57 protein-coding genes and 2 pseudogenes (2 of these 59 cut by a window edge) are annotated in these 55,454 nt (G+C 60.5%); 26 read left to right on the top strand and 33 right to left on the bottom strand.

The window, feature by feature from the left end:
* A protein-coding gene (locus ABEH28_RS11795) for a phage late control D family protein (protein ID WP_346630014.1) crosses the window boundary here: on the top strand, positions 1-503 show its 3' end. Its footprint begins 787 nt before the window's first position; 503 of the gene's 1,290 nt are visible here — the last part of the coding sequence; its start codon lies beyond the left edge, outside the window; the stop codon is at positions 501-503.
* A gap of 30 nt (positions 504-533) precedes the next feature.
* On the opposite strand, the gene ABEH28_RS11790 is transcribed toward ABEH28_RS11795, so the two are convergent.
* Together ABEH28_RS11790 and ABEH28_RS11785 are read right to left on the bottom strand one after the other, a co-directional pair.
* Positions 534-707 (bottom strand): hypothetical protein, encoded by a 174-nt coding sequence (locus ABEH28_RS11790; RefSeq protein WP_346630013.1) that lies wholly within the window; start codon positions 705-707, stop codon positions 534-536.
* Positions 708-823: 116 nt separating this feature from the next.
* Positions 824-1,180, bottom strand: coding sequence for a helix-turn-helix transcriptional regulator (locus ABEH28_RS11785; RefSeq protein WP_346630012.1), 357 nt, complete (start codon positions 1,178-1,180; stop codon positions 824-826).
* Between the two features lie 103 nt (positions 1,181-1,283).
* On the opposite strand from ABEH28_RS11785, the gene ABEH28_RS11780 reads away from it, so the two are divergent.
* The 9 genes from ABEH28_RS11780 (at position 1,284) to ABEH28_RS11740 (ending at position 6,714) form a co-directional block, all read left to right on the top strand.
* Complete coding sequence (locus ABEH28_RS11780; protein WP_346628107.1) at positions 1,284-1,484, top strand: DNA-binding protein; 201 nt, start codon at positions 1,284-1,286, stop codon at positions 1,482-1,484.
* A gap of 29 nt (positions 1,485-1,513) precedes the next feature.
* Positions 1,514-1,987: a YmfL family putative regulatory protein gene (locus ABEH28_RS11775; RefSeq protein ID WP_110950421.1), complete on the top strand. Its 474-nt coding sequence runs from the start codon at positions 1,514-1,516 to the stop codon at positions 1,985-1,987.
* A gap of 76 nt (positions 1,988-2,063) precedes the next feature.
* A complete protein-coding gene (locus ABEH28_RS11770; RefSeq protein WP_110950420.1) occupies positions 2,064-2,345 on the top strand; it encodes an ogr/Delta-like zinc finger family protein in 282 nt (93 codons plus the stop codon).
* Entirely contained in the window at positions 2,345-2,719 is a 375-nt protein-coding gene (locus tag ABEH28_RS11765; protein ID WP_346630011.1) for a hypothetical protein, read from the top strand. The genes ABEH28_RS11770 and ABEH28_RS11765 overlap by 1 nt, the downstream gene beginning before the upstream one ends.
* Positions 2,720-2,783: 64 nt before the next feature.
* Entirely contained in the window at positions 2,784-3,017 is a 234-nt protein-coding gene (locus ABEH28_RS11760) for a hypothetical protein (RefSeq protein ID WP_346628055.1), read from the top strand.
* A gap of 2 nt (positions 3,018-3,019) precedes the next feature.
* Entirely contained in the window at positions 3,020-5,824 is a 2,805-nt protein-coding gene (locus ABEH28_RS11755; protein WP_346630010.1) for a toprim domain-containing protein, read from the top strand.
* Between the two features lie 40 nt (positions 5,825-5,864).
* Complete coding sequence (locus tag ABEH28_RS11750) at positions 5,865-6,161, top strand: hypothetical protein (RefSeq protein WP_346630009.1); 297 nt, start codon at positions 5,865-5,867, stop codon at positions 6,159-6,161.
* A 38-nt stretch (positions 6,162-6,199) separates the two neighbouring features.
* Positions 6,200-6,337 carry a hypothetical protein gene (locus ABEH28_RS11745; RefSeq protein WP_346630008.1) on the top strand — a complete coding sequence of 46 codons (138 nt, stop codon included), beginning with the start codon at positions 6,200-6,202 and terminating at the stop codon, positions 6,335-6,337.
* Between the two features lie 161 nt (positions 6,338-6,498).
* Complete coding sequence (locus ABEH28_RS11740; RefSeq protein WP_346630007.1) at positions 6,499-6,714, top strand: hypothetical protein; 216 nt, start codon at positions 6,499-6,501, stop codon at positions 6,712-6,714.
* A 331-nt stretch (positions 6,715-7,045) separates the two neighbouring features.
* Here the strand turns inward: ABEH28_RS11740 and ABEH28_RS11735 are convergent, their stop codons facing one another.
* Positions 7,046-8,044, bottom strand: coding sequence for a site-specific integrase (locus ABEH28_RS11735; protein ID WP_346630006.1), 999 nt, complete (start codon positions 8,042-8,044; stop codon positions 7,046-7,048).
* A 712-nt stretch (positions 8,045-8,756) separates the two neighbouring features.
* Here ABEH28_RS11735 and ABEH28_RS11730 point away from each other — a divergent pair.
* Complete coding sequence (locus ABEH28_RS11730; protein WP_346630005.1) at positions 8,757-9,596, top strand: hypothetical protein; 840 nt, start codon at positions 8,757-8,759, stop codon at positions 9,594-9,596.
* Between the two features lie 2 nt (positions 9,597-9,598).
* A complete protein-coding gene (locus tag ABEH28_RS11725; protein WP_346630004.1) occupies positions 9,599-9,901 on the top strand; it encodes a chorismate mutase in 303 nt (100 codons plus the stop codon).
* A 27-nt stretch (positions 9,902-9,928) separates the two neighbouring features.
* Here ABEH28_RS11725 and ABEH28_RS11720 read toward each other — a convergent pair whose 3' ends face one another.
* A complete protein-coding gene (locus ABEH28_RS11720; RefSeq protein ID WP_346625597.1) occupies positions 9,929-10,672 on the bottom strand; it encodes an SDR family oxidoreductase in 744 nt (247 codons plus the stop codon).
* A gap of 118 nt (positions 10,673-10,790) precedes the next feature.
* Between ABEH28_RS11720 and ABEH28_RS11715 the strand changes: the two genes are divergently transcribed.
* The 4 genes from ABEH28_RS11715 (at position 10,791) to ABEH28_RS11700 (ending at position 14,352) form a co-directional block, all read left to right on the top strand.
* The gene (locus ABEH28_RS11715; protein WP_346630003.1) at positions 10,791-11,696 is read left to right on the top strand and encodes a LysR family transcriptional regulator; all 906 of its coding nucleotides are present in this window, start codon (positions 10,791-10,793) and stop codon (positions 11,694-11,696) included.
* Between the two features lie 143 nt (positions 11,697-11,839).
* The gene (locus ABEH28_RS11710; protein ID WP_346630002.1) at positions 11,840-12,463 is read left to right on the top strand and encodes a DedA family protein; all 624 of its coding nucleotides are present in this window, start codon (positions 11,840-11,842) and stop codon (positions 12,461-12,463) included.
* A 67-nt stretch (positions 12,464-12,530) separates the two neighbouring features.
* Positions 12,531-13,316 carry a transporter substrate-binding domain-containing protein gene (locus ABEH28_RS11705; RefSeq protein WP_346630001.1) on the top strand — a complete coding sequence of 262 codons (786 nt, stop codon included), beginning with the start codon at positions 12,531-12,533 and terminating at the stop codon, positions 13,314-13,316.
* A gap of 49 nt (positions 13,317-13,365) precedes the next feature.
* The gene (locus ABEH28_RS11700) at positions 13,366-14,352 is read left to right on the top strand and encodes an ATPase (protein WP_346630000.1); all 987 of its coding nucleotides are present in this window, start codon (positions 13,366-13,368) and stop codon (positions 14,350-14,352) included.
* A gap of 80 nt (positions 14,353-14,432) precedes the next feature.
* Here ABEH28_RS11700 and cyoE read toward each other — a convergent pair whose 3' ends face one another.
* The 7 genes from cyoE to hmpA form a co-directional block, all read right to left on the bottom strand.
* Positions 14,433-15,323: a heme o synthase gene (gene cyoE, locus ABEH28_RS11695; protein ID WP_346629999.1), complete on the bottom strand. Its 891-nt coding sequence runs from the start codon at positions 15,321-15,323 to the stop codon at positions 14,433-14,435.
* Positions 15,324-15,333: 10 nt separating this feature from the next.
* A complete protein-coding gene (gene cyoD / locus ABEH28_RS11690) occupies positions 15,334-15,681 on the bottom strand; it encodes a cytochrome o ubiquinol oxidase subunit IV (RefSeq protein WP_346629998.1) in 348 nt (115 codons plus the stop codon).
* Positions 15,682-16,314, bottom strand: coding sequence for a cytochrome o ubiquinol oxidase subunit III (locus ABEH28_RS11685; protein WP_074886388.1), 633 nt, complete (start codon positions 16,312-16,314; stop codon positions 15,682-15,684).
* A gap of 3 nt (positions 16,315-16,317) precedes the next feature.
* A complete protein-coding gene (cyoB, locus tag ABEH28_RS11680) occupies positions 16,318-18,336 on the bottom strand; it encodes a cytochrome o ubiquinol oxidase subunit I (protein WP_192170723.1) in 2,019 nt (672 codons plus the stop codon).
* A 3-nt stretch (positions 18,337-18,339) separates the two neighbouring features.
* A complete protein-coding gene (gene cyoA, locus ABEH28_RS11675) occupies positions 18,340-19,275 on the bottom strand; it encodes a ubiquinol oxidase subunit II (RefSeq protein WP_192170722.1) in 936 nt (311 codons plus the stop codon).
* A gap of 469 nt (positions 19,276-19,744) precedes the next feature.
* Positions 19,745-20,254: a disulfide bond formation protein B gene (locus tag ABEH28_RS11670; RefSeq protein WP_192170721.1), complete on the bottom strand. Its 510-nt coding sequence runs from the start codon at positions 20,252-20,254 to the stop codon at positions 19,745-19,747.
* Between the two features lie 334 nt (positions 20,255-20,588).
* The gene (hmpA, locus tag ABEH28_RS11665) at positions 20,589-21,770 is read right to left on the bottom strand and encodes an NO-inducible flavohemoprotein (protein ID WP_346629997.1); all 1,182 of its coding nucleotides are present in this window, start codon (positions 21,768-21,770) and stop codon (positions 20,589-20,591) included.
* Positions 21,771-22,058: 288 nt separating this feature from the next.
* Between hmpA and ABEH28_RS11660 the strand changes: the two genes are divergently transcribed.
* The 4 genes from ABEH28_RS11660 to ABEH28_RS11645 are packed head-to-tail and all read left to right on the top strand — an operon-like array spanning position 22,059 to position 24,798.
* Positions 22,059-22,955 carry a chemotaxis protein gene (locus ABEH28_RS11660; protein WP_192170719.1) on the top strand — a complete coding sequence of 299 codons (897 nt, stop codon included), beginning with the start codon at positions 22,059-22,061 and terminating at the stop codon, positions 22,953-22,955.
* Positions 22,956-22,996: 41 nt separating this feature from the next.
* Entirely contained in the window at positions 22,997-23,458 is a 462-nt protein-coding gene (locus tag ABEH28_RS11655) for a GNAT family N-acetyltransferase (protein ID WP_346630226.1), read from the top strand.
* Positions 23,459-23,507: 49 nt separating this feature from the next.
* On the top strand, positions 23,508-23,834 hold the full coding sequence (locus ABEH28_RS11650; protein WP_163023052.1) for a hypothetical protein: 327 nt from the start codon (positions 23,508-23,510) through the stop codon (positions 23,832-23,834).
* Between the two features lies 1 nt (position 23,835).
* Positions 23,836-24,798 carry a GlxA family transcriptional regulator gene (locus ABEH28_RS11645; RefSeq protein WP_346629996.1) on the top strand — a complete coding sequence of 321 codons (963 nt, stop codon included), beginning with the start codon at positions 23,836-23,838 and terminating at the stop codon, positions 24,796-24,798.
* Positions 24,799-24,850: 52 nt separating this feature from the next.
* Here the strand turns inward: ABEH28_RS11645 and ABEH28_RS11640 are convergent, their stop codons facing one another.
* The 7 genes and pseudogenes from ABEH28_RS11640 to ABEH28_RS11610 all read right to left on the bottom strand — a co-directional run bounded on the left by ABEH28_RS11640 (position 24,851) and on the right by ABEH28_RS11610 (position 31,759).
* Positions 24,851-25,093, bottom strand: coding sequence for a hypothetical protein (locus ABEH28_RS11640; RefSeq protein WP_346625605.1), 243 nt, complete (start codon positions 25,091-25,093; stop codon positions 24,851-24,853).
* A gap of 110 nt (positions 25,094-25,203) precedes the next feature.
* Positions 25,204-26,196: a fimbrial protein gene (locus ABEH28_RS11635; protein WP_346625606.1), complete on the bottom strand. Its 993-nt coding sequence runs from the start codon at positions 26,194-26,196 to the stop codon at positions 25,204-25,206.
* Position 26,197: 1 nt separating this feature from the next.
* A complete protein-coding gene (locus tag ABEH28_RS11630) occupies positions 26,198-26,986 on the bottom strand; it encodes a molecular chaperone (RefSeq protein ID WP_346625607.1) in 789 nt (262 codons plus the stop codon).
* A pseudogene (locus ABEH28_RS11625) lies at positions 26,983-29,401 on the bottom strand (fimbria/pilus outer membrane usher protein). The gene ABEH28_RS11630 and the pseudogene ABEH28_RS11625 overlap by 4 nt, the downstream one beginning before the upstream one ends.
* Before the next feature lie 285 nt (positions 29,402-29,686).
* On the bottom strand, positions 29,687-30,430 hold the full coding sequence (locus ABEH28_RS11620) for a molecular chaperone (protein WP_346629995.1): 744 nt from the start codon (positions 30,428-30,430) through the stop codon (positions 29,687-29,689).
* A gap of 73 nt (positions 30,431-30,503) precedes the next feature.
* A complete protein-coding gene (locus ABEH28_RS11615) occupies positions 30,504-31,088 on the bottom strand; it encodes a fimbrial protein (RefSeq protein WP_282370418.1) in 585 nt (194 codons plus the stop codon).
* Between the two features lie 341 nt (positions 31,089-31,429).
* Positions 31,430-31,759, bottom strand: coding sequence for a hypothetical protein (locus ABEH28_RS11610; RefSeq protein WP_192170711.1), 330 nt, complete (start codon positions 31,757-31,759; stop codon positions 31,430-31,432).
* A 296-nt stretch (positions 31,760-32,055) separates the two neighbouring features.
* On the opposite strand from ABEH28_RS11610, the gene ABEH28_RS11605 reads away from it, so the two are divergent.
* From ABEH28_RS11605 to ABEH28_RS11590, 4 genes are read left to right on the top strand one after another with little or no spacing between them, the layout of a single operon-like run.
* Positions 32,056-33,216: an efflux RND transporter periplasmic adaptor subunit gene (locus ABEH28_RS11605; RefSeq protein WP_346629994.1), complete on the top strand. Its 1,161-nt coding sequence runs from the start codon at positions 32,056-32,058 to the stop codon at positions 33,214-33,216.
* On the top strand, positions 33,213-36,380 hold the full coding sequence (locus ABEH28_RS11600) for a multidrug efflux RND transporter permease subunit (RefSeq protein ID WP_346629993.1): 3,168 nt from the start codon (positions 33,213-33,215) through the stop codon (positions 36,378-36,380). Before ABEH28_RS11605 ends, ABEH28_RS11600 begins: the two co-directional genes overlap by 4 nt.
* A 24-nt stretch (positions 36,381-36,404) precedes the next feature.
* Entirely contained in the window at positions 36,405-37,082 is a 678-nt protein-coding gene (locus ABEH28_RS11595) for a heavy metal response regulator transcription factor (RefSeq protein WP_122534987.1), read from the top strand.
* Positions 37,072-38,436, top strand: a complete 1,365-nt coding sequence (locus ABEH28_RS11590; protein WP_346629992.1) for a heavy metal sensor histidine kinase — start codon at positions 37,072-37,074, stop codon at positions 38,434-38,436. Before ABEH28_RS11595 ends, ABEH28_RS11590 begins: the two co-directional genes overlap by 11 nt.
* Before the next feature lie 207 nt (positions 38,437-38,643).
* Here ABEH28_RS11590 and ABEH28_RS11585 read toward each other — a convergent pair whose 3' ends face one another.
* From ABEH28_RS11585 to ABEH28_RS11575, 3 genes are all read right to left on the bottom strand, one after another.
* Entirely contained in the window at positions 38,644-38,817 is a 174-nt protein-coding gene (locus ABEH28_RS11585) for a hypothetical protein (RefSeq protein WP_282370428.1), read from the bottom strand.
* An 11-nt stretch (positions 38,818-38,828) separates the two neighbouring features.
* Positions 38,829-39,254: a hypothetical protein gene (locus ABEH28_RS11580; protein WP_282370430.1), complete on the bottom strand. Its 426-nt coding sequence runs from the start codon at positions 39,252-39,254 to the stop codon at positions 38,829-38,831.
* A gap of 254 nt (positions 39,255-39,508) precedes the next feature.
* A complete protein-coding gene (locus ABEH28_RS11575; RefSeq protein WP_074886446.1) occupies positions 39,509-39,850 on the bottom strand; it encodes a zinc ribbon domain-containing protein YjdM in 342 nt (113 codons plus the stop codon).
* A 153-nt stretch (positions 39,851-40,003) separates the two neighbouring features.
* Here ABEH28_RS11575 and ABEH28_RS11570 point away from each other — a divergent pair, with 153 nt between their 5' ends.
* Positions 40,004-40,426, top strand: coding sequence for a DUF1810 domain-containing protein (locus ABEH28_RS11570; RefSeq protein WP_346629991.1), 423 nt, complete (start codon positions 40,004-40,006; stop codon positions 40,424-40,426).
* 25 nt (positions 40,427-40,451) lie between these two features.
* Here the strand turns inward: ABEH28_RS11570 and ABEH28_RS11565 are convergent, their stop codons facing one another.
* The 5 genes from ABEH28_RS11565 to pmbA all read right to left on the bottom strand — a co-directional run bounded on the left by ABEH28_RS11565 (position 40,452) and on the right by pmbA (position 44,400).
* Entirely contained in the window at positions 40,452-41,339 is an 888-nt protein-coding gene (locus ABEH28_RS11565; RefSeq protein ID WP_346629990.1) for a ZIP family metal transporter, read from the bottom strand.
* 29 nt (positions 41,340-41,368) lie between these two features.
* Positions 41,369-41,980 carry a superoxide dismutase gene (locus ABEH28_RS11560; RefSeq protein WP_346629989.1) on the bottom strand — a complete coding sequence of 204 codons (612 nt, stop codon included), beginning with the start codon at positions 41,978-41,980 and terminating at the stop codon, positions 41,369-41,371.
* A 1-nt stretch (position 41,981) separates the two neighbouring features.
* A complete protein-coding gene (locus ABEH28_RS11555) occupies positions 41,982-42,443 on the bottom strand; it encodes a hypothetical protein (protein ID WP_346629988.1) in 462 nt (153 codons plus the stop codon).
* Positions 42,444-42,454: 11 nt separating this feature from the next.
* Positions 42,455-42,886 (bottom strand): FagA protein, encoded by a 432-nt coding sequence (locus ABEH28_RS11550; RefSeq protein ID WP_346629987.1) that lies wholly within the window; start codon positions 42,884-42,886, stop codon positions 42,455-42,457.
* A gap of 167 nt (positions 42,887-43,053) precedes the next feature.
* The gene (gene pmbA, locus ABEH28_RS11545; RefSeq protein WP_346629986.1) at positions 43,054-44,400 is read right to left on the bottom strand and encodes a metalloprotease PmbA; all 1,347 of its coding nucleotides are present in this window, start codon (positions 44,398-44,400) and stop codon (positions 43,054-43,056) included.
* Between the two features lie 93 nt (positions 44,401-44,493).
* On the opposite strand from pmbA, the gene yjgA reads away from it, so the two are divergent.
* On the top strand, positions 44,494-45,015 hold the full coding sequence (yjgA, locus tag ABEH28_RS11540; RefSeq protein ID WP_133776245.1) for a ribosome biogenesis factor YjgA: 522 nt from the start codon (positions 44,494-44,496) through the stop codon (positions 45,013-45,015).
* A gap of 48 nt (positions 45,016-45,063) precedes the next feature.
* Here yjgA and tldD read toward each other — a convergent pair whose 3' ends face one another.
* From tldD to mreC, 7 genes and pseudogenes are all read right to left on the bottom strand, one after another.
* Positions 45,064-46,506, bottom strand: coding sequence for a metalloprotease TldD (gene tldD, locus ABEH28_RS11535; RefSeq protein WP_346629985.1), 1,443 nt, complete (start codon positions 46,504-46,506; stop codon positions 45,064-45,066).
* 2 nt (positions 46,507-46,508) lie between these two features.
* Positions 46,509-47,357 (bottom strand): annotated as a pseudogene (locus tag ABEH28_RS11530) (carbon-nitrogen hydrolase family protein).
* 277 nt (positions 47,358-47,634) lie between these two features.
* The gene (locus ABEH28_RS11525; protein ID WP_346629984.1) at positions 47,635-51,450 is read right to left on the bottom strand and encodes a YhdP family protein; all 3,816 of its coding nucleotides are present in this window, start codon (positions 51,448-51,450) and stop codon (positions 47,635-47,637) included.
* Positions 51,451-51,640: 190 nt separating this feature from the next.
* Positions 51,641-53,098, bottom strand: coding sequence for a ribonuclease G (gene rng, locus ABEH28_RS11520; protein ID WP_037012596.1), 1,458 nt, complete (start codon positions 53,096-53,098; stop codon positions 51,641-51,643).
* The gene (locus ABEH28_RS11515; RefSeq protein ID WP_237251256.1) at positions 53,095-53,706 is read right to left on the bottom strand and encodes a nucleoside triphosphate pyrophosphatase; all 612 of its coding nucleotides are present in this window, start codon (positions 53,704-53,706) and stop codon (positions 53,095-53,097) included. Before ABEH28_RS11515 ends, rng begins: the two co-directional genes overlap by 4 nt.
* A 250-nt stretch (positions 53,707-53,956) precedes the next feature.
* The gene (gene mreD / locus ABEH28_RS11510; RefSeq protein ID WP_065990112.1) at positions 53,957-54,448 is read right to left on the bottom strand and encodes a rod shape-determining protein MreD; all 492 of its coding nucleotides are present in this window, start codon (positions 54,446-54,448) and stop codon (positions 53,957-53,959) included.
* Positions 54,448-55,454, bottom strand: partial view of a rod shape-determining protein MreC gene (gene mreC, locus ABEH28_RS11505; protein WP_346630225.1) — the 3' portion only. 166 nt of this gene lie beyond the right edge of the window; the window shows 1,007 of its 1,173 coding nt (coding positions 167-1,173); its start codon lies beyond the right edge, outside the window; its stop codon occupies positions 54,448-54,450. Before mreC ends, mreD begins: the two co-directional genes overlap by 1 nt.

Here is a 55,454-nt window from a genome sequence, read left to right as displayed (position 1 = left end):
ACATCAAGGATCTGAGGCACTCTTTCACCGATCGAAAAAGTGCCATCGTTGCGGCACGTGCCGAGTGGAACCGCCTACAGCGCGGAACCGCGACGTTAAGCTACACGCTCGCCCACGGCCGGCCAGACCTTGCGCCGGAACTGACGTACACGCTGACAGGGATCAAGCAGGAGATTGCCGACATCATCTGGCTCGGCGGCAATGTGAAGCACAGTTTCACCTCGGACGCCTTCACCACCAGTCTGGAGCTGGAATCGCAACTGCCCGACGGGGATGAAGTTGCCGAGCTTGCAGAGGATGGCAAAAGCTACACGGGCATCATCGCCTGGTACCGGGAATCGAAGACCGCGAAACAACACACTGTCACGGCAGGCGACCAGGCACGGCCACGACGGCTCACGCACCTGTACGAAAGCAAAGCGACGGCGAAGCGGGCAGTTGAGAGGGAATATAAGCGGCTGCAGGCAAAAAACAGTGCGCCTACTACCGGAGCTCCGGCGTGATCAGCCGGAGCGCGGTTGCGGAACTCGGGCCTATTTCGTCCGGGTCAGCATTTCTGCCAGGCGCTGCAGGTGCGCCTGATCGGTTTCCGACATCTGGCGGTATCGCTGGAGCAGCACGCTCTCCAGTTGAGTCAACTTCAAGTCGGGACAATCGTTGTTTCGAGCATCCTGCTCAAGCCTCTCCAAAACGCCTCGATCCAACATGCTTAACACTCCTGGGAAACGGTAAGCATCGACGGCTTCACAGGAATCTAAATAGCCGAAAGGGGCTAGTTTCGGCTATCGGCGATGGCCGGAATGATGGGGCAAATGTCGCCTACCTAATCGGATTGAGCCGCTGGATTGACACTGCCGGTATTCATTTCCGCCAGCCCAGTTACTACGCGTCGGGCTACAGCCTGATCGGCGGCGCTCAGCGAACGGAAGGAACAAATCATTTCGGCCTCAATTCCTGCTCGCGCCTCAACGGCGTGGTCGCGGCGCCCGAAAAGGACGTACATGACATCGACCCCTACTTTCGCGACGGCCAGCAAATACGCGGTGTCCGGGTTCTGCCGGCCGCGCTCATAGTTACCCTGGGAGTTGCGTTTCACCCCTCCAATATCAGCCAGCTCGTTTTGATTAATGCCAAGCCGGTCGCGCTCTTCCCGGAGCCGCTCGCCCAAAGTTTTTTCCAAGGAATCTCCAGACACACAAATATTTGGCACGCGCCGCTTTACACACACAATTTCTTGGGCATAATGATGGCACACACAACACGATTGAACACATATGAACACTATGCCCGTCCTCCTGACAACCGAGCAAGCCCGCGCAGAACTTGACCGAAACGGGGTCACGATCGCCGAGTTCTGCCGGAAACATGCTCTGAACAAAAATTTGGTCAGCGATCTATTGAACGGTCGGAAGAAAGGCGTTCGAGGCGAGGCACGACGAGCAGCTGTGCTCCTGCGTATCAAAGACGGCGTGATATCAAACTAATTGCAGTTCTGCCGGTGAGAAACCAGAAGATGAAACGCACCGTTCTAGAAACCCGCCGCCAAGTGGTCAGCGCAGTGATCTGTGCTTACCCGGGCGGGCGTGACTGCGCTGCACCGCGACTCGGCATGTCGGTCAAGAAGTTTGATAACCACGCTTATGAAAACGCCGGCAGTCGCCCGTTGACGGACGAGCAGATCTGCCTTCTGGAATCACAGACAGGGACCACCCACCTGCCGGACTTCGTCTGCGGCCTGTACGGCGGGGTTTTCGTCCCCGTTGCCGAGGCAGGTCAGCTGGACAACCTCGATCTGTATGCACGCTCGATCAATACCTCCATCAAGCGCGGTTTGGTCGACGCCATCATTGCCAAGGCCCTCGAAGATGGGGTCATCAACGATAGCGAAGTGCAAGACATCCTCACCGCGCACCGCGCCCACGTCGCGGCCAGCCATGAAGAGATCACCGCCGTGATCGTTTTGCACCGGGAACGCCCGGGCACGTAGGAACCGAAGTAGGCGCAGGAAGCGCCGCCAATTCTCGGCGTCAGCCGAAGGCCGCAACTAGCGGCGGGGAGAACAAGTGAGCACCTACAAATTGGTATGTCCGCACTGCCAGGGGCGAATGCGCATCCGAACCAGTGAGGGCACGCATATCTTTTTGCGTATCGCCTACCTGCAATGCACCAACGAAGCGTGTGGCTGGTCCGTTCGCGCCGAGTTCGAGATGACTCACGAAATGAGCCCGTCCGGCATGCCAAACCCATCAGTTCGCCTGCCGGTGGCACCGGTTGCGATCCGCCGGCACGCGATGAAAAAGGATGGCGAACAACAGATGGATCTACTGGGATTGGAGACGGCCTGATGAAAATCGTACTGAAAGCGCAAAACCCTGAACTGGAGTATCGCTCGACGATGCAGAGCGCTGCCCTATGCTTCATGCAGCGTCACCAGGGCGAACATCTGGAGAATGACCAGCAGCTCTTCGTCCGGGCTGTGACCTATCTACAGACCTCTCTGGAAGTGCCCCTTTATCTCGCAGAGACGCTCGCGGCCCTTGCCTACAGCGAACTGCGCTCCACTGGCGATCAGCGTCGGCTGGATCTTGCCAACAGCAGCGAATCCGTGGCGGTGCTGACTGACCCCACCAGCGGCAACGCCTACGCCATACCCGTCGCCCATATCTTCGAGCAATTGATCGACTTGCCCGGGCAGCGACAGATACCCCCGACCATCTGAACAAATAGCACGACCCAAAGCGTGTGGGTTTGGGCGAATTGCGCCCGAAATCAGGGATACAGCCATGAGCACAGCACTTTCAATCCGAATGGACCTGAGCAAGAGCCTTGCAGAAGCCTTGCAGTACGAGCTGCGCGAGCGGCTACGCATTGGGATTCAAGAGCACTGGTATTCGGATGAGTTCCGGCGCGTCCCTGACGGTCTGCGCTCCGGCGCGATCCTTTCCGCTTACCCGGCCCTGGCAGCACAAAAAACCACTCTCGGCGCCTTACAGGCCGCCATAAGTAAGCAGGCTTGACGATGGAAGATGTAATCCGGGCTGACGTATTGACCCGACTCGAAAATGACTACGGGCTGAAGCATCGTGCCGGCACTGATTTCATGCGCGGCGGTGTATGCCCGGCATGCGGCAAAAAAGAGCTCTACTCGAGCTTCGTGAACCCGTGGTTCATCAAGTGCGGCCGGGAAAGCAAGTGCGGTCAGCAGTGGCACGTTAAAGAGCTGTACGACGACATTTTCGACGACTGGAGCAAACGGGCGCCGGCAACTGATGATCAGCCCACTGCCACGGCTCGCGCCTACTTGGAGTTCGCTCGCGGGTTCAAGATGGACCTGGTCGCAGGCCTGTTCACTCAAGAGAGCTACTTTGATCGGGATTTGGAGATCGGATCGGCAACCGTGCGCTTCCCTTTGGAGCGCGGGGGTTATTGGGAGCGCCTGATCGACCGACCTCACCGGTTCGGAAAGAAGAAGGCTCGGTTCAAGCCGAAGGAATCGTATAGGGGCTATTGGTGGTGTTCCCCGCACGTCGACCTCTCCAACACCCGCGAGCTCTGGATTGTCGAGGGGATCTTTGACGCCATTGCCCTGCAGCACAACGATATCGACGCTGTCGCCGCGATGTCGTCCAACGCCTTCCCGGAAGCTTCGCTCAAGGCGCTGATCACGCTACGGGCTGGCAGTCTCCCAAGGCTTGTATGGGCGCTGGACAATGAACCAGGCGCACACAAGTACACGCGCAAATGGGTGGCAATGGCCCGTGCGATGGGGTTTGAGTGTACTGCCGCGCAGATCCCGCAGCGTGATGCGCGAAAGGTGGACTGGAACGATCTACATCAGCGCTGGGCGTTTATCGACGACGAAGCCGACCGGCAAAAGCGGTTGGACGGCGACCTCGCCGAAGCACGCCACCACGGCGCCCTGCTGATCGCGGAGAGTGCCTCGGAAAAAGCGCTGCTGATGTACGACTGGCGCGAGCGAGAGGAATTTCACTTTGGCTTCGAATCCCGTCTGTACTGGTGGAAGCTGGACATCAGCAAGTTCAACAGCGCCATGCAAGCGCTGGAGACGAGCGAAAACCACGAAGAGCAGCAGCTGAACAACAAGGCAATGCGAGAGAAGGCGCTGCGCATGTCCGGCTGCGTGGTGGAGATCGCCAACTGTTACCCGCAGGCACTGTATTTCCAACGCAACGAGATCACCGACGAGTCCTGGTACTTCTTCCGAGTCGACTTCCCCCACGACGGCGTGTCGGTAAAGAACACGTTCACCGGCGGCCAGGTCGCGGCCGCGAGCGAATTCAAGAAGCGCCTTCTGGGCATGGCTGCAGGTGCCGTGTTCACTGGCAGCGGTCAGCAACTCGACAAGATCATGAAGGACCAGCTATTTGCGATCAAAACGGTCCAGACGATCGACTTCGTTGGCTACAGCAAAGAGTACGCCTGCTATGTCTACGGAGACATGGCAATCAAGGATGGTCAGGTCGTGGCGGTCAACGACGAGGAGTTCTTCGAGTTCGGGAAACTGCGACTCAAGACACTGCAAAAAGCGGTGCCGGTCCGCATCCAGCGCGATCCAAAGGAATACAGCGATGACTGGGCAAAGCTGCTGTGGACGTGCTTCGGCGCCCAGGGCGTGGTGGCGCTGACATTCTGGTTCGGATCACTTTTCGCCGAGCAAATCCGGGGGCGCTATCAGTCGTACCCTTTCCTGGAAGCAACGGGCGAAGCCGGCGCCGGTAAAACCACGCTGCTCAACCTGCTGTGGAAGTTGCTGGGACGATCTGGCTACGAGGGTTTCGACCCTTCCAAATCGACCAAAGCCGGCCGGAGTCGTTTAATGGGTCAAGTTTCCGGGATGCCGGTGGTACTGCTGGAGTCTGACCGAAGCGGCGACGACAAATCCCACGCCAAGAATTTCGAGTGGGATGAACTGAAGGACTACTTCGGCGGCGGCACACTGGCAACCAAAGGCGTCAAGACAGCCGGCAACGAAACTTACGAGCCGCCCTTCCGGGGCACCATCGCGATCAGCCAGAACGCTCCGGTTGTGGCGTCCGAAGCCATCATGACACGGATCGTTAAGCTGCATTTCGTTCGCCCGACTGTTACTCCAGAAAGCCGCGCTGCGGCTGACCAGCTCACGGCGCTGGACGGCAACAAGCTCAGCCATTTTCTGCTGCGGGCGGTCAAGCGTGAAGCCGACGTCATGTCCACCCTCGCGGACAAGATCCCGGCTCACGAAGCCCGGCTTCGTCGGCTGCATACCCATTGCATCAGCTGCGATACCGAATACCCGGGCAACAACGAAAAGGCGGCGTGCCAGAACTGCGGCAACCAGCTGCGCGGGTACATCCGGGTAGAGCGGATCGTTAAAAACCACGCGCAGCTACTTGGCTTGGTTGATTGCATCCGCTCGCTCATACCGCTGACGGACGCGCAGATCAGCACCACGCAGCGCTGCATCGTTGCAATGGCGATCGAGCGACAAAGCTCGATCAGTGCAGACCATCCAGTCGTAGCCGAATTCTGGGAAGTTTATGACTATCTGCAGGGCCTGGACGCGGAAGGGCCGGTGGTCAACCACAGTAAGAAAGACAACGTAATCGCCATCAATCTCAACGAGTTCGTGGAGCGTGCCGCCGAGCATCGTCAGAAACTGGCCGACGTCAGCGAGCTGCGCGATCGGTTGAAGGAGTCTCGTCGCAGGAAGTTTCTGGAGTCGAACAAAGCAGTGGATAGCGCGGTTCGGGCCTACCAGGCGACACGGCACAACAACACCATTACAAAATCCCCCACCGTTAAGTGCTGGATGTTCCAGGCGTAGGGCTGCAACCCACGGCGCACAGCCCTGAAAGGAGAGAACCATGCAGATTCAAATCGTCGCCGGCACGGCGCAGGCGCAACAAATCCGCGTTACGGAGCTGCTCGACGACCTGGGGAATGACCAGCGCAAAACCGTCCAGGCGGAAGCATATGGGCCCAACGGACTCGTCGACATTCTGGAGGTCCGTGGCATCGATGGTCAGCGGGAGATCCTGGTGCTCAATTGCACGCGGCGGCAAATTCAATCGGTGTTGGATTGGCAGTCATGCGAGGAAGACAACGATCAGTTTTTAGACCTGGTGCTGTACCTGGTGCGACTGCCAGACAGCGACCTGTAACGCCGGCTGCAACCGGAAACCCCTGAAAGGAGAGAACCATGCGCAACACCGAACCACTTGAGCAAGCCGCTCGCGGCGCCCTACTGGGACAGTTGTTGGGAGCGTTACTGACTGTGACGCTGATCGCAGTAGTCGCGGTGCAGGTTCCGGATCTGATGATCTGGATCCTTCGCTAGAAATCCAAATGAAGTCGGTGCCATGGGGCTGCAACCCCGTGGCACCTACCACCCCTGAAAGGAGAGAACCATGCAAGCTCAAACCCTCAACGGCAGCACGGCCGAGGCTACCATGAACACGATTGTGGATGGACATACGTTCGAGCTGAGCGAGGTGCTTGATGCCTAAGCAAGCCGCTGCCCGCCAACGACCAACGATGGCGAGCCACCGACTCGACCTGCCGAGTGTCTGTGATATTTGCGGAAAAGCTCGGTCGACTCGCACGCACCAGAACTGCAGCCGCACTCGGCAAAAAAGGAAAGAGGATGAGTGGATCGAACTTATGGCCGAGAAAGTCGCCGCTAAGCTAGCAAAGGGGCGCCGCTATGCACGCTGAAGCACCCGCGCCTGGACAGGGTTTGCTCGCCTCCATCGAAGCTCTGATCAAACAATTACAACGGCCGAATGTGGCGATCGAGTACGAGCTGTGGACCTCGCAAGACATCGCCGCATATTTGAAACTGTCCGCCTACACAGTTGAACGGAGAGTCGTTGTGCAACCAACATTCCCCGGAAGCGTGCAGCCTTGCGCTTCAGGTGCTAAAGCGGCCAAAAGGTGGTTTGCTGGAGAAGTAATAACCTGGGTACGTCAGCACAGAGCAAGGCTACCCGTCCCCAGGCGGGAGCGGTCCGCTGCTTGACCAAAAAGCCTGCTTAGCCGCAGGCTTTTAATCCAGCCGACTCGCCAACTCTGAAGCCGTCGCGTTGTAGTAGACCATCAAGGATTTTAGGTCTTTATGGCCTGTGATCCGAGCTAGATCGAGGACATCTACCTTCCGAGCAAGTTGGGTTATAGCTTCATGACGCGTGTCATGAAAAGTCAGCCCTACAATGCCAAGCTCATCCCTCACCCTGCGGAACATCGTATCGGCTGACGAAGATTCCAGTCTGAATAGACGGTCAGCCGGTCGCTTGCCCTCGTATAAAACAGCGAGCAGCTCAATTGCTCTTTTGCTTAACGGCACATTCCGACTCGATCCATTCTTTGTCTTGGGTAGGCGAACAAACCGCTCCGGCAGGTTTACCCACTGCGCGGTAATACCCAATATTTCTCCCTGCCTCATAGCTGTCTCAAGAGCAATCAGAAACGCATACGCCAGCTCCTGGAGCAGAGTCTGGGGCGGTTCGCCCGCAATGTAACCTAGCCTGTTGATCAGCGCAGTAGTCTCACTTGCCTCAACTCGGCGCTCGCGATGTGGCATGTTCCTCGGGCGCTTGGTGTCTCTAACGGGATTGACGAGGCAAGCTTTCCATTCTGTTCTGGCAATTTCAAAAACTGACGACAGCAGCGTCATCTCACGCCGGACGGTCGACGTCTGAACGGTCTTAAGCCTTGAGTCTCGCCATTGAGCGACCTGCTCGGATGTGATCGAGCTCATGAGATCCCCCACCCACACCAGAGTTTTGTCGAAGTTGTCCAGTCGAAGTTCCTCCCAACGCTGGCCAGCTTTGGTCGGGGAGACGTCGCGCTTATACCGTTGCAGGGCTTCCGATAAAGTCATAGCCACGGTCGAGCGGGACTTCCCGTTCTGCGAGGCTATTTCAACCTCACGGGCGGTCGCCCAAGCCACTGCAGCCGCCTTGGTCTCAAACGTCTGAGAGTCCCGCACGCCCAACTTTGCGACCTCCGCCCGCCATCCACCACTTCGCTTTCGATACGACGCCATAACGCCCTCCTGGCGTAAAAATGGCGTAAAGGCTACCACGCAGATGCGCGTTTATGCCGCCATCTGCCCTACCCGGCCACCGCATGAGACCAGACAAAACGGGCTCTGTAGGCAATTGCACTAAATAGCCGCTTGCTGCCAGAAGCTTGCCGTCGCCCCCTCGGGGCACCAAACAGCAACACCTTCAAGTGGTTACGTGACTTGAAGCACAAAAAAACCGGCCAGATTTGAGCCGGTTTTTTTGTGGGCGGGATTTGGTGAGTGCTGTGAAGGGGACGGAAAGACGGCGAGCGCCACGGCGCAAAACTGCTGATGTTCAAACCGCCCCCCTCCCGATCGAAGCCAGTCCCACTGACGCAACTTGCGCACTTCGTAGGACTGGCTTTAGCCGGGAAGGCGCCATGTGTCACGCCGCATTCAAACCGACCTCTTCGCGGCTGAAGCCGGTCCTACTGACACAACGTGCGCACTTCGTAGGACTGGCTTTAGCCGGTAAACCGCCACTTGTCACGCCGCAACTCTAACGGCGTTCAAACCCACCTGTCCCACTGCTGCACATAACCGCTTTCGCACTTAGCCGTTTTATCTGTAGGCAGCGTCCGACAACCAGCTCAGAAGCCTCTCAGCTAGCATAACGACGAACATTAAGTATGATCGAACCAGGACGGCACTTAGCCAGTTTTCAACCATCGGCTGCGCTTAAGGATAAGAGATGCAATCAGTCATTTACCGCGTGGACCTAAGCCTGTGCTCGCTGGCCGAGTTTCAGCAGGATGTGGATAAATACGCGGGCAATATCAGATGTGTCGAGTGCGAGGCAGGCGCCTGGTTTGTCCGCGGCTCAACGGGTGGACTGCGCGAGAGGGCTGCATGTTTCGCAGCGCATCACAAAGAAGGCTGCCAAATCAAAACGGTGGTACTCGTCGTAGACGGCGAAGAGCCTGGCATTGTCGATGGTGAAAATACTGCGCACATTGTCGTGGATCTCGACAAGCGAACACCCCAGACCATTCTGACACCGGCCCCACCCACGACACCTCCCGCAGGATCACCGTGGGGCAGTATCCAAAAGCAATACGCGAACGCAGCCGACTATCCAGTCAATAAGTCGCTGAGACAAATCCTGTCGAGGCTGATGCGTAACCCTGAGTATCCCGAAGATGAAACCAACATCAGGATAACCGCCGACAACGGGCGGGTAGTACTTGAAGGGAGCATTCGCCGCTTACTGTCCTCCCAATATCAACTTTCGAACATTGAGCTGGGCTCCGTGCGTCTGTTCTGGGGACAAATTAATAACGTCAACCGAAAGGACGGTTCAGCATGGCTCAACTGCGGCGACTATCTGAGTGAGCCAAGCATCCTCATTCGGGATAAGGACTTGGAAGATGACATGCTTTCAGCATTCAAGCTCAGCGACCTTACCGATCTCGCAGGTGCACGATTTATCATGGCTGGGCACCTGTCAGGGTCTGCAAAAAAGAAGATCCTGAACTTCGCATTCGCCAAATATATCGCTTTTGTGAAATACCGAATTAAGGACGAGGACTGACTATGGTCACCTGCACATCGATTGAAGAAGTCCGGCAGCACATCGACCGCATTGACCGTGATCTTGTATCACTGCTTGCCCGTCGTGGAAATCTGGTTAATCAGGCCGCAGCGTTCAAAAAGACGACGACAGAGGTTAAGGCTACCTCACGGGTTGAGGATGTGATTGCGAAAGTCCGGGCCGTCGCAGAGGACTGCGGGGCCTCTGCCGAGGTAGTAGAAAAGGTATACCGGGCGATGATTGCAGCGTTCATCGAAGAAGAATTGGCAGCTCATGCTGCATTGAGAAGCGGTACTGCGACCTAACCACCCCAGCCGCAATACCTGCCCCCATCAAAAATCCTGCGAAGTAGGCCGCAGCACGATCTCGTTAATATCCACATCACCCGGCTGTTCGATCGCGTAGGCAATGGCGCGGGCGACGGATTCGGCCGGGATCGCTTGTTTGTAGAACTCCTTGACCACATCCGCGCTCGGCTGATGGCCGCTGCCCAATTTCAACTCGGAATCCACGGCACCGGGCTCAATGGTGGTGGTGCGGATCTTGCCGCCGACTTCGTGGCGCAGGCCGTCGGAGATCGCGCGGACGGCATACTTGGTGCCGCTGTAGACGGAGCCGCCCGGGCTGAAGACTTTGATGCCGGCCACTGATGAGATGTTGATGAAGTGGCCGGAGCCCTGGGCTTCGAACTTCGGCAGTGCGGCGGCGATGCCGTAGAGGACGCCTTTGATGTTGATGTCGATCATGCGGTCCCATTCGTCGACGCGCAGTTCGGCGATCGGCGCGATGGCCATGAGGCCGGCGTTGTTGATCATGACGTCGATGCGGCCGAAGTCGCGAACAGCATTTTCGACGAGTGCCGACAGGTCGTCTCGGCGAGTGACGTCAACGGTGTAGGCCGATGCCTCGCCGCCGGTAGCCTTGATGTCGCGGACGATGACGTCCATACGCTCCTGACGGCGTGCGCCGAGGACAACCTTGGCGCCCAGTTTTGCCAGGTGCCGCGCGGTGGCCTCGCCGAGTCCGCTGCTGGCGCCAGTGATGACGACGACTTTGCCTTGGATGCCATTGCTCATTGCAGTTCTCCTGAAGCGTTGGGAAGTTGATGGGGCCAGTTTGCGATGGATATTCCTGTCAGAAAATGGAAGAGTTCGGTTTTGAGAATTCCACTTTTTGGAACACGAGCGCCCGCCCATGCTGAACCGAATGGAAATGCTGCGTATCTTTTTGGCGGCTGTGGACGCACCCACGTTTCGGGAAGCCGCGACTCGCCTCGGCACTTCGCCACAAAAGGTCACCCGCGCAATAAAGGAACTAGAGCGAACCTTCGCCGAACCGTTGTTTCATCGCAGCACGCGACAGGCTCATGTCACGGCGTACGGTGCAGACGTGGCGCGACAGGCGCGTGAGACCCTCGACCAGTTCGATCGCCTGTTCGCGGCCCACACGAAAAATCCCGCGGCGGATGTGGTGGGCCGCGTAGGCATCACCGCGCCTCACTCGATCGGCAAGCTGTATCTGGCCGGTTTCCTCCAGCCATTGATGCAGCAACATCCCGGCCTGCGGATCGAGTTGAGCCTGGATGACCAACTTACCGATGCCGTCGGTTCGAGGATCGATATCGGCATTCGCATTGGCACGGTCCGGGACCGGCGCTACATCGCGCGAGTGGTGGCGCAAGTGCCGTTGAAGATCGTCGCGTCGCCGGACTTGATCGCGGCAGTGGGCATGCCATCCGCGCTGGAAGACCTTAAACAGCTGCCGCTGTCGACGCTGATTGATCGCAACAATGGACGACCCTGGCCGTGGTTTCTGTCCGGAGGCCAAAGCTACTCGCCACCCTCCCCCGCATTCAGTTGTGATGACCCGGAGACCGAACTGGAATTCGTACTGGCGGGCGTCACGTTTGCGCAGATGCCCCATTACCTGGCCGAGGCTTACCTGCGCAACGGGCGTCTGATCGAGGTGTTGCCGAATGCCGCGCCGCCGCCCATGGACCTTTCCGTGTACCGGACGCAGTCAGGGCCGGTGCCGAGCAGGGTACGTCTTGTCTACGATCACCTGATCCACTGCCTGAGCGATCTACAGACCTTCCCCTGACGGCATGGCGCAGGAAGATTCGACCTAAGCGACCGAACCGATGACGACCGCCTTCGGTCGAACGCCGTGCGATGCGCCCCCGAGGCGCGCACGCTGCCAGATGCTTAAGCAGCCACCCATTCACCGAAAATCACCGGCCTTCCATGTTCGAACACATCGACTTCAACTATCTGCTTTCAAACTACGGGTACTGGGCCATCTTCATCGGCTGCCTGCTGGAAGGGGAGACCATCCTGATCCTCGGCGGGCTGGCGGCGCACCAGCACGTCCTGCAATGGCAGCAAGTGCTCATCTACGCCACGTTGGGCGGGATGCTCGGCGATCAGATTCTGTTCTGGACCGGGCGCTACTTCGGGCCACGCCTGCTGCCGCGCCTGCACCGCCAGCAAGCGACCATCGACCGCGTGTCCGACCTGATCAAGCGCTACCCCACGGCGTCCATTTTCTCGGTGCGCTTTCTCTACGGCATGCGTCTGATCGGGCCTCTGGTTATCGGCGCAAGTCGCTTGTCGCCCGTTCGTTTTGCAATCATCAACCTGCTTGGCGCCGCAGTCTGGGCAAGCCTCTTTCTCGCGGCCGGCTACTGGGCGGGGGGCTTTCTCGAGACCATGTTCGGCAACTTGAAGCCTTATCGGCTGCCGATCTTCCTGGGCGTGGTCGTGGTGGGCGCGGCCGTCGCGCTGTATCGGCATCGTCGCGCAAAAACACGGCCTGCCAGACAGGCGGCCAAGCGGGCAAAGGACGTCCCGCCCTCCTCTGCGGGATAACGCTTCCCATCTGCGCTGACCGCCTCTATAACGGCAGACAGGCATTTGAAGCAGAGGGATCGACTCGATGAACACACGCATCACTGCCGGTTTGCTGTTGGGCATGGTCAGCAGCATCCAGGCTCAGGCCGCTGAGGCGCCGTCCCATTTGGACACCGTCATGCAGAAGGGCCAACTGGCCGTTTGCACGACCGGCGATTACAAGCCGTACACGTTTCTCAAGCCCGACGGCGAGTACGAAGGCATCGACATCGAGCTGGCCCAGTCTCTGGCGCAGAGCCTGGGCGTGAAGATCGAGTGGGTCCCGACCACGTGGAAAACCCTGATGCCCGACTTCACGGCCGGCAAATGCGACATCGCCGTCGGTGGCATCTCGGTCACTCTGGAGCGGCAGAAGAAGGCGGCGTTCAGCAGCACGCTGGACATCGACGGCAAAGTGCCGTTGGTGCGCTGCGAAGACGAGTCGAAGTACCAGACCCTCGAGCAGATCAATCAGCCCGGCGTTCGATTGATCGAACCACAAGGCGGCACCAACGAAGCCTTCGCCCACGCTTATCTGCCCAATGCCAGCCTGGCCTTCCACGACAACAAAACCATTTTCCAACAGCTGCTCGACAAACAAGCCGACGTGATGATCACCGACGCGTCCGAAGCGCTGTATCAGCAGAAACGCATGCCCGGCTTGTGCACGGTCAATCCGTCCCACTACATGCAGTACGGCGAAAAGGCCTATCTGCTGCCCCGGGATGACGTGGCCTGGAAGGCCTATGTCGATCAGTGGCTGCACCTCTCCAAAGCCACCGGGGCTTACAAGAAAGTGGTCGGCGAATGGCTGGCGATGCCAACGGAATGACAGTGCGCAGCACATCCGGAAGACTTCGGCACAGGGCCCCGCCGTATCCATGAAAACCAACAGAACCATTACCCGCGCGTTCTGCGTCGAGCTGCAGCAAGAGCTGTCCATCGTGGCGGCGCGACGCGAGTATTTTTCTCAAGAGCTACCCCGTGCGCGCTTCAGCTTTCTGTGTTCGTCCGAGTCGTGCCGCGCTCTGGGTGTCAAAATCACTGGGGTTCGCTATGACGTGAAGCCTCAGGAGCATCCGACCTTCGTCGCCGCGCACTACCGGGCCAACCCGAAATACGAACATCACGCCGATTGCGAATGGGTGGATGAATCCGTCGAAACGCTGGCTGGGCCGGAAGCCGAAACCGGGGCCGATAGCGAGCTGCGCAAGGTCAAGCGCAAGCTGGATGATTACATTGACGTCTTTGATCCCACCCCGAAGGAGCGCGCTAAGCCGGCATCGCCGACAGACAAGCCTGACGCCGAACCGCCTGAGAAGCCCGAAGACGCCACGACTCCCGCCGACGCGCTCAAGGCCAGACAGGACAAGCAGAACCGAACCAGCGATCTGGAGCGGCTGGTCGACAGCTTCCGTCAGGCCCAGGCCTCGTTGACCAAGGAAGAACTCGCGCTGTTGACCCTTCGCGTTCCGGGTCAGGGCGAGGTGTCCTTGCGCGCCTATTTCCGCCATATCAAGTTTGCTCAGCTGAATGACGAGCGTCGGGTGCTGTATGGCGGCGGACTGGTCGAGCGCTACGGGACGGGCTTCAAATTCAAATTCTTCGATCGCCTGCAAGGCAAGCTGGTGACCTTGTACGTATCCCCCGCGCAGATGCAGGCCTACCGCTCCAGCCGCTACCTCAGTGAGCTGCTGAGTCACGCCGATGAGGTGCGTTTCTTCACGGTCTTTGCCCTGGGCACACTGGTCGCCAGCCCTTCAGGGAAAAGCGTCAGCGTGCAGATCGAAGACTTGCGCCATCTGGCCATAGTGCTCGGGCCGGCAAAGGACCCCGAGGAGGCCTCTGCCAAAGGGTCAACCCGCTAAGCCAAAGACTTTATTCAGTTCGAAAAAAAACCCGGTTTCTCTCGCGAGCAACCGGGTTTTTTTGCGTTTCATTCAGGCGACTAAGGCGCTGCGTATGTCACCAACAGTTCCTTAGTTACCTGAAAATCCAGCGACATCGCCACGCTCAAGGCTGTGATCGTGAAGATGGAGAACACGAACAGCTTGCGTGCCCAAACAGTGTCGTCTTTGGCTTTGTAGCCGGTCCAGGCCATGTACAACCAGTACATGCCCATCGCCGCTGCGACGGCCAGATAATTGAGCCCGGCGTAACCGCCGAAGGTCAGCATCAAGGTCGCTAAAAGGAAAGCCAGGATGTAGATCAGGATGTGCCGCTTGGCGACCCGGATACCGCGCTTGACCGGCAGGACCGGAATCGAAGCAGCCCGATAGTCGTTGAAGCGGAAAATCGCGATAGCGTACGAGTGAGGCATCTGCCAAAGGCTGAACATCACCAGCAAGGTCAGCGCCGCGAGGTCGAAAGTGTTGCTGACCGCGACGTAACCAATGACCGGAGGCATCGCGCCCGACAGGCTGCCCACCAACGTGCCATGAACCGACCTGCGCTTCAGGTACAGGCTGTAAAAGCCGACGTAGATCACGAAGCCGATTACGGCGAACAGTGCCGCCAGTGCGTTGGCCTTGGTGTACAGCAGGCCGACGCCGACAACACCCAGTACAGTGGCGTAGATCAGTGCCAGTTTCACCGACACCAACCCTTGCACCAGCACCCGACTCTTGGTGCGCTCCATCTTCACATCGATATCGCGATCGATGCAGTTGTTGAACACGCAGCCAGAAGCCACTACCAGTGAAGTCCCGATCACGGCTGCCAGGAACAAGCCGATATCGACATGCCCCTTGGAAGCCAGAAAAAAGCCACCTGCCACCGAAAGCACGTTACCGAAAATGATCCCCGGTTTGGTGATTTGGATAAAGTGCTTCAGTGACATCAGGTTTTCCTCACTTCGCCATCATGGCGGTGTGAATGCTGAACATGATCCAGGTGCTCAAACCAACTAGCAGCACGATCACAAGGCCAGCGAAGGCAAACGCGATGACGTTGTTGCGCTGTGCCGCCGAGCGGTCAAGGTGCAGGAAGTACACCAGGTGAACCAGAACCTGCACGACTGCGAAGATCAGAACGACCCACAGCGTGGCCACTTTCGAGATCGTCGGGAACATCACCAGACCGAAAGGAACCGCGGTCAGGATGATCGACAGTACGAAACCGACCATGTACGACTTGAAGCTGCCGTGGGCGGTAGGTTCATGGCTGGCGGCGTCATGGGAGTGATGTGAATTCGCCATTTAAATGGTCCCCATCAGATAGACAACGGTGAACACGCAGATCCAGACAACGTCCAGGAAGTGCCAGAACAGGCTGAGCATGCTCAGGCGAGTCTGGTTGGTCCCGGTCAGACCGTGCTTGGAGACCTGATACATCATGATCGCCATCCAGATCAGGCCGCTGGTCACGTGCAGACCGTGGGTGCCGACCAGCGTGAAGAACGCCGACAGGAAACCACTGCGGTTAGGGCCGTAACCTTCGGAGATCAGCAGGTGGAACTCGTTGATCTCCATGCCGATGAAGCCCAGGCCGAACAGGAAGGTCACGAACAACCAACCCAGAACGCCCGACTTGTTGCCCTTGTGCATCGCCAGCATAGCGAAGCCGTAGGTGATCGAGCTGAGCAACAGGCAGGCGGTTTCGCCGAGCACGTAAGGCAGTTCGAAGATGTCGTGGCCCGCAGGGCCACCCGCTACGTTGTTAACCAGTACCGCGTAAATGGCAAAGATCGACGCAAACAGAATGCAGTCGGTCATCAGGTAGATCCAGAAACCGTAGATCTTCATCTCGCCGGCGTCATGGTGACCATGGTCGTGCTCGTGGTCATGACCGTGGTCGTGACCCTTCGCACCATCAAATACTAAGTTCGACATTGTTTATGCCTGCTCCAGCTTGTTGACAGGAGTGTTTGTCTGACCATTGCGAACACGAGCCAGGATCGCGTGTTGCTCGCCTTCGATGCGTGCCACTTCGGATGCAGGAACCATGTAGCCCTGATCGTCACGTGCCGCGTGAATCACGAAGTAAACGATCGTGCCAATCAGGCTGACGCCCGCCAGCCAGAAGATGTGCCAGATCATCGCGAAACCGAAGACGGTCAGCAGGAGGCCCATCACCATGCCCGTTGCCGTGTTGTTCGGCATGTGGATGTCGGAGTACTTGGCCGGAACCTTGTAGGCCTCGCCATCACGCTTGGCGGCATACCACGGGTCGATCTCGTTGGCTTTCGGCATTTCTGCAAAGTTGTAGAAAGGCGGTGGCGACGAGGTGGACCATTCCAGGGTGTGGCCATTCCATGGGTCACCGGTCAGATCGCGGTTCTGCTCGCGGTCACGGATACTCACGAAGATCTGGATCAGCTGACAGGCGATACCGACAGCGATCAGCAACGCACCGACGAACGCGACGTGCAGGTATGGCGTCCAGTCCGGGTTGTCAGTGGTGTTCAGACGACGGGTCATGCCCATGAAGCCCAGTGCGTACAGCGGCATGAAGGCGACGTAGAAACCCGATATCCAGAACCAGAACGCTGCCTTGCCCCACTTCTCGTTCAGCTTGAAGCCGAACGCTTTAGGGAACCAGAACGCGAAGCCGGCGATGTAACCGAACACAGCACCACCGATGATCACGTTATGGAAGTGCGCGATCACGAACAGGCTGTTGTGCAGAACGAAGTCAGCACCCGGGATAGCCAGCAGTACGCCGGTCATACCACCGATGGAGAAGGTGACCATGAAGCCCAGGGTCCACAAGACTGGCGCGGTGAAGCGCAGACGTCCCTGGTAGATCGTGAACAGCCAGTTGAACAGCTTCACACCCGTCGGGATGGAAATCAGCATCGTCGCCAGACCGAAGAAGGCGTTGACGCTTGCACCCGAACCCATGGTGAAGAAGTGGTGCAGCCAGACCATGAAGCCCAGGATCGAGATCGCGCCGGAGGCGTAGATCATCGAATGGTGGCCGAACAGACGCTTGCCGGTGAACGTCGAGATGACTTCGGAGAAGACCCCGAACGCCGGCAGAATCAGGATGTAAACCTCGGGGTGACCCCACGCCCAGAACAGGTTCACGTACATCATCGGGTTACCACCCAACTCGTTCGTGAAGATGTGGAAGTCCAGATAACGGTCGAGGGTCAGGAACGCCAGGGTACCGGTCAGGATCGGGAACGAAGCCACGATCAGGACGTTGGCCCAGGTGCAGGTCCAGGTGAAGATCGGCATGTCCATCAGTTTCATGCCAGGGGTACGCATCTTCAGCACGGTAACCAGGAAGTTGACCCCGGTTAACGTTGTCCCCAGTCCTGACAGCTGCAGTGCCCAGATGTAGTAATCCACACCCACACCCGGGCTATAGCCCAGTTCCGACAGCGGTGGATAGGCCACCCAACCGGTACGTGCGAACTCGCCGACGCCCAGAGACACGTTGACCAGAATCACGCCGGAGATCAGCAGATAGAGGCTCAAGGAGTTCAAGAACGGGAAGGCAACGTCGCGAGCGCCAATCTGCAGAGGCACGACGATGTTCATCAGGCCGGTGAAGAACGGCATCGCCATGAAGATGATCATGATCACACCGTGAGCGGTGAAGATCTGGTCATAGTGCTCAGGCGGCAGGTAGCCGGGTGAGCCTTCAGTGGCCATGGCCAATTGCGAACGCATCAGTACGGCGTCGGCAAAGCCGCGCAGCAGCATGACCATTGCAATGATGATGTACATGACACCGATTTTCTTGTGGTCGACAGACGTCAGCCACTCGGTGTAGAGGTAAGTCCACTTCTTGAAGTACGTGATCAGACCCAGCAATGCCGCACCACCGATCGCGATCATGGCGACCGTGATCATGACTATCGGCTCGTGGAACGGAATCGCGTCCAGACTTAATTTACCAAACATCGTTTACTCCTCTGCCTGCGCAGCTGAATGCTTACCCATGTCCATCCCTTCCGTACCTGCTACTTCTTTCTTCTCATGGACAATCTTGCCCGGCTTCATACCTTCATACTTGTCGATGATGATCTGGAACAGGTTCGGAGTGACCGAGGAGTAGAGTTCAACGGGGTTACGTTCGCTAGGCTTGGCCAGCGCGGCGTATTCGGCCGTTGCCAGTGTTTTAGGTGAATTCTTGACGTCAGCAACCCAAGCGTCGAAATCAGCCTGTGAGGTGGCAGTCGCCTTGAATTTCATGCCGGTGAAACCTGCGCCGCTGTAGTTGGCGGAGATACCATCGAACTCGCCGTTTTCATTGGCGATCAGGTGCAGCTTGGTCTGCATGCCGGCCATCGCGTAGATCTGGCCGCCCAGTGCAGGGATGAAGAACGAGTTCATGACCGAATCGGAAGTGATGCGGAAATTGATCGGCGTGTTGGCCGGGAACACGATCTTGTTGACGGTGGCGATGCCCTGTTCCGGATAGATGAACAGCCATTTCCAGTCCAGTGCGACCACTTCAATAGTCAGCGGCTTGACGTCTGACTCGAGCGGACGGTAAGGGTCCAGCGCGTGGGTCGACTTGTAGGTCACATAGCCGAGCACGATGATGATGGCCAATGGAACCAGCCAGACCACCAGCTCAATCCGTGTCGAATGCGCCCAGTCAGGCGTGTACGTCGCGCTCTTGTTGGTAGCGCGATACTTCCAGGCGAAGATGATGGTCATGAAAATGACCGGCACCACCACCAGTAGCATCAGCAAGGTAGCAGTGATGATCAGGTCACGCTCTTGAACGCCCACATGGCCTTTGGGATCCAGCAGGGTGTAATCGCACCCGCTGAGCAGGAGCATGCTGAAAAGGGCCAAGAAGCCAAAAAACCTGGGGTACCTTTTTTTACTCATCTCACGACCTCTAAAAGCAGCTTTCGCATCGCAGTTGGGTTTCGACCGCCAACACTTCACCCTGCCAGGTGCTGGCAAATGCTTGGATTGAAAAGGGGCCTGTCAGGAAGCATGGGGCCTCACAACAAATCCGGGTTGAGCTTTGGTTTCTTATTCGAATGGTGGCACCCGCTAATGCGGACCCTATCCCTTGGCGCAGACATTCAGAACGTGACTCGGGAGGCCATTCGAACCGCGTCTACTAGAGCGAAAAGACGCTCCATAACCTCGATTTACACCGTCCCGCAAATGAGGGGGGGCGTGAATTGGGGGCGATTGTAGATACGTAAAGTTTTATTGACTATAAGTTTCTGCGCAACAGTTAATTTCAGGTTCGGTAAAAATGCGGTGTTATGCCGCACCCTGAAACTGAGCAAAGCCCCGGTTCTGTTGAAGGATTTCCGGGGCTTTGTTACGCAACACTTTGTAATCAGCGTGCTTTCATCCGGTTACGAATAATTCCCGCAGGAACCAGCACAACAGTCAGTACAAACGCCACTAACGCCCATTGCGCCAAAGACAAACCGAGAACTGGCGGATATGGCGTCTCGCAGAAACCACCTACCTGAAAGCCTAGCGGAAATAGAGACGCCAGGGGCAGACCGTCGACAATCGGCTGCAGCACATCGATGCCGCAGCTCTCGGTCGGGTGGGTCTGGATGTAGACGTGACGCCCGGCGGTAACCAGCCCGCCCACGGCGCTCAACACCACCAGCGCTTCGCAGATGGTCAGGCTCAGACGGCCTGGCATTGCCGCGCCGATGAACGCGAACACCGCGATGAACAACAGCGCATACCGCTGCAGGATGCACAGCGGGCAAGGCGCTTCGCCCAGCACCACCTGCATGTACAAGGCGCCGCCGATCAGTGCCAGGCAGATGATGCCCAGCAACACCAGAAACTGCTTTTCACGCCGCAGGTACAACATCTCTTCAGTCATTCACATGCCCTTTGAATTGGAGTCATCCGGATCGACGGATGTGGAGCGTTGCGGCCCGGACGCCCCGCAAAGGCGGCGATTCTATCACCGTCACGACACCCCGTTCACGCAGTGCCATTCGCGACCGAACGTGACCGCCTCCCGGTCCACCGCCGTAACCCGCGCAATGGTGAACACGGCTGCATTAGCCGAGCGTTAACATTCCAATTCAAACGCTAGTGTGAGCTCTCCTGTTTCGTGCCTATATATAGAAGCGTGCGGCTTTTTGTCGCAGCGATGGGTCGCGACCCGAAATCATTCTATATATGTAGGATGCGTCTAATTGTCGCAGCGATTATTCCAATGCTGACGCAGGACCGAAGAATTCATACCGCGCCTGTGCATCGGGCACGCCGGCCGCTTTCAGTTGACGCTTGATCGCCGCCATGAAGCCTTTAGGCCCCAGGAAGTACGCATCGACGTCGCGATTCTCCGGCAGCCATTGCTCCAGGCGCGCCTGATCGAGCAGACCCGTCGCATTGGCCGCCGGGCTGACGCCGTCATCTTCGGCGTAGCAATAGAAACGTTTGAGCTGAGGATGCTTGCTCACCAGGCTTTCGATCCAGTCGCGAAACGCATGGACCGAGCCGTTGCGCGCGCAGTGGATGAAGTAAATCGGCCGCTGAGTCGGCAACGCCGCCTCCAGCATGGTCAGGGTTGGCGTGATGCCGACGCCACCGCTGATGAGCACCAGCGGTTTGTCGCTGTCGGTCAGGGTGAATTCTCCGGAGGGCGGGTACAGATTGATGCTGTCGCCGACCTGCAGCTGATCGTGCAGATAATTGGAGGCGACTCCATCAGGCTCGCGTTTCACGCTGATGCGGTACTGATTGTTCCCGGCCAGGGCCGATAACGAGTAATTGCGGCGGATCTCTTCGCCGTTCACGTGCAGTTGCATGCCGATGTACTGGCCGGCGGTGAATTGCAGGATCGGCTGGTCATCTGCCGGTGCAAAGTAGAACGAGGTGATTTCCGCGCTCTCCGGCGTTTTGGCGACCACTTTGAATTCACGCTCACCACGCCAGCCACCTGCTGCCTGGGCTTTCTCGTCGTAGATGGCTTTTTCCGCGCCGATCAAAATGTCGGCCAGTTGCCCGTAGGCGTTGCCCCACGCAGTGATGACCTCGCCAGTGGCGACTTCCTTCCCCAGCACTTCGCGAATAGACTCAAGCAGGCACTCGCCAACGAGCGGGTAGTGCTCGGGAAGGATCTGCAGCGCCACGTGTTTGTTGATGATCTTGGCGACCAGATCGCCCAGTTGATCAAGCTGATCGATGTGCCTCGCGTACATCAACACCCCGTTCGCCAGGGCGCGAGGCTGTTCACCACTGGCCTGATGCGCCTTGTTGAACAGTGGACGCACTTGCGGGTATCGATCGAGGAGCATTTGGTAGAAATGGGTAATCAGCGCCTCTCCGCCGCTTTCCAGCAGTGGCACTGTTGACTTGACGATGGCACGATCCGATACGGACAACATAAATAACTCCCGAGAGCTGATGAGTAAGCGTTACCTCGGTAGTTCAGGAATCGTGCCAGCGACCCCAAGGCCTGAAATCAAAGGCCTGGCCACGGCACAGTCAATATGACCTCGTCGAATCGCGCGTCAAAATGACCAGGCTACGGTCAAATTGACTGCAATACTGACAGGCCAGCCGGCTGGGTAAAATCGAAAGGGCTAAAGCCTGACTTCATCAGGTCGATAAACCGTCATCGAAAGCTGTTGGCCGAACCCACGCGGCCAGGCAACGCATCACAGAAGGTTTATATGTCCAAGAACGTCCGCGCAGATTCACTCTCGCTTCTGCTGTTCACGTTACGCAGCGGAAAGCTGATGGCGATCAACCTGCTCAAGGTCAGTGAAATCATCCCCTGCCCTCCCCTTACGCGTTTGCCGGAATCCCACCCACACGTCAAAGGGGTCGCGACCTTGCGTGGCAACCCGCTGTCGGTGATTGACCTGAGTCGTGCCATTGGCGAGCGCCCGTTGGTGGACCCCGATGGCGGCTGCCTGATCGTCACCGATGTCAGCCGGTCGAAGCAGGGGCTGCACGTGCAGGCCGTCAGCAAGATCGTTCACTGCCTGACCACCGACATTCGTCCGCCGCCCTTTGGCTCCGGCAACAAGTCGTTCATCACCGGCGTGACGCAGGTGGACGGGACGCTGGTTCAGGTGCTGGACATCGAGAAGGTCATTCACGGCATCGCGCCCGCACGGATCGTCGCCGAACGCGCCGAGCTCAGCGCCGATGACGCCAAAGTGCTGGCGAAGGCGCGCATCCTGGTGGTCGATGACAGTCAGGTGGCGCTGCAACAATCGGTGATCACCCTGCGCAATCTGGGCATCGAATGCCACACCGCCCGCAGTGCGCGGGAAGCCATTGATCAGTTACTCGATTTGCAAGGCACCGCACAGCAGATCAACGTGGTGGTGTCCGACATCGAGATGTCGGAGATGGACGGCTACGCGCTCACCCGCACGCTTCGGGAGACGCCGGACTTTCAGGAACTGTACGTGCTGCTGCACACTTCGCTGGACAGCGCGATGAATGCCGAAAAAGCCGATGCTGCCGGCGCCAACGCTGTTCTGACCAAGTTCTCCTCGCCCGAGCTGACACGATGCTTGATCGAAGCCGCCCGCACGGTCGAAGCTCAGGGAATCTGAGACCGGCCGCAGGCGATGCCTCCACCGCGCATTACTGGTTGATGCGCCGCGACCTCGGCCCGGCACTCCATGATCCGGGCTGGCCCGCCGCCGTGCGTCAGGTTGATTTCACCGGGCAGAACGCCCCGGCCGTTCACCAGTTGCTGGTGCTGGGTCGCGAGCACGGCGGCGGTCGTGTTGCAGACTATGCCACTTGGCTCGATGCCTTCGAGACTGATCCCGAGTTTGATCCGGCGCTGTGTTTCGTTCTTGAGGACGCTGAAGGTGTGGTGGCCGTTGCGCAATGCTGGACCAGCGCCTTCATCCGCAATCTGGTGGTCAACCCCCGCGCGCACCGTCAAGGGCTGGGTCTAACGCTGCTCAATCAGGTGTTCAAAGCTTTCCGCCAGCGCGGCGAAGGCCACGTCGATCTCAAGGTGATGGAAAGTAATCTTGGCGCACGCCGGCTGTATGAGAGCGCCGGTATGCAATATATTCAGCGCCACGAACTGGAACCGCGCTGAATCTGCGCCGAGCCTCGTTCACCCGCTCACGCCATGGAGATGCGTACCCGTGAAGATGCACACCGCGCTGTTGCTCGTTCTCACCGCTGCCGCTGCCGGCCAGGCCAATGCCTCCAGCCCGGACGCCTGGACCGCCTTCAACAAAACCCTGGTCGACAGTTGTGTCAGCGCCAGTTCCCTGAAAAACGCCAAGCCGGCCGGCGCCGATGCGGCCTTCGATGACAGCGTCGGCTTCAACGCACTGTTGATCAAAGGTCAGTACAAACAGGCGTTCATGAAGAACAAGACCGGCACCGAGCTGTGCCTCTACGACCGCAAGAACAAGAAAGCCCTGATTACCGAGTGGGATAACGTCACCACATTGCCAAAGAAGTAGGATGAAGCGCGTCGCGATTGTGCTGTTTCCCAACGTGCAGGCCCTGGACGTGGCCGGCCCGCTCGACGTCTTCGCCGAAGCCAACCGTTTCCTGCCCGACGGTGATGGCTACGAGATCATCACCCTCGGCGCGGCGCCCTACCCGATCATTGCGTCCAACGGCATGCCACTGGGTGCGCAGTATTCCCTGGCGGACGCGCCGAAGCAGTTCGACATCCTTCTGATTCCCGGCGGTCCGTCATTGCCAGACGGCGCGGAAATGCCCGCCATCACCCACTGGCTGCTGGAAGCCGTGCCCCAGGCGCAACGCTACGGCTCGATCTGCACAGGGGCGTTCATCCTCGGCCACGCCGGTTTGCTGGATGGCAAGCAGGCCGCTACCCATTGGAGCCACGCTGAGCAGCTCGCCGATCAGTTCCCCCACGCGAGGGTCGAGCCCGATCGCATCTATGTTCGCGACGGTGCGCTGATGACATCAGCCGGGGTCACGGCGGGCATCGACATGGCGCTGGCGTTGGTGGCGGAGGATCACGGCCCGGCGATATCCCTGGCGGTGGCCAAACGTCTGCTGGTGGTGGCCCAGCGTCAGGGCGGGCAGTCGCAATTCAGCCCGTACCTCACGGCGTCGGCAGATGACGACTCGCCCGTGGCCAAGGTGCAGCGCTATGTGATGGAGCACATCGGCGAGCCGTTTTCAGTGGAGCGACTGGCCGACGTGGTGGCGATGAGCCCCCGCACGTTCGCCCGGGTATTTGCCCGCGACGCCAAGGTCACACCAGCGGAGTTCGTGCAGCGTGCGCGCATCGACGCCGCTCGCCATTTGCTGGAAGGCAGCGAGATGGCGATCAAGGCGGTGGCGTATCACTGCGGATTTGGCAGCGCCGCGCGCATGCGGCTGATCTTCAGTCAGCATCTGGGGGTGACGCCGACTCAGTATCGGGACAGCTTTCGCAAAGAAGTGTGAGCATGGCGGGCGGGTGATTCCCCCGGCAGCGTCCTCGCCTGCGACGGTGTAATCAGCGCTTGCCCATCGACCGGCGGGTGCCTGATGGCGCAACGCCCGGACGCTTGTCGTGGTTCGATTTACCCGAGCCTTTGTAGTGCTGCTGATCCTTCTTCGCCTGCAACAGCTCGCCCGGCTTGAACGGGAAGCTGAACGCCGGAATCGCAGGTTTTGTATCCGCCGGGGCAGCGTCGGCGTCGACCGAAGCGTGCGATTCACGAGCATCAGGAGCGGGCGTTTGTTCGGGGGTGGTCATGAAAGCTCCGGAATGGCAGACAGTCGAGGAATACGGGCGGCGCCCGAGGGCCGCGCAGCATACCTGAATCGCTGGCGGATCGCTGCTGCGAACAGACCGACTGCGCGCGCCTATTTGTAGAACAGATCCACCATGACTTCCGCTGAAAACGGCCCCGCGGTCGGCGTACTGGCTTGCCACAGCAACTGGGCGTTGAAGTCAGCCGTCTCGGAGTAATCACCCTCCAGCAGATCGGTCAGGTGAAAGGGCTCGTGGAACGGCACGGTCGAGTCATCGCGGGCACGGGTAATCCGAATGCCGATGCTGTCATTGTCGACCGGCACCAGTACATCACCCTTGAGTATCCCGGACACCGGTGTGATGCGCGCATTGAGGCTGAACGGCGATTCGCAGGTGCGGCTGGTAGCCAGCGCGAAGCGCTGAAAGGTGGCCGGCTCCCCTACTCGCACGTTGCGGATGGCCACGTCACCGAAATCCACGGTCTCGGGCATGACCCGCAATTCAGCGTCACAGGCGACGAACCGCAGGCCCTCAAGGTTGTTGATGACGTAGCTGAGCGTGGCGTCAGGCCCGGGATTTTGCCCGCTGCCGCCATCGAGCTGGAACATGCGATAGTCGTGCAAATCACTCGCGACGCCGGAGGGCGGGGTCGGGCCGTATTTCTGGATGAACACCGAAAACGGCAGGTTGAACGTGACGCTCGGACAGGCCGAACCTGCCTCCGTGCAGGCCGGCGCTTGCTGTTGCGTGGGAACTCGCCCGCTGGTCTGCACGAAATCAATGCCCATCAACGTGAGTCCGGCGCGAATCCCCTGTCCGATCTGCAGGTTGTCCGGGTTCAGATACAAGAACACTTCTTCAGGGCCACCCGGTTCGTCCCTGGCACACTCAACCGCAAGGTTCAGTCGCTCCGAGCGCCAGACCGCGCTGCCATCAGGCAGGTTCGCAGGAATGGCGACGGTGCTGCTCAGGTCCGCACGAACCACCGACTCGCCTGCGCCCTGGGTCTTGCAGGTCAGCGCCATGGCGAGACCGGGCATCAATAGCGTCATCAGCAACGTGATCGGCAGCGTCAGCCACCCGCGGATGATGGATCTTTTCATGTCAGCATTTCCCTATGAGTGAGTGTGAATCCGACGTACGCAGCGGCACTGCGAAGGGCTGCCCACCCTGAAACGGCGCGCAGTAATCGCGCTGTCCGCCGTAATCGGTCATGGCCTTGAAGCTGAGGGTTTCAGCCACTGAGCCCTTCACACCGAGGACGGGCAGCGTCAGTGAGGCGTCCGAAAAAGGTGGCAGCAACCGGTGGTCTGCGACCTCGATGCCATTGATGCGCAGGTCCTGCAGCGAAACGTGATACGGCGTCGGGTTGCGCACGGAAAGCGTGGCATCGGTTGATGGAGCGCGCTGCCAGATCAGCGTTTGCGCCGCATCGGCCGGGTCGCCGGCCAGCGCTGCTGGCCGATAGAAGACGTTGATGCGTTGGCGGATGGCAATGCTCAACTGCTGAACCGCCGGGCTGCGCCGAGGAATTTCCAGCACGTACAGGTGCAGCATCGACTCCCGGTCCTGGGGCAGGCCGATGCCTTCATAGAGCAGGCGCAAGGTCTGCTTGCCCTTGGCTGGCAGGCGCGCCAGAGGCGGGGTCAACGCAAACGGCAGATCGGCTGCGCGCGCATCGCCGGGTTGATCATGGCCCGGTTGATCATCTGCGCGCGGTGCATCGAGCCATGCTTGAATCAGGGCCTCGGAATCACCGCGGTTGCTGACCTCGATCGTCGCCTCGTTGTAACGGCCGTCGAAGATCAACCGGGTGCCTGACAGTGAGACGGCGCCTTGGGCCATGCCGCTGATGACGGCCAGAAAAAGCCCTGACAGACAGGCGCGCTTCATTGGCACTGCACCTTCAGGCGATCGTAGCTGCGATGGGCTTCTTTCGGCGGCAGCGCGAAGGATGCACGGCATTGCTGATCAGTCCATTTGACGATGAGCTCGCCGCTGTCCCGCTCGCTCAGCACCAGCGCTCGCCCGCTGGGGTCGACAGTCGCCAGCGGCTTGCCCTGCTCGTCTTCCACCGCTGCGCCCATGGGCAAACGGCTGCCATCGGCTCGCACCAGTTCGAATTGCACACGCCGACCGATTGCCGTACGAAAGCTGACCAAGGGCACCGCGCCGCGTCGGGGCACGACTTGATCCACGGCATTCTCCAGCTCGACATCGGCGCCCAACTGGCGAGTGTCGAGGTTGACCCAGTTGGTTCGATACGGCTGGGCGTAAGGCAGGATGGCGTAACCGTTATCGGCGGTTTCGACGTTGCTGAAATTGCTCAGCCGCGCGCCGCTGACCCCATTTACCTGCACCAGCGCGAAGGTCTCGCCCAGGGGCTGACCGAAATTCACCCCGCCCGCGTGGGCGACCACCGAACCCGACGCGCCCATGCTCAGCGCCTGATAATCCCTGCCCTGCCCGTAGCCCGCATCGAAACGCCCGTAGGCCGTGGTGGTGCTGAGTTTACCGAAGCCCGATGAACCCGACGCACTGTCGTGGCCGGCCTGCAGCGAGTAGAAGCTGTTGCGGTCGTCGAACAGTTGACCGTTCAAGCCGGACTGCAGGCTGGAGGCGCCGGAGCTGTCACGCACGGCATTGGCAAACAGCCGCGACGAGCCGGAATCGCTTCCCAGCGGCAGGCTCAATGTCAGCGCAATGCGGTTGTCGGACTGGCTTTCTCCGCTGCGCGCGAAGGTCTGGTTACGCTCGACCGACACGTTGTAGCTAAGGCTGCGCCACGCCGAGTTCCACGACAGATACAGCTGGCGCGTCTTACTGCCACGGTCCCAGTAGCGCTGCTCCAACCGGTAAAGCTCAGCGACGCAGACTGCTCCGGCAGCGCCTGGGTCAGGCTGATTTCGATGCGATCTTTGGCGCGCCCGCTGGCTGATCCGTCACGCGCTTGCAACGCCTCGACATGGTCGTCGAACGTCAGGTACTGATCCGTTGAATAGCGATAACCAGCCACGGCGAGGGTGGTGTTGGTCAGGTCCAGCGTATTGGCGTAGCGCAGGCGCAGGGTTTGCCCACTGTAGCGTTGCTCGCGCTGGCGGCTAAGGGACTGGGTCAGGTCCAGCGACACCGCGCCGAGCCCGGTGTTGACCCCCGCACCGATGTTGCCGGCCTGATAATCCTCGGCAATTTGCACGCCACCCGCTGCCGTCACCCGTTCGGTCAGGCCATACACCAGCGTGCCGCTGGCAAACGAGGGTGAAAGGCCATCTTCCGTGTTGCTGTCGTACTGGCCGGCGGCGAGGCTGTAGCGCAACGCGCCTTTCGGCACCATGATCGGCAGTGATGCGTAGGCCTGGACGAAGACGCGCTTGCTGCCATCGGCTTCGACCACCGTCACTTCCAGATCGCCGTTCGACCCGCTGGGGTAGATGTCGGTGATTTCGAACGGGCCCGGCGAGACGTTGCCGCTGTACAGCATGAAACCGTTCTGGCGCACTTCCACCAATGCGTTGGTGTCGGCAATACCACGAATGACCGGCGCGAAAATCCGCTCGCTGTCAGGCAGCATGCCCTCATCGGACATCACCATGGCGCCAAGGAACCGAACGCTGTCGAACACCTGCGAATCGGTAAAAGTCTCGCCCAGGGTCAGCTGGCTTTTCAGCGAGGTGATGTCACGCTGGATGAACGTCCGATTGCTGCGAAAGCGGTAGGGCTGGTCATTGCCGTAGGTCAGCGAAGACTCGTTGCGCAGTCGCCAGGCGCCGAGGTTCACGCCGTTGCGAACACTCAGGTAATACTGATCCTGATCTTGAGCCTGGCCGCTGCGGGAGCGACGCGCGCCGCTGAAGTTGTAATTCACGAAACCGACCGTCTCGCCCTCGTCCCATAACTCCGGCGGCACGTAACCGCGAGCGCTCCGCGACATCATCGCCTGAGGGATGCTGATGTTCAGGCGCAGGCTCGCCGGCTGATAATCGACGCGGGCAAATTCGACCCGCGCCGGGAGATCGAAACAGGCTGTTGGCGAAGCGTCACCGCCCTGCACGGCGTCGGTGCTCATGCCGAACTGGCGGAGCATGTCCAGGGTGAGACAAGCCTCGACGGTGCCTTTCGCGGCGTTGGAGACGAAGTTGATGTCACGCCGCCCGCTCAACACACGGTTGACGTAGACATCCACCCGATAGCTTCCGGGGACCACGCTGTTGCCTTGCAAAAACGTCGCGAGATCGGCGGGCTGATCGGTGCCCTGAATGACGAGGTATTGAATTTCACATGGGTCGCGGCGCTGTTTTGATCAGTCATTGCAGTCGCAGGCGAGGCCAGTGCCAGCCCTGCCGATGCAAGGATAATCCTCGCCACCGGGGTGATCCGAAACGGCTCATGCGCCGGATGCCTGCGGTCGAGGTGTGAAGAGCATGCTGCCATCCGTGCATATCCCTTTTGGTGATCTCGGGGTTCCATTGGCGGGTTTCACTCGTGTTCTCGATTCCGAGGGCGCTGGCAAACCACGTTTGGCAGGCGCAAGGCGCAGGGATCGCATGACTGCGACCGAAGAAAACCTGGGCGAAAGCCTTCCCGACTGAGTGGCTACTCGGCCCGGGTGATGACGTTGGCGACCTTGATGGCCTGAGTCGTCTGGCCACCGGAGACCTTCGCGCTGTACGGCTCCTGCGCGCCGAAATCGTTGATGCTGATGAACCGCAGCTCCACCGCGTGACCGCTGGCCAGTTTAGTGAGCGGCAATTGGACGGTCTGCTTTGGCGCCAGCATCCTGCTGTCCGCCTTGAACAGCGTCTTGCCCTGCTGCCGGGCGTCGATCTGGATCATCGACACGTGATAAGCCGTCGGATTACTGACTTCCAGCTGGCCGTCGTATACGCGCCACTCCAGGCTTTTTGCCGCATCGAGGGGATCGCCATTCAACCCGGTGGGCCGGTAGAAGAGCTTGATGCGCTGGCGAATCGCGATCTGCAGCTGGTTGTCCTTCGCCGATTGCGGGATCTCCTGGACGTTGAGCCAGAACACCGACTCGCGGTCGTTGGGCAAACCTTCGCCGGCGTAGATCACCCGAATCATTTGTCGGGCGCTGCCTGCCATCCGCGCCAGTGGCGGGGTGACGACGAAGGGCAGATTCTCGGTGTCGCTCTGCGCTTCAAGCCATGACTGGGCGAGGATGTCAGTCGTGCCGCTGTTGTTCACAACGAAACTGACCTCCTTGTCCGCGGCCTGGTAGATGACACGCGTGGTGTTGAGCACGATGCCCGCCTGCGCCGGGGCAGCCAGAAGCAACCCCAGCCAGAGGGCGGAGCCGCGAAGGAATTCAGGAAACATGGTGAGACCGTCTTGGGCTGTGAGGTGGATAAGCCAGGAAGGCGAGCGAGCCATTGCCCGCTCGCCTGCTACATCACTCGTAATCCATCACGAACGGCAGGAAGCCGTCGGCATTACCCGGGTTGGTTGTCGCGCCGTTGAGGACATAAACGGCGCCGAAGTTGATCTCGGCGGTCGCGCCATCGGCGCCGTCCTTGACCAGCGGCGTGTCGATGGTTTCGTTGCCGCTCAGGTCCATCAACTGGTTGGACGCATTGAGCAGGCCGATGCCCACGCCGTCCGCCGCGCCGGTAGCCCGCAGCAGTTTCTGGTCGAGGTTATCCAGACCGCTGCCCTGACGGGCGACGAAGCGCATGTTCACGGTGTTGTATTGAGCGGCGCCGCCGGTGCAATTGACCAGCAGCTGGATGGGCGATGCAGTTTCAAGTTTGTTGTCGGCGAAGAGACCGATGTCGGAAAACGAGACGTTGCCCAGGTCGACATTGATCTCGCCGGGGTTGTTGCCAGGGGTGGCGCCAGTCCCGGCGCCGATGTCACACGTGATGTTGGTCAGGGTGCCGGTGAAAACAAGTTTGCCGTTGTTCGCAGCATTCGCGGTCCCGGAAATGCCAAGCCCCATTGCGGCCACGATAGCCAGGGTAAGAGAAAGCTTTTTCATATAACGACGTTCCTTGTGTCGATTCGTGTGTGCCCAAAAGGACGAGAGGAACTATAAGCAGCGCTTCCAGGATCGGCTGTCAGGCGTTCTACATCCTGTGGATTGAAAGGACAGTGGCGCGCGTCGGAACTTTCGGTAGGAGATGACGCTATTGTTTCAGAGGCCTCACCGGGCGGGGGTTTGCGGAGTAACCCTCGCGAAGAACCTTCACCAACCTTCGCGCCTGGCACCTAAACGCCGACCTGAAAAACGCGCCCATGTAAAAGTCTCACCCACGAAAAACCCCGGCTCAATGGAACCGGGGTCGTCAATGGGGATCGGGAATCGAGGGGGAGCAGTGCCTACTGGTAGGTCAGCGTGACAATTCCCGCGCGGGGGCTCTGCGGGTCGGAAACCAGTTCGGTGTAACGTGCCTGCACGGGCACAACGCCTTTGCCGCAGGCGTCGTTGTGGCGACTCAGGCCCACGGTGACGTCAGGGTCGGCCTGCAAGGTCGTCGGAAGTAATGCCGCCGACGGAGCGCTCAAGACCTGGGCGTCGCACGCGGCATTCACCACGCTGCCATGAAACATCAGGCCACCTTGGGCGGCCCACGCGGTGGACCCCGCTATGGCGTCAGCGCCGAGAACTGCGACCGAGAACAACAACGAAACAGCCATGAGGCTTTTCATGACACACACTCCGGAGTAGAGCCGCTTACCGACGTAAGTCAGAGCCCTGTGAACAAGCATTCAGAACTCACGAAGTTTATGTAAGAATTTTCCCCGTCACAGTAGAACTCGTTCATCGAAACTCGTGGCTTCTATTTGGGTATCGCCCTGCGGCCTTGTTTCTTTACCCACGTTCATCGTCTGCCCTTATTCACCTGACAATATTGACAGGCAGCAGTCATTTTGCTGACCGGGTCAAAGGGTTATAAAGGACGCTCCCGGTTACGCCCCTCATTCACTGGTTGGCCTGTCCCTGTATGCAGAAGAAGAACAAAATCGTGATGCTCGCGACCCTGTTGGTCGTGCTCGTAGTGACAGGCGTCTGGGCATTGACTCGCCCCGCAGCGAAAAAAGTCAGCGCCCCCGTTGCCGTACCGGTGCGCGTGATCACCGTGACTCAGGAAGACGTGCCGCGTTATGTCACCGGGATCGGCTCGGTGCTGTCGCTGCAAAGCGTGGTGATTCGCCCTCAGGTGGACGGCATTCTGACCAAAGTGCTGGTAAAGGAAGGGCAACTGGTGAAGGCGGGGGATCTGCTGGCAACCATCGATGATCGTTCGATCCGCGCTGCCCTCGATCAGGCCAAAGCGCTGTTGACCCAGAGCCAGGCGCAGCTGAACGTGGCCAATGTCGACCTCAAGCGCTACAAGCTGCTGACCGTCGACAACAGCATCTCGAAACAGCAGTACGATCAGCAGCAAGCGCTGGTCGATCAACTCAAGGCCACGGCGCTGGGCAATCAGGCGTCGATCAATGCCTCGCAGGTGCAGCTTTCCTACACACAAATACGCTCGCCGGTGACGGGCCGGGTCGGCATCCGCAACGTTGATGAAGGCAACTTCCTGCGCGTCAGCGATGCAACCGGGCTGTTCTCGGTCACGCAGATCGACCCGGTGGCGGTCGAGTTTTCCCTGCCGCAGCAGATGCTGCCAACGCTGCATGATCTGATCGCCTCCAGCACGCCCGCGCCGGTCAACGCTTACCTCGGCGAAGGCGCAACCGGCACGCTCCTGGGTCAGGGCAAGTTGCTGCTGATCGACAATCAGGTGGCGGCCAGCACGGGCACCATTCGCGCCAAAGCGATATTCGACAACGCCACAGAGAAGCTGTGGCCCGGGCAACTGGTGACCGTGCGCATTCAGACCGCCATCGACCGCGGTGCCCTGAAGGTCCCGCCGCAAGTGGTGCAGCGCGGCATCGACCAGCATTACGTGTATCGGATCAAAGGCGACGCGGCTGAAGTGGTGCCGGTCAACGTGCTGTATCAGGACAGCGACCTGATGCTCATCAGCGGGGTGGAGGCCAATGACGTGCTGGTCAGCGATGGTCAGTCACGTTTGAAAAACGGCGCGCGGATCGAGGTGGTCAAGGGTGATCCTGTAGACACCCTCGCCGACTCCACCGGGGCGGCAAAATGAACAGCCGCGGTTCTATCTCCGCCTGGTGCGTCAACCACCCGATCGCCACCGTTTTGCTGACCTTCGCGCTGGTGCTGCTGGGCTGCATCGCCTTCCCTCGCCTGCCGGTGGCGCCGCTGCCGGAAGCCGAATTTCCGACGATTCAGGTTGCTGCCCAGTTGCCCGGCGCCAGCCCGGAAACCATGGCGTCGTCGGTGGCGACGCCCCTTGAAGTGCAGTTCAGCGCCATTCCCGGCATGACCCAGATGACGTCGAGCAGCGCGCTGGGCTCCACCAACCTGACGCTGCAGTTCACCCTCAACAAAAGCATCGACACCGCCGCGCAGGAAGTGCAGGCAGCCATCAACACGGCAGCCGGGCGCTTGCCCGCGGATTTGCCAACGCTGCCGACCTGGCGCAAGGTCAACCCGGCGGACAGCCCGGTGCTGATCCTCAGCGTCAGCTCGAACCTGATGCCCGGCACCGAACTCAGCGACGTCACCGAATCCCTGCTGGCGCGTCAGTTGAGCCAGATCGACGGCGTCGGACAGGTCAACATCACCGGTCAGCAACGTCCGGCCATCCGCGTTCAGGCAGCGCCCGAAAAACTAGCGTCGATCGGGCTGACCCTCGCCGATCTGCGGGAATCCCTGCAGCAGACCAGCCTGAACCTGGCCAAGGGCGCGCTGTACGGCAAAGACAGCATCTCCACCCTCGCCTCCAACGACCAGCTGTTTCAGGCGAAGGACTACGAGCAACTGATCGTTTCCTACAAAGACGGCGCGCCGGTTCATTTGCGCGACGTGGCGCGGGTCGTCAACGGCTCGGAAAACGCCTACGTGCGCGCCTGGTCCGGGGATCAGCAGGGTGTGAACATTGTGGTGTTTCGCCAGCCCGGCGCGAACATCGTCGAGACAGTCGATCGCGTACTCGGCCAGTTGCCCAAGTTGCAGGAAATGCTCCCGGCGTCGGTGGACGTCTCGGTGCTCAGCGACCGCACCAAAACCATCCGTGCGTCGCTGCATGAAGTGGAAATGACGCTGCTGATCGCCATCGCCCTGGTCATCGCGGTCATGGCGCTGTTCCTCCGACAGCTCTCGGCGACGCTGATCGTGACCGCCGTGCTGGGCGTGTCCCTCGTCGCCAGTTTCGCGCTGATGTACGTGCTCGGCTTCAGCCTGAACAACCTGACATTGGTGGCGATCGTGGTGGCGGTGGGGTTTGTCGTCGACGATGCGATTGTCGTGGTCGAAAACATCCATCGACACCTGGAAGCCGGCGACAGCATGCGCGATGCGGCAATCAAGGGGTCCAGCGAAATCGGCTTCACCGTGGTGTCGATCAGCTTCTCGCTGATTGCCGCGTTCATTCCGCTGCTGTTCATGGGCGGCGTGGTCGGCAGGCTGTTCAAGGAGTTCGCGCTGACCGCGACGTCGACCATTCTGATTTCGGTGGTGGTGTCACTGACGCTGGCGCCGACCCTTGCAGCGCTGTTCATGCGCGCGCCGAAACACGATCCTCACGCCAAGCCCGGCTTCGGGGAGCGACTGCTCGCGCGGTATGCCCGCGGCGTGCGCTTCGCCCTCGCCCACCAGCGAATGATGATGGGGATTTTTGGCCTGACCCTGGTGCTGGCGGTGGCCGGCTATTTGCTGATCCCCAAGGGGTTCTTCCCGGTGCAGGACACCGGCATGGTGCTGGGCACGAGCGAAGCGGCGGCGGATATTTCCTTCCCGGACATGATCGAGAAACACAAACAGCTGGCGAAAATCATCGCCGCCGATCCGGCGGTCAAAGCGTTCTCGCACTCGGTTGGCGTCAGCGGCAGCAACCAGACGATTGCCAACGGCCGGGTGTGGATTGCCCTCAAAGACCGCGAAGACCGGGATGTGACAGCCAGCCAGTTCATTGACCGGATCCGGCCGAAACTGGCGCAGATCCCCGGCATCGTCCTGTACCTGCGGGCCGGGCAGGACATCAACCTGAGTTCAGGGCCGAGCCGCGCGCAGTATCAGTACGTGCTCAAGAGTAACGACGGCGCGCTGCTGAATGTCTGGACGCAGAAGCTGACCGATAAGCTGAAAACCCTGCCGGCTTTCCGTGACCTCTCCAACGACTTGCAACTGGGCGGCAGCGTCACCCATCTGGACATCGACCGCAGCGCCGCCGCGCGCTTCGGCCTAACCACGGCGGACGTCGATCAGGCGCTGTACGACGCCTTTGGTCAGCGGCAAATCAACGAATACCAGACCGACATCAACCAGTACAAAGTCATTCTGGAGCTGGAGCCGCAACAGCGCGGCAAGGCCGAAAGCCTGAACTACTTCTACCTGCGTTCGCCGCTGACCAATGAAATGGTGCCGCTGTCGGCACTGGCCAAGGTCGGTGCGCCGAAGATGGGCCCGTTGTCGATCAGCCATGACGGCATGTTCCCGGCCGCCAACCTGTCGTTCAACCTGTCGGCGGGCGTGGCGCTGGGGGATGCCGTGGTGCTGCTCGATCAGGCGAAGAACGAGATCGGCATGCCGGCCTCGATCATCGGCAACTTCCAGGGCGCGGCCCAGGCGTTCCAGAGTTCGCTGGCCAACCAGCCCTGGCTGATCCTCGCCGCGCTGGTGGCGGTGTACATCATCCTTGGCGTGCTTTATGAAAGCTTCGTCCATCCGCTGACAATCATTTCCACCCTGCCCTCCGCCGGTATCGGTGCGCTGTTGCTGCTGTGGCTGATGGGTCAGGACTTTTCGATCATGGGCCTGATCGGGATCGTGCTGCTGATCGGCATCGTCAAGAAGAACGGCATCCTGCTGGTGGACTTCGCGCTGGACGCTCAACGCAATCGCGGAATGTCCCCGCGTGACGCCATTTATGAAGCGTGTCTGACGCGCTTCCGGCCCATCATCATGACCACGCTGGCCGCATTGCTCGGCGCGCTGCCCTTGATGCTCGGTTATGGTGTCGGCGCTGAACTGCGTCAGCCGTTGGGCATTGCCGTTGTCGGGGGATTGCTGGTGAGCCAGGCGCTGACGCTGTTCACCACGCCGGTGATCTACCTGCAGCTTGAGCGACTTTTCCATCGCCAGCGTCCGACGCCGGACCCGACAGCGCCAGGCTCGACAGCGTCCAGGCCAGCCGCAGTTCAATTGGGTGCGGAAAAGCAAGCCGTTGAAACAAGCACCTATAAGTAAGCATCAACAAGTGAGCGTGGACCGATGCGTGTCCTGATTATCGAAGACGAAGAGAAAACCGCCGATTACCTGCACCGGGGCCTGACCGAGCAGGGTTACACCACCGACGTCGCGCGCGAAGGCATCGAAGGCCTGCACATGGCGCTGGAGAGTGAATATGCGGTGATCATTCTCGACGTCATGCTGCCGGGTCTGGACGGTTATGGCGTGCTGCGTGCCCTGCGCGCGCGCAAACAGACGCCGGTGATCATGCTCACCGCCCGCGAGAACGTCGACGATCGCATACGCGGCCTGCGCGAAGGCGCTGACGATTACCTCGGCAAGCCGTTCTCGTTTCTGGAACTGGTGGCGCGTTTGCAAGCCCTGACCCGGCGCAGCGGCGGTCACGAGCCGGTGCAGATCAGTGTCGCCGATTTGTGGATTGATCTGATCAGTCGCAAGGCCACGCGGGCCGGCGTTCGTCTGGACCTCACCGCCAAGGAGTTTTCGCTGCTCAGCGTACTGGCGCGGCGTCAGGGGGAAATCCTGTCGAAGACGTCGATTGCCGAGATGGTCTGGGACGTGAATTTCGACAGCGACGCCAACGTCGTCGAAGTCGCGATCAAACGCCTGCGCGCCAAGCTCGACGGGCCGTTCGAGCAGAAACTGCTGCACACCATCCGCGGCATGGGTTACGTGCTGGAGAGCCGTCGTGTCGACTAACTCCATCGCCCTGCGCCTGAGCGGCATGTTCGCCCTCGTGGCGCTGATGGTGTTTCTGTTGATCGGCTGGGCGCTTTACCTGCAAGTGGACAAGGGCCTGGGTTTGCTGCCGGAAGCCGAGGTCGACGCTCGATACAGCGTGCTCGAATCGGCCGTCCAGCGTTACGGCACGCCTGAACACTGGGCGAAGATCAACGCCAAGCTCCGGCTGCTCAGCGAGGAAGACAAACGCCTGCGCTTTTGGGTGGTCAGCGACAACCCAACCTATGAATTCGGTAACCCCGACGCCGAGATCCGCGCCTTCGCCAAGGGCCCCTTGGGCATGCGCGACTTGAACCTGAGCGGCCATGATTACCCGTTCAAAGTGCTGGTCAGTCAGTTCCCGGCGAAAGATCAACGCCCGCCGCTGCGTTTTCTCACAGCGGTCGACACCGAAACCTTCTGGCAGACCCAACACTCCCTGCTCATCGCGCTGATCAGTCTGGCAGCCGTCGGCATTCTCCTCGCCTCAGCACTGGGTTACTGGGTGGCGCGCATCGGCCTGAAACCACTGACGGAACTGTCGCTGGAGGCGCGCAAACTGACGCCGCCGCGATTGAGCGGGCGCCTGAAGTTGGCGCATCTGCCGCCGGAGCTGGATCAGTTCGTGACCTCGTTCAACTCGACGCTGGACCGGGTTGAGCAGGCCTATTCGCGGCTGGAGTCGTTCAACGCCGACGTCGCCCATGAACTGCGCTCGCCACTGACCAATCTCATCGGGCAGACCCAGGTCGCGTTGACCCGAGGGCGGTCGGCCGAGCATTACTTCGAGGTGCTGCAATCCAACCTTGAGGAGCTTGAGCGGCTGCGCTCGATTATCAACGACATGCTGTTTCTGGCCAGCGCCGATCAGGGCAGCAAGGCCACGCAACTGACCCAGGCCTCACTCGCTCAGGAAGTGGCGAAGACCCTGGATTACCTGGATTTCATTCTGGAAGACGCCCAGGTGCAGGTTGAGGTGCGAGGCGATGCTAACGCGCCCATCGAAACCGCGCACTTGCGCCGGGCGCTGATCAACCTGCTGCACAATGCGGTGCAGCACACCTCGCCAGGGCAGTTGATTCATGTGGATATCCGCGATGAGGGCGATCACGTCAGCATCGGCGTGACCAACCCCGGCGCGCCGATCGCCGGGGAGCATCTGCCGAAACTGTTCGAGCGCTTCTACCGCGTCGATGCCTCGCGCAGCAACAGCGGCGCCAACCACGGGCTTGGTCTGGCGATCGTCAAAGCTATCGCCCTGATGCACGGCGGCACCGTGTTCGTGCGCAGCGAGCATGGGGTGAATACGTTCGGGATCAATTTGCCGAGTTGAGCTTGTCGTCTGGATTGCCCCGCTGAAACGCACTGGTTGCTCATGATCGTTGCTCATGATGCTGATGGTTCCCACGCTCCGCGTGGTAGCCCGCCCAGGACGCTCCGCGTCCCCATCCGCGTTTCGATGACGCGGAGCGTCATGAGCGGCATTCCCACGCGGAGCGTGAGGAACGATCACAAGCGCGCGGCGGCGAAGGCGCTTGGATTACTCATCTACCAACTCAGCCCTGCGTTTATTCAACTCTCGCCTCAAACGCATGTTCTCCACCGCAAGCGCCACAATCATCAGCGTGCCCAGCAGTTCAAAACCATGCAAACCAACAAAGTGCCAAAACACCCACGCGGCGATGGCGACAATCACAGCAACCGCCAGCAGCAAGACTGAGTCCCTCACACTACCCGCCCCAAGAATCGATAAATGGCTTTGCCCGGTGTGGCGGCTTGGTATATGCCTGGATACATGTGCAGGCAATGGACCAGCCAGTCAGTCCTAAGGTTATGCATTTGGGCGGTGAGAAGCACATCCGACAAAGTCGCACCGTTACCCAGCACCCTTCCAGTAGCGACAGCAATGCTGCCAATCACCGCCCCCAGATAGAACGCCGCCGAGCATGCTCCGACGATTGCCAGTTGCTCTAATTTGGTACCCGCTCGCATAAGCTCACTGATTGTCACCTTCTTACCGAATTTCTCGATTTGGCTCAGAAGCGTCGTCGCTGTCGCCACCGCGCTCGTCACAGAGCCGAAGAGCGATTGGGGCGCAGGCAGTCCCATGCTTTCCATGTTTTCTTTGAAGTATTGGTAGAAATCTGACACCGAAGCAATCCCTGTATTAGCCAATCCAAGGTGGCAAAGGCTATGGGACTTACAGCGGGTTTGATGGGCAGCAATGCCACTCTGGCGGTAGGAAGCGTCCGAGATGGCAGGAGGATCAGGCCTACATATGATGGTTCCCACGCTCAGCGTGGTAACCCGTTTTGGATGCTCCGCGTCCCCGTTCGTGCTGCGGAGTCGCGGAGCGTCATCAGCGGCATTCCCACGCGGAGCGTGAGGAACGATCCTCGTGGCGATCAACCTTTCTTTACAAACTCCGACTTCAGCTTCATCGCGCCGATGCCGTCGATTTTGCAGTCGATGTCGTGATCGCCGTCCACCAGACGGATGTTTTTGACCTTGGTGCCGACCTTGACCACCAGCGATGAGCCTTTGACCTTCAGGTCTTTGATGACCGTGACGGTGTCGCCGTCCTGAAGGGTGTTGCCCACGGCGTCCTTGATGACTTTGGTGTCGTCGCCCGCTTCGGCGCTGGCGCCGTCAGCCGACCATTCGTGGGCGCATTCCGGGCACACGAACTGGCTGCCATCTTCGTAGGTGTACTCGGAACTGCATTTTGGGCACGGCGGTAAGCTCACGGCGGATCTCGCATCAGAAGGAATAGGCGCAGGATTATAAGGGTTTTTATCCACCTGAGGAGCGGGAGCCTGAAAACGCTGGAAACATCGCCCGCTGCGGTAGTCTGAATCCCAAGCACGGCGAGAGGCCGTGGTCAGGGCGAGGAGTCAGCCATGAACGATCCATTTGACCTGCAGCGATTTGTCGAGGCGCAAGCGTCGACCCACGAACGCGCATTGGCGGAGCTTAAATCCGGGCGCAAACAGTCGCACTGGATGTGGTTCGTCTTCCCGCAACTGGCGGGGCTGGGCCACAGTGACATGGCCCGGCGGTACGGCATCAGTGGGCGTGAGGAGGCGATTGCCTACTTGCAGCATCCGGTATTGAGCGAACGGTTGGCGCGCTGTTGCGAGGCGTTGCTTGAGTGGAAAGCTCGCAGCGCCACGCAAATCATGGGCTCGCCGGACGACATGAAGCTGCGCTCGAGCATGACCCTGTTTGCAGCGTTCGCGCCTGAAACGCGGGTTTTTCAGGAAGTGCTTGAGGCGTTTTTCGACGGCAAGCCGGATGCCGTGACGCTGTCGAAGCTGGGCTGAGGCAGGCTTTCACCTGCACTCACCCTCAGGCCAACGCCGTGTCCATCACCATCATCAGGCAGAACCCGCCCAGCAATCCGAAGCTGGCAATTTTGTCGTGACCGTTGCGGCGGGATTCGGGGATGATTTCGTGGGTCACCACCAGCAGCATCGCCCCGGCTGCCAGCGCCAGGCCCACCGGCAACAGCAACGCGGCCACTTCCACCAGCCAGGCGCAGAGCACGGCGAACACCGGCTCGACCAACCCGGACGCCGCGCCGATCAGAAACGCCTTGAGCCGCGACATGCCGGCAGACGCCAGCACCAGCGCAATGACCAGCCCTTCCGGCACATCCTGAATGGCGATACCCATCGCCAGGCTGTCGGCGTGAGCCAGACCACCACCCGCCGACACGCCCACCGCCATGCCTTCGGGAATATTGTGGGCAATGATGGCAATCACAAACAGCCAGATGTTCGAGGGAATCGCCGGTTTCCCGGCCACCTCCGACAACTGCGGTCCTCTGGAGACCAGCGTGTCGACCAGAAACAGGCCCGCCGCGCCGAGCAATATCCCGAAGCTGATCAACGCACCGGCGCCCCACGGGGTAAAGCCCAAATCGTGGGCCGCGCCAAGGCCCGGCACGATCAATGAAAACGCCGTCGCCGCCAGCATGATGCCGGCGCCGAATCCCAGCAGGCCGTCGGACACCGCCACCGGCATGCCGCGGATCACCAGCACCGGCACGGCACCCAGCGCGGTGCCCAATGCGCAGATGGCGCCACCTTCCAGCGCTCGCAACATTCTCGGCTCAAGTGCAACCCATGAAAGTCCCTGCGCCACCAGCAGGCCGGTGCCAACGAGGACCAGAATCGAGCCCAATGCCAGCCGCAATAACCGCACGCTGCCGAGAGCCATTATGTCCGAACGCATAAATCGCCTTATCCGAGGTCTGGGAAATTTCAGCCGAGCGCCGCTGCGTAGCGCTTGGCAACCTCATCCCAGTTGACGACGTTGTAGAACGCGGCGATGTATTCCGGACGACGGTTCTGGTAGCGCAGGTAATAGGCATGCTCCCAGACGTCCAGCCCGAGGATCGGCGTGTTGCCATTCATGAGCGGGCTGTCCTGATTGCCGCTGCTTTCCACCACGAGTTTTTTGTCCGGGGTAACGCTCAGCCAGGCCCAGCCGCTGCCGAAGCGGGTCAGCGCTGCCTTGGTGAAGGCGTCCTTGAACGCGTCGAATCCGCCCACTTGCTCGTCGATCGCCGTCGCCAGCGCACCGCCTGGCACCCCGCCGCCCTGGGGGCTCATCACTTCCCAAAACAGCGAATGGTTGGCATGTCCGCCGCCCTGATTGATCACCGCCGGGCGCAGTTTTTCCGGAAGCTCGGCGACGCGGGCGACCAGCTTCTCGATCGGCCACTCGGCGTATTCCGTGCCGTCGACCGCCGCGTTGAGGTTGTTGATGTAGGTCTGGTGGTGCTTGCTGTAGTGGATTTCCATGGTCTGCGCGTCGATGTGCGGCTCGAGCGCATCGTAGGCGTAGGGCAAGGCGGGCAAGGTAAACGGCATGTCAGTGGACTCCAAACGAGAGGGTGCCGGCGCGGGCAACGTGGTGCTGAAGCGCCGTGCGGGAATGTTCGCCGTTGCTGTTGAGCAGGCGACGGGTGCGTGGGTACTCGCCGTATTGGCCGACGAAGCCCAAGAGTTCGCTGTAGGTTTTATTGCTGTGCCGCAGCGCCGCCTGTCGCAGGGCAGGCGTCATTTGTGGGTCCTGAATTACATTCAACAGGCGCTGATGGACGGCGCAGAGGTATTCGGCGCTCTCCTCCGGCTGACCCAGGCTCAGGTGCAGATCCGCCAGGTTGTGGTGCGAAATCACGAACGCCGCCACGGCCTCATCGGCGACGCTCCAACGGTCGAACAGCACTTGCGCCAGCGCGAGGGCTTGCAGGTACAGCTCGCGCGCATCGATCAGGTCGCCTCGGTTGAAGCGACTGTTACCGCTCAGGATGGTACGTTTCCATTGCTCCATGGCGCAGGTCCTCACGAGTGGCGCCGGCGGTCAGAAGCCGTCGGCAGGGCGTTTTGCGGATTCGATGGCGCGGGTTCCGTCAGCGAAATCGACGGCAGCAGTGCGCAGGTCGCCAGGCGCTGGGCGAAGGCCTGAACGCGTTCCAACTGTGCAGCGGAGAAAGCAAGCGCCTGCATGTCTCGCAGCGGACGCCATGCCTGGTCCAGGCACAGACAACGCCAATGCCAGGGCAGCGCGGTATCGCTGGCGGTGTCGATCAGCAGGCGAAAGGTGCTTTCACAAATGAGGGATTTGGGCGTGGCGGTAAAGCGCGCCAGGTAACGGCCTTCCGCAAGGTAGTGTTCGATGAGCCGCGGCTCGTCCGGATCCAGCGCGCAGCGAATCCGCAGACTCAACGCGCGCCAGTTTTCCAGGTACGGCGACTCGTGCAGAACAGTGCCCATGACCGAGGCCCACTTAACGAATGAGATTCATTATTAAATGAGTTTAAGAATCAAAACAACCCCGGCAGCGGATTGAGTTCACGCACGGAGCTTGAAAGCGCCCATAAAAAAGGCCCGCACCGAAATCGGGGCAGGCCTTTTGGGTGAAGCGGCGAAACAGGACGAACTCAGCTGCCCGCGACCATCATTTTCTCGATGAGCACAGAGCCGGTGCGGATGTTGCTGCGCAACTCCAGATCAGTGCCCACGGCGACGATCTGCTTGAACATGTCGCGCATGTTGCCGGCGATGGTCACTTCTTGAACCGGGAACTGGATCTCTCCGTTCTCGACCCAAAAACCTGCCGCGCCGCGAGAATAATCGCCGGTGACCATGTTCAGGCCGCTGCCCATTAGCTCGGTGACCAACAGCCCGCGTCCCATTCGGCGGATCAACGCGGCCTGGTCTTCAGTGCCGTGGCTGACGAACAGGTTATGCACCCCACCTGCGTTCGCGGTGCTCGGCAGGCCGAGTTTGCGGCCCGAATAGGTGCTGAGAATGTAGGAGACCAGATCACCGTTTTCGACGAACGGCTTGGCGTAAGTCGCCAGGCCATCGCCGTCGAACGCGGAGCTGCCCATGGCGCCGACCAGATGCGGACGCTCGTCGATGGTCATCCACTCGGGGAACAGACGTTGACCGATGGCGCCTTCAAGGAAAGACGACTTGCGGTACAGGTTGCCGCCGGAAATCGCGCCCATAAAACTGCCGAACAAACCGCCCGCCAATTCTGCAGAGAACAGCACCGGCACTTCGCAAGTCGGCACCGGCCGTGCGCCCAGTCGGCTCGCGGCGCGCTCGGCGGCTTTCTGGCCGATGAGTCTGGCGTCCATCAACAGCTCGCCACGGCGATTCACGTCATACCAGTAGTCGCGCTGCATCTGCCCTTCGCCCTCGGCGATCATCACGCAGCTCAGGCTGTGGCGGGTCGACGCGTAGCCGCCGATGAAACCGTGACTGTTGCCGTAGACGCGGCAGCCCTGATGCACGTTCAGCGTGGTGCCGTCGGCGTTCTTGATCCGGCTGTCGGCGTCGAAGGCCGCGGCTTCACAGATCAGCGCACGTTCGATGGCCTGTTCGGGGGTAATGTCCCACGGGTGATAGAGGTCGAAATCCGGCTGGTCTTTCGCCATCAGCGCAGCGTCGGCGAGCCCCGAGGCTTCGTCTTCCGACGTGTGTTTGGCGATGGCCAGGGCCGCGGCAACGGTTTCACGAATGGCGTCAGGGCCGCTCGCGGAGGTGCTGGCCGAACCCTTGCGGTGGCCCACGTACAAGGTGATGCCGAAACCCTGATCGCGGTTGAATTCGACTGTCTCGACTTCGCGCTGGCGAACCGTGGTGGACAGGCCCTGCTCCAGCGACACGGCGACTTCACACGCAGTCGCGCCCTGACGCTTGGCTTCAGCGACGATCTGCTCGACCTGCTGCTGCAATGCCGGCAAAGCCTGCGGGCCGACGCTTTCTGATGCACTCATGACGTTCTCCATCAAATTCTGATTTCAGCAGCCGGGCCGGACAACCGGGCCCTGACTGGTTATCATGGCGGCGTTTATTTGCGGACGGCCCCCATGGTTGATTCTTACGACGACTCCTTCGACGGAGAGAAAAGCAAAACCCAGGTCAAACGAGAGCTTCACGCTCTGGTGGAGCTGGGCGAACGCTTGACGACATTCAAGCCCGATGTGCTGGCCAAGCTGCCTCTGACCGACCCTCTGCGTCGGGCATTGGCCGATGCTTCCAAGCACACCGCGCACATTGCGCGCAAACGCCACATTCAATTCATCGGCAAGCTGATGCGCGATCAGGATCTGGATGAAATCCTGGTGCTGCTCGATCAGCTCGACGCTTCTACGCGCCAGTACAACGAGCGCTTCCACAATCTGGAACGCTGGCGTGATCGCCTGGTGACCGGTACCGACGACGTACTTGAGCAGTTCGTCAGTGAATACCCGGACGCCGACCGCCAGCAACTGCGCTCGCTGATCCGTCAGGCTCAGCATGAAGCCGCGCAGAACAAGGCCCCTACCGCGACCCGCAAAATCTTCAAATACATCCGCGAGCTGGACGAAAGCAAACGCGGACTGCGCTAGAACTGCTGCGCCGTTTGAATCACTCAACCGGCGCAAGCCCCTCGATTATCAAGCCCCGCCTGTGCCGCCAACGGTGATCGCATCGATCTTCAGCGTGGGCTGACCGACGCCGACTGGAACCGATTGACCGTCCTTGCCGCAGGTGCCCACGCCACTGTCCAGGGACAGATCGTTGCCGACCATCGACACGCGGCTCATGCATTCCGGGCCGTTACCAATCAGCGTTGCGCCTTTGACCGGTGCGGTGATTTTGCCGTCTTCGATCAGATAGGCCTCGCTGGTGGAGAACACGAACTTGCCGCTGGTGATATCGACCTGCCCGCCACCGAGGTTGGCGCAGTAGATCCCGCGCTTGACCGAGGCGATGATTTCCGCCGGATCGCTCTGGCCGCCGAGCATGTAGGTATTGGTCATGCGCGGCATCGGCAGGTGCGCGTAGGACTCGCGACGACCATTGCCCGTGCGCGCGACGCCCATCAGCCGTGCGTTGAGCTTGTCTTGCATGTAGCCCTTGAGCACGCCGTTTTCGATCAGCGTGGTGCACTCGGTCGGGGTGCCTTCGTCATCGACGGTGAGAGAACCGCGGCGATCGGCCAACGTGCCGTCATCGACGATGGTGCAGAGCTTGGACGCGACCATTTCGCCCATGCGACCGCTGTAGGCCGAGCTGCCCTTGCGGTTAAAGTCGCCCTCGAGGCCGTGGCCGACCGCTTCGTGCAGCAGCACGCCGGACCAGCCGGAACCCAACACCACCGGCAAGGTGCCCGCCGGCGCCGGAATGGCTTCGAGATTGACCAGCGCCTGACGCAGCGCTTCACGGGCATAGCCCATGGCGCGGTCGTCGCTGAGGAAATAACGGTAATCGGTGCGACCGCCGCCGCCATGGCCGCCGCGCTCGCGACGGCCGTTCTGCTCGACGATCACGCTGACGTTGAAACGCACCAGCGGACGGACGTCGGCGGCAAGACCGCCGTCAGTGGAGGCGACAAGAATGCGTTCCCAGACACCGGCCATGCTCACGGTGACTTGCTGAATGCGCGGGTCAAGCGCACGGGTAGCGGCATCGACACGCTTGAGCAATTCGACTTTCTCGGCGCGGGTCATGACTTCCAGCGGGTTGTCCGGCGCGTACAGCTGGGCGACATCCTGGGCGGTGAACGCCTGAACACGACCGTTCTGGCCAGCTCGGGAAATCGAGCGCGCGGCCCGAGCCGCCTGGGTCAAAGCTTCAGGGGTGATGGCGTTGCTGTAGGCGAAGCCGGTTTTCTCGCCTGACTGTGCGCGGACGCCGACGCCCTGGTCCAGGTTGAAACTGCCTTCCTTGACGATGCCGTCTTCCAGCGCCCAGGACTCGGAAATCTGCCCCTGAAAATACAGGTCGGCCGCATCAATGCCGGGGCCGGCCAGCTCGCCGAGCACCGATTGCAGGCTGTCGATGCTCAGGCCGCCTGGTGCCAGAAGGTGTTCGCTGACAGAGGACAAGTGGCTCATATTCACTCCGGGGTATTGGCAGGTCGCACGGCGGCCTGCGAAAAAAATCGCCGGTGATTCGATACCGGCATGCGCGCCCGTATGGACGCTTGTTCTACGCTGTCTCGTTCGGCCAGCATCACGGCTTCACCCTGTGCCTGCTCGGCCAGCACGCGGCCCCATGGATCTATGATCGCCGCGTGCCCAAATGTTTCTCTCGGCCCCGGATGAATGCCGCCTTGCGCCGCCAGTACATAGCACTGGGTTTCGATGGCCCGGGCGCGCAACAGAATCTCCCAGTGCGCCGCGCCGGTCACGGCGGTAAAGGCCGACGGCGCGGTGATCAATTCAGCTCCCGCCTCCCGCAGCGCGGTGTACAGCTCCGGGAAACGCAGGTCGTAACACACCGAAAGCCCCAGCCTGCCGACCGGCGTGTCAGCCACTACGACATTGTTGCCGTGGGCGTAATCGTCGGATTCCCGGTACTGCCCTCGGGCATCGGCAACATCGACGTCGAACAGGTGCAGCTTGTCGTAACGCGCGACTTGCTGGCCCTGATCGTCAATCAGCAGCGAACATGCCGTGACTTTGCCATCAGGCTGACCTTCAGGGGGCAGCGGCAATGTGCCGGCCACTATCCATAAGGTGAGGTCGCGAGCGGCAAGTTTCAACCATGGCAGGATCGGTCCTTCGCCAAGGGCCTCGGCGCGGCCGATGGCAGCCACATCACGACGGCCCATCGCGGCGAAGTTTTCCGGGAGCACAGCCAGTTTCGCACCTCACGCAGCGGCCTGTTCCAGCAATCGGCGCGCCTGGGCCAGATTGCCGAGCACGCCGCTCTGGCTGACCATCTGAATGACTGCGAAGGACATACGCGCTCCCTGATCGATAGAACTGCACTCTACTCCAAGCACCGATGATTGGGCTTGTTCGACACGCTGATTTCAGCCTACTGGAACCGCATTCACCCCGTAGGACTGGCTTTAGCCGGGAAGGCGCCGGAAGCCACACCACAAAACTGTCGGTGTTCAAACCGGCCTCTTCCCGGCTGAAGCCGGCCCCACTGACACCGGAGTACTTAGTGGGACCGGCTTTAGCCGGGAAGGCGTCGGGTGTCACACCACAGATTCATTTTCCGGGCGTTATACCTCACTGCGGTTTCTCGAACGGCTTGTCGAAGGTGATCTTCGGTTCTTTCCATGGCCCTTCGACCTTGTACTGGACGCTGGCGAATCGGGACACGCGGTCGCCCAGCAGCTTGTCGACCAGAAACAACGCGCCGCCAATCGCCGGTGCGCCGACGATCAATGCGGCGATCGGCAGGTTGTTGGTCACCGGCAGGGTCACCAGCAGCTTGGCGTCGACGCGGTCGCGGACCATGTCCAGCGTGCCGTCGAGCTCAAGATTAGTGGACGGCCCGGTCATGGTGATCGGATCGCGGGTGACGTACACCCCATCGCTCGCCACCAGCAGCCCTTTGACTTTGTCGTAGCTCAGCCCTTTGCCCAGCAGGTCGGAGAAGTCCAGGCGCAGACGCCGGCCAATCGAATTGAAGTTGAGCAAGCCGAACACACGCAACGCCTGCGCGCCACCCTCGACCTCAACGAACTGGCCATTCTTCAGCGTCGCATCCAGGCTGCCGGAATAACGCTTCAACCCCACCCACGCAGGCGAACCCGGCCAACGTCCGTCAGCGTTCAGCTCGAACTCCTGACTGGTGACGGTGGGCGCGAAGCCCCAGGCCTTGAGCACATCCGCGAGATTCTTGCCGCTCACTTGGCCTTTGAACCAACTGCCCGTCGTCCCCGGCGTGCCTTCCCAACCGCCATTGCCCAGCAGCGCAATACCTTTGAGGCCCAAATTCATGTCAGACATCTGGAGGCCGTTCGGCGTCGGACGGACCTTGAGCGACCACGCCCCCATCAATTGATCGCCCTGAAACAGCTGGGTGATCTTGATGTTCAGCGCGGGAATATTGCGCGGGTCCACGTCCGCCAACGGGTCCGGCGCGTTTTCAACGACTGCCGCGTTGGGGTCCGGTGCAGGCAAGCGTACATACAGCAGACTGATGTCGATCGGCGCGGTTTTGCTGTCCGGCAACGTCGCGGTGCCTTTCACCTTCGAGCTATCCAGCGACAGCGCCCATGCGGCACTGCTGCGCTGGAGCTGAACGCCCACTTGCTCCAGCGTTGTGCCCATCGCGGTCAGCTTGCCGATCTGCAAGTCCACGCTATTGAGCAACTGCTTGGCGCTGCCGCCCGGGTCGGTGCCAGCGTAACGCTCAGCCATGGCTTGCCAGGGCGCGATGTCTAACTCGGATAACGAGCCGCGAACACGCAGCCCCTTGCTGTCCGGCACGATCGCACCGCCTTCACCGAGGAACAGCTCGCCACGTCCGTCGCTGAATTTACCCGGCGGCGACGCGAACGCCAGATTGGCGATATTGCCGTAGCCGACGTCGATACGCCTTTCCGGGCCTTGCAGGTTCATGCGGAAATCGGTGTCGCGCGTCTCATCAACGGTTTTGCCGAAAGGAGCCGGCAGATCCACCGCCAGCCCTTTCAGGTCCGAGTTGATCTGCAGCTGGCTGGCGTTGCCGCTCAACGTCAGCTGCAGCTGATAGGGCAGATCCCCCGAAATCGGCAGCGGCTGCGTGACGCCCAGCCAGTCGGTCAGGCGTTTGCTGGCAATCTGGCTGCTGGCGGTGATGCGCGTCACCGGCGCCCCCGGTTTGCCTTCGGCGAAAATCTCGGCGTTCACCGGTTTGTCGAACGCAACGGCCTTGATGTTCTTGCCGCTCAGGCCTTTGGTGTAATCGAAGCGGAAGTCACCGCGCAGTTGCGTCAGCTCCAGCACCGGATCGGCGAGCTTGAGCCGCGCGCTGTCGGTACTGAAATCCATCACGACCTTGGGGTCCTGTCCCTTGACAAGCGGAATATCCAGATTGAGGTGCCCCTGCAACGGCCCTTCCGCCTGCCAGCCGGCGAAGGTCTGGGCGGTGCCGATTGGCGCTTCCTGGAGAATCTTCATGCCGTCCTGGAGGCTGCCTTTCAAGTCACTGTCCACCAGCAGATGGCTGGACTGGCCCGCAGGGACGTGTGGAATGTCCACCGCGACATTGCTGACCTGGGTGTTCAGCAGCTGACCCTTGTTGGCCCGAATGCGCACGCCGCTGTTCTCGACGAACACATCGCCGTCGACATTGTTCAGCTGCGGCCAGCCCGGTTGAAAGGCCAGGCTCGCGTTGCGCACCTTGAAGAACAGGCTGATGACCCGCGCCACGTCAGGCGCGTCCTTGTTGATCGAGCCCTGATACTGGAAGAAACCCTGATCGACGTTGCCGCCCAGAATCGCAGTGCGCAGCCATTGATCGAGGGCCGGGCTGAGCACGGCGGGCAGGTACTTGGAGGTGTAGCGACCGTCGCCGTCGACCAGCCCGACGCGCAGATCCATGTAGTCTTCCTGGCTGTGATCGAAGTGCAGGCGAATGAGGAAATCGCTGGCGATGTTGCCCTCCTCCCCTTGGACCTTGATGTACGGCGCAATCAGCGTGAAGCCCTGATCGTCCAGCGACCAGGTCAGCTTTGCATTGGCGTGACGGTACTTCCATTCGTTACGGAAGATCGGGTCCAGGTGCAGCATGAAATCGTCAGTGTCCAGGCGCAGTTCGCCCTGGCCCAGATCTCCGCTGATGGCCCCGCTGACGTTCCCCGCTGCCGGCGCGCCGTGGTAGGCGTCGAAACCGACCTTGTCCAGATTGGCGGCGAAGCTCAGCCGCTTGGGCGCTTCGGCTTGGGGCCGATAATCAAGCAGCACGTTGCGCAGCCCGCCGGTGACTTTCAGGCGGTCCACCGCCACCATGACCTGGTCGGGCAACGGCGCCAGTGAGTCGAGCAACGGCGTGATGGGCGTCAGATCAAGCCGGTCAGCCTGGACGTGCCACAGTTCTTCGGCGTCAGCCGTGGCGGCGGTCTGTTGCAAGTGAATGCGGCTTTCCCAACGCATACTGTTCAGGTCCATCGCCAGCGAGTCGAGGGTGGCGCTGAAGCCTTTTTCGTCGCGCTGAAACCAGGCGTTGAGGGCCAGGTTGTCGATGCTCGCGGGTTTGCGGTCGGCGTAGGCGCCTTTGAACTGCGGCGCATTCAGCCGCACCGCGGCACTTTGCAGATTGCCCTTGCCCCAGTTCAGCCACACCTCACCGCCGGCCTTGAGGTTCTGGATCTTCCAGTCGCGGGTGAGGCTCTTCGGCAGCCACTTCGACCAATCGCTTTGCGGGAGGCTCAGGTAGGCTTCGGCCGCACCGTCGCGCCACTCATGGGCGCGCACGGTGGAGCGAACGTTCAGCGACAGCGGCTGGCCGTCAGGCAGGTTCAGGCGGGCGTCGAGGCGCTGGTGCACGCTGCCGGTCTTCAGCGTCAGGCTTACATAGGTCAGCGTCAGGGGCGACTGATCGTAGGGCTGCAAGGTGATCTGGCTGTCGAACAACGACAGGTGCGAGACCATCTGCATCTGAGTGAAGATTGTCTCGGGATCGGTGACCTGATCCGGCTGTACGGGCAGGCCTTGCAGTGCCCAGTGGCCGTTCTGGTCTTCTTTCAGGCCGAACTGCAGCCCGTCCAGCTCAAGCCGTTCAAGGCGCACTTCACGGGTCCGCAGGCTGGCGAGCAGGTCAGGCATGGCCCGCACGTGATCCAGCCGAACGGCGTTGCCGCCCTCGCCGATCATTACGTCACGGGCGACGAAGATAGGGGCGAAGCCGCTCCAGCTGCCTTCCAGCCGACCGATGCTCACCGGCATGCCCAGCGCGGTCTGCGCCTTGGCTTCCACGTCGGCGCGGTATTCGGCCACCATCGGCACCAACTGACGCCCGACGCTCACGTACAGCGCGACCAGCACCACGAAAAGGGCACACAGACTCAGGCCCCACCGCGTCAGTACAGCCAGAAACCGGGTCAGACGCTCCATGTCGCTGCGCCTCCGCAAAAACGGCCTGCATATGGCATCCGGCCCAATCGTGCAGGTGCGGGTACGTCCAGGTTGTGCTCAATCGCCACGCGTTGTTCTCTTTGGACGGCATCCGTTCCGTCTGCCTCAAGGGCACTGTTTTCTGTCTTCAACTGCACCGCCACTCGGCAGCACGGCGCATCACGCACTCTCAGAGCAGCACGACGTCATATTGTTCCTGGGAGTACATGGTCTCGACCTGAAAACGAATGGTTCTGCCGATGAACACTTCCAGTTCGGCCACGTTGCCGGATTCTTCGTCAAGCAGCCGGTCGACCACCTTCTGATTGGCCAGCACGCGATAACCCACCGCCTGATAAGCGCGGGCTTCACGCAATATCTCGCGGAATATCTCGTAGCAGATGGTTTCCGGGGTCTTCAGCTTGCCACGGCCCTGGCAACTGCTGCACGGCTCGCACAGCACTTGCTCCAGACTTTCCCGGGTGCGCTTGCGCGTCATCTGCACCAGACCCAGTTCGGTGATGCCGATGATGTTGGTTTTCGCGTGATCGCGCTCAAGCTGTTTTTCGAGGGTCCGCAAGACTTGACGCTGATGCTCGGCGTCTTCCATGTCGATGAAATCGATGATGATGATGCCGCCGATATTGCGCAGCCGAAGCTGTCGGGCAATGGCAGTCGCCGCTTCAAGATTGGTCTTGAAGATGGTCTCTTCGAGGTTGCGATGGCCGACGAACGCACCGGTGTTGACGTCGATGGTGGTCATGGCTTCGGCAGGATCGATCACCAGATAGCCGCCGGACTTGAGCGGCACCTTGCGGTCCAGCGCCCGCTGAATTTCGTCCTCGACGCCATACAGGTCGAAGATCGGCCGCTCGCCAGGGTAGTGCTCAAGACGGTCGGCGATTTCCGGCATCAGCTCGGCAACGAACTGGGTGGTCTTCTGGAAGGTTTCGCGGGAATCGATGCGGATCTTCTCGGTGCGCGGGCTGACCAGGTCGCGCAAGGTGCGCAGCGCCAGGCCGAGGTCTTCGTAGATCACGCTGGCCGGGCTGATGGTTTTGATCTGCTCGCCAATCTGGTCCCAGAGCCTGCGCAGGTAGCGGATGTCCATCATGATCTCGTCGGCGCCTGCACCCTCGGCCGCCGTGCGCAGGATAAACCCGCCCTTCTCCTTGATCCCTTCCTTGGCGACGCAATCGCTGACCACTTGTTTCAGGCGCTCGCGCTCGGCTTCGTCTTCGATTTTCAGGGAAATGCCGACATGGGCCGTGCGTGGCATGTACACGAGGTAGCGCGACGGAATCGACAGTTGAGTCGTCAGCCGTGCGCCTTTGCTGCCGATCGGGTCTTTGGTGACCTGCACCACCAGACTCTGGCCGTCGTGGACCAGCGAGCTGATGGTCTCCACGGCCGGCCCTTCGCGCATGGAGATTTCCGAGGCGTGAATGAACGCCGCGCGGTCCAGACCGATGTCGATGAACGCCGCCTGCATCCCAGGCAGCACGCGCACGACCTTGCCCTTGTAGATATTGCCCACGATCCCGCGACGCTGGGTGCGTTCGACGTGCACCTCTTGCAACACCCCGTTCTCAACGACCGCCACGCGCGATTCCATCGGCGTGATGTTGATCAGAATCTCTTCACTCATGACTTGTCACCTTCCGGGCGTTGCCAACAGGGTATGCCGAAACGCTGGAGGATTTCTGCGGTTTCGCACAAGGGCAAACCGACCACGGCGGAATAACTGCCACTGAGGTTTTCCACGAACACCGCGCCCAGGCCTTGAATACCGTAGCCGCCGGCCTTGTCGCAGGGCTCGCCGCTGGCCCAGTAACGGCGGGCCTCGTCCTCCGGGATCGCCCGGAAACGGACACGGCTGGTGACGGTTCGCGTTTCGCAGCGCTCTTCATGGACCACGGCGATGGCGGTCAGGACTTCGTGTTCTCGGTTCGAGAGTGCGGCAAGCATCGCCAGCGCCTCGGCTTCGTCCGCCGGTTTGCCGAGGATGCGGCCGTCGAGGACCACGGCGGTGTCGGCGCCGAGGACGCAGGCGGTCGGGTAGGCAGGATCGTTGGCGAGCTGCAGCAGGCCGGCGTCCGCCTTGCCACGGGCCAGCCGCAGGACGTACGCAGCGGGGGTTTCGTTGGCCAGAGGGGTTTCGTCGATGTCGGCGCTGAGGGTCGTGAACGGCACGCCGATCTGGGTCAGCAGCTCACGACGGCGCGGGGAGCCGGAGGCAAGAAGAAGTTGAGGCATGGGACGTCTCCGTGTCGTTGATCACAAGCGTAGCCTTGGTGCAGACCGCTGACGTGATGGTGGTCACACCGGCGTCTTCCCGGCTGAAGCCGGTCCCACTAAAGCATCGCATTCATCCTGTGGGACCGGCTTTAGCCGGGAAAGCATCGGGTGTCACACCGCAGAACCGATGGCGCCCATACCGGCCTCTTCCCGGCTGAAGCCGGTCCTACTGAGACAGACCGCAGCCGGTCCCACTGAATGGTGTTGCTCAGTTGATCTTCAACCGCAAACGCAATCCGCGCAGGCCGTAGCTGACCCATGGCCAGAGCAATGCGCTGACCAACGCCGGCAGCACAAGCGCCAGGGTCGGTTGACGGTTACCGGTCAGGGCGCTGAGCCATAGCTGTACCAGCTGCGCGAGACCGAAAATCACCAGAATCACCAGGCACTGCTGCCACATAGGGAACATGCGCAGGCGCTGCTGCAACGACAGCACCAGAAAGGTAATCAGCGTGAGGATCAATGCGTTCTGCCCCAGTAACGTGCCGTACAGCACATCCTCGGCCAGCCCCAGCATCCACGCCGTGACCATGCCGATCTTGTGCGGCAACGCCAATGCCCAGAAGGCCAGCAGCAGCGCCAGCCACAAAGGGCGAAATATTTCCATGAACTGCGGCAGCGGCGAAACGCTGAGCAGCAGGCCGATGGCGAAGGTCAGCCAGACCACCCAGCCGTTTCGTGCGGGAGCGTGACGCGCCATTATTCTTCCCTCTCGCGTGGAGCGGCCGGGGTAGCAGCAGGTGTCGCCGGTCGGGTAGCGGCAGGCTTTGCCGCAGGTTTGGCGGCCGGCTTGCTGGTCGCGGGCTTGACAGGCGTTGTCGCCGCCGGTGCGGTAGTCGCCGGAGCAGGCGAGCTGTTGGCGTTGGCAGGCGTCGACGAAGAACTGTGCCCGGCCGGTTTCGGCACGGTGGCCGGAACCACCGCTTTGTTCGGCGTGGCGGCAGGCGCGGCACCCGGCACAGTAGCCGATGGCACTGCCGACGGATCAGCCGCCTGACGATCAAGGGATTCCTGCTGCTGGGCGGCGTCGGCAGCGCGCTCTTCAGGGGAACGGCCGTCGGAGAACACCAGCAACAGATAACGGCTGCGGTTCAGCGCGGCCGTCGGCACCGCCCGCACGATGGCAAAGGGCTGGCCGGAGTCGTGAATCACTTCCTTGACCGTCGCCACCGGGTAACCCGCCGGGAAACGCTGACCCAGGCCGGAACTCACCAGCAGATCGCCTTCCTTGATGTCAGCGGTGTCGGCCACATGGCGCAGCTCAAGGCGTTCCGGATTGCCGGTGCCACTGGCAATCGCGCGCAGGCCATTGCGGTTCACCTGCACCGGAATGCTGTGGGTGGTGTCGGTCAGCAGCAGCACGCGGGACGTGTACGGCATCAACTCGACCACCTGCCCCATCAGTCCGCGTGCGTCGAGCACCGGTTGACCGAGCACCACGCCATCGCGCTCACCCTTGTTGATGATGATGCGATGGGTGAACGGGTTGGGGTCCATGCCGATCAGCTCGGCGACTTCGACTTTCTCGTTGACCAGCGCCGACGAATTCAACAACTCGCGCAAGCGCACGTTCTGCTCGGTCAGGGCGGCCAGCTTTTGCAGGCGGCCTTGCAGCAGCAGGTTCTCGGTCTTGAGTTTTTCGTTTTCGGCGGCGAGTTCGGTGCGGCTGCCAAACTGGCTGGCGACGCCCTGATACAAACGCTCGG

Origin of the sequence: Pseudomonas sp. Ps21-P2 (genome assembly GCF_039672565.1) — a bacterium.
GTDB lineage: Bacteria > Pseudomonadota > Gammaproteobacteria > Pseudomonadales > Pseudomonadaceae > Aquipseudomonas.
The sequence above is the reverse complement of the archived record's forward strand: the minus strand, read 5'-3'. Positions and strand labels throughout refer to the sequence as shown.

What these genes read in the sequence shown, in the direction of transcription:
- ABEH28_RS11565 (WP_346629990.1), bottom strand. Translation starts at nt 41,339, where the DNA reads ATGCGTTCGGACATAATGGCTCTCGGCAGCGTGCGGTTATTGCGGCTG.
- ABEH28_RS11790 (WP_346630013.1), bottom strand. Translation starts at nt 707, where the DNA reads ATGTTGGATCGAGGCGTTTTGGAGAGGCTTGAGCAGGATGCTCGAAAC.
- cyoE (WP_346629999.1), bottom strand. Translation starts at nt 15,323, where the DNA reads ATGTCACTGAAGCACTTTATCCAAATCACCAAACCGGGGATCATTTTC.
- ABEH28_RS11735 (WP_346630006.1), bottom strand. Translation starts at nt 8,044, where the DNA reads ATGGCGTCGTATCGAAAGCGAAGTGGTGGATGGCGGGCGGAGGTCGCA.
- ABEH28_RS11755 (WP_346630010.1), top strand. Translation starts at nt 3,020, where the DNA reads ATGGAAGATGTAATCCGGGCTGACGTATTGACCCGACTCGAAAATGAC.
- ABEH28_RS11725 (WP_346630004.1), top strand. Translation starts at nt 9,599, where the DNA reads ATGGTCACCTGCACATCGATTGAAGAAGTCCGGCAGCACATCGACCGC.
- rng (WP_037012596.1), bottom strand. Translation starts at nt 53,098, where the DNA reads ATGAGTGAAGAGATTCTGATCAACATCACGCCGATGGAATCGCGCGTG.
- ABEH28_RS11705 (WP_346630001.1), top strand. Translation starts at nt 12,531, where the DNA reads ATGAACACACGCATCACTGCCGGTTTGCTGTTGGGCATGGTCAGCAGC.
- ABEH28_RS11610 (WP_192170711.1), bottom strand. Translation starts at nt 31,759, where the DNA reads ATGAAAAGCCTCATGGCTGTTTCGTTGTTGTTCTCGGTCGCAGTTCTC.
- ABEH28_RS11750 (WP_346630009.1), top strand. Translation starts at nt 5,865, where the DNA reads ATGCAGATTCAAATCGTCGCCGGCACGGCGCAGGCGCAACAAATCCGC.
- pmbA (WP_346629986.1), bottom strand. Translation starts at nt 44,400, where the DNA reads ATGAGTGCATCAGAAAGCGTCGGCCCGCAGGCTTTGCCGGCATTGCAG.
- ABEH28_RS11615 (WP_282370418.1), bottom strand. Translation starts at nt 31,088, where the DNA reads ATGAAAAAGCTTTCTCTTACCCTGGCTATCGTGGCCGCAATGGGGCTT.
- ABEH28_RS11745 (WP_346630008.1), top strand. Translation starts at nt 6,200, where the DNA reads ATGCGCAACACCGAACCACTTGAGCAAGCCGCTCGCGGCGCCCTACTG.
- ABEH28_RS11710 (WP_346630002.1), top strand. Translation starts at nt 11,840, where the DNA reads ATGTTCGAACACATCGACTTCAACTATCTGCTTTCAAACTACGGGTAC.
- ABEH28_RS11685 (WP_074886388.1), bottom strand. Translation starts at nt 16,314, where the DNA reads ATGTCGAACTTAGTATTTGATGGTGCGAAGGGTCACGACCACGGTCAT.
- ABEH28_RS11715 (WP_346630003.1), top strand. Translation starts at nt 10,791, where the DNA reads ATGCTGAACCGAATGGAAATGCTGCGTATCTTTTTGGCGGCTGTGGAC.
- ABEH28_RS11780 (WP_346628107.1), top strand. Translation starts at nt 1,284, where the DNA reads ATGCCCGTCCTCCTGACAACCGAGCAAGCCCGCGCAGAACTTGACCGA.
- ABEH28_RS11700 (WP_346630000.1), top strand. Translation starts at nt 13,366, where the DNA reads ATGAAAACCAACAGAACCATTACCCGCGCGTTCTGCGTCGAGCTGCAG.
- ABEH28_RS11515 (WP_237251256.1), bottom strand. Translation starts at nt 53,706, where the DNA reads ATGCCTCAACTTCTTCTTGCCTCCGGCTCCCCGCGCCGTCGTGAGCTG.
- ABEH28_RS11570 (WP_346629991.1), top strand. Translation starts at nt 40,004, where the DNA reads ATGAACGATCCATTTGACCTGCAGCGATTTGTCGAGGCGCAAGCGTCG.
- cyoA (WP_192170722.1), bottom strand. Translation starts at nt 19,275, where the DNA reads ATGAGTAAAAAAAGGTACCCCAGGTTTTTTGGCTTCTTGGCCCTTTTC.
- cyoB (WP_192170723.1), bottom strand. Translation starts at nt 18,336, where the DNA reads ATGTTTGGTAAATTAAGTCTGGACGCGATTCCGTTCCACGAGCCGATA.
- ABEH28_RS11655 (WP_346630226.1), top strand. Translation starts at nt 22,997, where the DNA reads ATGCGCCGCGACCTCGGCCCGGCACTCCATGATCCGGGCTGGCCCGCC.
- ABEH28_RS11645 (WP_346629996.1), top strand. Translation starts at nt 23,836, where the DNA reads ATGAAGCGCGTCGCGATTGTGCTGTTTCCCAACGTGCAGGCCCTGGAC.
- hmpA (WP_346629997.1), bottom strand. Translation starts at nt 21,770, where the DNA reads ATGTTGTCCGTATCGGATCGTGCCATCGTCAAGTCAACAGTGCCACTG.
- ABEH28_RS11740 (WP_346630007.1), top strand. Translation starts at nt 6,499, where the DNA reads ATGCCTAAGCAAGCCGCTGCCCGCCAACGACCAACGATGGCGAGCCAC.
- ABEH28_RS11635 (WP_346625606.1), bottom strand. Translation starts at nt 26,196, where the DNA reads ATGAAAAGATCCATCATCCGCGGGTGGCTGACGCTGCCGATCACGTTG.
- ABEH28_RS11555 (WP_346629988.1), bottom strand. Translation starts at nt 42,443, where the DNA reads ATGGAGCAATGGAAACGTACCATCCTGAGCGGTAACAGTCGCTTCAAC.
- ABEH28_RS11765 (WP_346630011.1), top strand. Translation starts at nt 2,345, where the DNA reads ATGAAAATCGTACTGAAAGCGCAAAACCCTGAACTGGAGTATCGCTCG.
- ABEH28_RS11630 (WP_346625607.1), bottom strand. Translation starts at nt 26,986, where the DNA reads ATGAAGCGCGCCTGTCTGTCAGGGCTTTTTCTGGCCGTCATCAGCGGC.
- mreD (WP_065990112.1), bottom strand. Translation starts at nt 54,448, where the DNA reads ATGGCGCGTCACGCTCCCGCACGAAACGGCTGGGTGGTCTGGCTGACC.
- ABEH28_RS11760 (WP_346628055.1), top strand. Translation starts at nt 2,784, where the DNA reads ATGAGCACAGCACTTTCAATCCGAATGGACCTGAGCAAGAGCCTTGCA.
- ABEH28_RS11670 (WP_192170721.1), bottom strand. Translation starts at nt 20,254, where the DNA reads ATGACTGAAGAGATGTTGTACCTGCGGCGTGAAAAGCAGTTTCTGGTG.
- ABEH28_RS11550 (WP_346629987.1), bottom strand. Translation starts at nt 42,886, where the DNA reads ATGGGCACTGTTCTGCACGAGTCGCCGTACCTGGAAAACTGGCGCGCG.
- ABEH28_RS11600 (WP_346629993.1), top strand. Translation starts at nt 33,213, where the DNA reads ATGAACAGCCGCGGTTCTATCTCCGCCTGGTGCGTCAACCACCCGATC.
- ABEH28_RS11660 (WP_192170719.1), top strand. Translation starts at nt 22,059, where the DNA reads ATGTCCAAGAACGTCCGCGCAGATTCACTCTCGCTTCTGCTGTTCACG.
- cyoD (WP_346629998.1), bottom strand. Translation starts at nt 15,681, where the DNA reads ATGGCGAATTCACATCACTCCCATGACGCCGCCAGCCATGAACCTACC.
- ABEH28_RS11640 (WP_346625605.1), bottom strand. Translation starts at nt 25,093, where the DNA reads ATGACCACCCCCGAACAAACGCCCGCTCCTGATGCTCGTGAATCGCAC.
- ABEH28_RS11595 (WP_122534987.1), top strand. Translation starts at nt 36,405, where the DNA reads ATGCGTGTCCTGATTATCGAAGACGAAGAGAAAACCGCCGATTACCTG.
- ABEH28_RS11525 (WP_346629984.1), bottom strand. Translation starts at nt 51,450, where the DNA reads ATGGAGCGTCTGACCCGGTTTCTGGCTGTACTGACGCGGTGGGGCCTG.
- ABEH28_RS11605 (WP_346629994.1), top strand. Translation starts at nt 32,056, where the DNA reads ATGCAGAAGAAGAACAAAATCGTGATGCTCGCGACCCTGTTGGTCGTG.
- ABEH28_RS11775 (WP_110950421.1), top strand. Translation starts at nt 1,514, where the DNA reads ATGAAACGCACCGTTCTAGAAACCCGCCGCCAAGTGGTCAGCGCAGTG.
- tldD (WP_346629985.1), bottom strand. Translation starts at nt 46,506, where the DNA reads ATGAGCCACTTGTCCTCTGTCAGCGAACACCTTCTGGCACCAGGCGGC.
- ABEH28_RS11720 (WP_346625597.1), bottom strand. Translation starts at nt 10,672, where the DNA reads ATGAGCAATGGCATCCAAGGCAAAGTCGTCGTCATCACTGGCGCCAGC.
- ABEH28_RS11730 (WP_346630005.1), top strand. Translation starts at nt 8,757, where the DNA reads ATGCAATCAGTCATTTACCGCGTGGACCTAAGCCTGTGCTCGCTGGCC.
- ABEH28_RS11620 (WP_346629995.1), bottom strand. Translation starts at nt 30,430, where the DNA reads ATGTTTCCTGAATTCCTTCGCGGCTCCGCCCTCTGGCTGGGGTTGCTT.
- yjgA (WP_133776245.1), top strand. Translation starts at nt 44,494, where the DNA reads ATGGTTGATTCTTACGACGACTCCTTCGACGGAGAGAAAAGCAAAACC.
- ABEH28_RS11560 (WP_346629989.1), bottom strand. Translation starts at nt 41,980, where the DNA reads ATGCCGTTTACCTTGCCCGCCTTGCCCTACGCCTACGATGCGCTCGAG.